The organism is Halolamina sp. (genome assembly GCF_036626355.1).
GTDB lineage: Archaea > Halobacteriota > Halobacteria > Halobacteriales > Haloferacaceae > Halolamina.
Genome location: NZ_JAZKRY010000001.1, coordinates 1 through 55,623, shown reverse-complemented (window position 1 = coordinate 55,623; position 55,623 = coordinate 1). Strand labels below are relative to the sequence as shown.

The window sequence follows — 55,623 nt, the reverse complement described above, 5'->3', positions numbered from 1 at the left end:
TCGTAGCCGTTGAGTGCGACGAACTCGGTTCCCGCACCACCGCCTGCCATCCGCACAGTGCCACCGCGACGTTCGATGGCGTTCGCGATGGCCAGCATCCTGGTCGCGTGTCCCGCTCCTTCGGGGTAGTGCGCGACAGCTACAGTGGGGGGCATTGGTTCTCGGATCCCCTGTTTTGCCGGTTCGGTAAAGGGTCTTTTGGGAGAACGGGCGCAGTGGGATCCGTTTCTGGGGTGGACGAACGAACCGGTCGGTGACACGCCGGCGGGAGTGCCTTCGCCCGACACGACAGCGAGTCTTTGCACTATTAGAAGACATATGCCGGCTGTGCCCCAACTAGGGACTATGCGCTCGCTCTCTCGTCGTTCGACTCTCAAACGGGGCGGAGTTGCAGTTGGCGCTTTACTCAGCGGCTGTCTCGGTGTGTCAGACTCGGCGGACTCTGGAACGGACTCACCAACGCCGTCGGAGATAGCAGTGACCGAGTGTCGGGACAGTTCGAGCGAGAGTTCCTGGGAGACGACCGGCTCGTGGAACCTCGACGTTGTCGTCACCAACGACGACGCTGTCGGCTACACGGTCACCGTCGACGTCCAGCATCGGGGAACCGAGCCGTGTCACCACGCCGAGACGACGCCCTGCCAGATGCCGGAGAAATCCGAGAGAGCGTTCGAACGGACGTTCGATCTCGGGGCCGACGAGTCGCGTCGGTTCACGGATATCCCGCTCGAACTGTGGGAGGACTGGATCGACGACTACACCGTGCGGGTTCGCATCGAGACCGGTGACACGACGGCGTCAGACAGCGTGTTCGGGTACGAAACGGGGGCGAACGAGCCAGTCGGTGCGGACGAGTACGACCGGGCGGACTTCTACGTCTGTGACGGGGCGGACCGGACGATCGAATCGACGATCGTGGACGGCAGCCCGAACACGACCCACTGAGGGGATCAGCCCGGACTCGACCTGTTTTCGGGAAGCAGTCGCCGGGAGCCATACTCTTTAGCCCTATGTGTATGAGTACCACAGTATGGCGAGAGACCCGGAGTACGGCGTCACCGTCACCCACGACGTCCCAGTTACGACGCGGGACGGCGTCGAACTAGCGACCGATATCTACCGGCCGGCCGACCCCGAGAGCGGCGAGGCGATCGAAGCGCCCCAGCCGGCCCTGCTCTATCGCACGCCCTACGACAAGCGCACGCGGGGCCATATCGAGGAGCAGGGGCGGTACTACGCCGCCCGCGGCTACGTCGTCGCGGTCCAGGACGTGCGCGGGCGCTTCGCGAGCGAGGGCGAGTTCTACCTCCTCAAAAACGAGGCCGAGGACGGCGCGGACACGGTGGAGTGGCTGGCCGACCGGCCCTACTGCGACGGTCAGGTCGGGACGATGGGCACCTCCTACATGGCCTGGACCCAGTCCGCCCTGGCGACGCAGGAACCCGACGGACTGGCGGCGATGTTCGTCAACCAGGGCGCCGCGAGCGCCTGGGACGCGACGCTCCGGCAGAACGGCGCCTTCGAACTGCGCTGGCTTACCTGGGCCTACACCCTCGGTGCCCCCGTCGACCCCGAGTTCACCGCCGACGTTGTCACCGGTGAGACGGGCGACCCGGCGGTTCAGCGCCAACTGGTTAACACGCGAACCGACGATCTGCTGGCCGACTGGCCCGTGCTGCCCGGCCAGTCGCCGCTCCGGCACGCACCCAAGCACGAGGAGTGGGCGTTCGACTTCCTCACCACCCCCGGCGAGTCCGAGTTCTGGGACGACCCGAGCATCAACTTCGCCGCCCACTACGAGGAGCTGGCGGACGTCCCGACGGTCTACTCCGGCTCCTGGTACGACTCCTACACGAAGGCGACCTGTGACAACTTCGAGGCGCTCGCCGACGCCACGGAAAGCGACCAGTTCCTGATCATGGGGCCGTGGACCCACGGCGGGCAAGCGACCTGGACCCGGACGTTCTCCGGTGAAACCGAGTTCGGCGACGCGGCGGCCGTCGATTATCTCGCGACCCGGCTGGACTTCTTCGACCACTATCTGAAGGACCGGAATAGCTGGGCCGACCAACCGGCGATCTCGTACTTCCGGATGGGCGTCGACGACGATGGCGGGAACAGCCAGCTGACGAGCATTACTGGCGAGGGCGCATCCGCAGGCGCTGGCGCCGACGATGCCGGAACCCCCGACGCCAGCGCGACAGCCGGCGGTGAGACGGCCGCTGGCCCAGCGACGGTCGCCGAGCCCCGTGGCAACGCCGAGGGACGCCTCCGGCACGGCGGCACCTGGGCAGCGGCTGAATCGTGGCCGCAACCGGATACCGAATTCACCAGCTTCTACGCCCACGGCGACGGCACGCTCTCACAGGAGCAACCGACTGCCCCCGCGAGCGCGACGACCTACGAGTTCGACCCGCGGGACCCGGTGCCGACCGTCGGCGGTAACTGCTCATCCTACTACAGCTTCGAGGCGGCCGACGAATCGCTCGAGGAGCTGCCGGTGTCGAGCCGGCGGAAAGAGAGTGTCACAGGCCGTGGTGGCTACGACCAACGCAGCCGGGAGTGGAGCGTCGGCGTCGACGACCCACAACCGCTGGACGAGCGTGACGACGTGGTGGTGTTCCGGACCCCGCCGCTCGAGGAGCCGGTCGAGATTGTCGGCCCGATTCGAGTGTCCGTCTACGGCGAAACCGACGGCCCGGATACGGACTTCACTGCGAAGCTCGTCGACGAGTACCCCGCCTCCGCGGAGTACCCCGAGGGGTTCGCGCTCAACCTCTGTGACTCCATCTGTCGGGGACGCTACCGGGGGTGGCGTCGCGAGGCGGACCCGCTGGTCCCCGGCGATGTGTACGAGTTCGAGATGGCGCCGTATCCGACAGCCAACCGGTTCGGTGTGGGCCACCGTATCCGGCTGGATATCTCCTCGTCGAACTTCCCGCGGTACGACGTGAACACGAACACGGGCGCCCCGTCGGGCACGACGCGGGAGCTCCGGGTCGCGACGAACACGGTCCACCACAGCAGCGATTACCCAACCCACGTCGAGCTCCCGCTCCAGCCACTGTAGGGGGCTACTCTCCGCGACGGCTTCGCGGCTGCGGGTCGACGTGATCCCGGGGGAGCAGGTCGGCGAAGCGCTGCTCGTCGAGCCATTCGGCGAGATGAACCAGTTGGTCGAAGGCCGCCTCGAACAGCTGTTCGCCTTTCTCCGCGCTTGCGTCGGTTTGATCGCCGAAGGCACCGTTATCAGCGTTCTCGATGGCGTCGTAGTGGACGCGCGCGCCGTGTCGGGTGTGCCCCCCCGAAGAGAGATCAGTCAGCCCGTCGTCCCGCGCGTTCTCGAACTCTTCCGGTTTCACGGTCTCGGGGTCGAGATGCAGCAGCATCGACGTCTCCTTCGGGCCGGCGTGGGGGCCGTTCGTCTCGAACAGGTTGTCGACGAGTTCCGGGATGGATTCGTCCCACATCCACGGCGTCGCGAAGGCGACCCCGTCACCGCGGAGCCGGCGGGCAACCTCCGTGAGATGCTGGCTGTTCCCGCCGTGGGCGTTGACGAACACCACCCGGTCGATGCCGTGATAGGTGAGGTTCCGGGTGAAGCTCTCGACGTACTCACGGAACGCGGTCGGGGAGACCCACATGGTGCCGTGGAACTGTCGGTGGTGCTCGCTGACGCCGACGTTCACTGTCGGCGTACAGAGGAAGCCGGCGCGGTCGGCGGCTGCGCGGGCCAACCCCTCGGCGATGACGTGGTCGGTGGCGAGCGGGAGATGCGGGCCGTGCTGCTCTGTCGAGCCAAGCGGCACGAGTGCGACGGACTCCTCGGCGACGTACTCCGAGAGGTCGGGCCAGGTGTTGTCGGCGATGTACATAGAGAGACCAAGGCAAGGGGGTATCTAAAGCCTGTCCGACCGGCTCCGGCGTGACCAGAGGCCTGGCGGAAGACCCACATTGCGGGGGTCCGCTCCGAACTCCGGGCGGGCGTGTGGGTGGCTTCGCCATGTTTTTCACGCCTGGCGTCCGATCGTCAGCTATGTTTGGAGGCGGCGGACTCAACCCGCGCAAGATGCAGCAGATGATGAAGCAGATGGGCATCGACGTCGAGGAGCTCGATGCCGAGGAGGTCATCATCCGAACTGCGGACGAGGAGCTCGTGTTCAAGGGCGCACAGGTCACCCAGATGGACGCCCAGGGCCAGCAGACGTACCAGATCGTCGGTGAGCCCGACACGCGCCCGCGAAGCGACGAGGGGGCGGCCGCCGCCGTCGAGTCAGGCGAACCCGAGGAGGCAGCGGAGGGTGACGACGGGGGAATCCCGGACGCTGACGTGGAGATCGTCGCCCAGCGTGCCGGTGTCACCGAGTCCACCGCTCGGACGGTCCTGGAGGAGAACGACGGCGACCTCGCCGCGGCGGTCTCGGAGCTCGAGTAACCGGTGCGGGCCTTTCTGCTGGTTCACGACGACCGCGAGTACGTACGCCGACCGGGTGAGGAGCTCCAGACGGACCTTGGCGTGCTCGACGTGCCCGAAGCTGTCGAGCCCGGCGACGTGCTGGAGACGCACCTCGGCGAGCCGTTCACCGTCCGCGAGCTCCGCGGACCGGATCTCTTCGAGCATTTCGAGCGCACCGGCGCGCCGATGATGCCCCGGGATATCGGGCTGGTGATGGGCCACACCGGCGCCGGCGGGGGTGACCGCGTCCTCGACGCCGGCACCGGCACGGGCGTGCTTTCGGCGTATCTCGCCAGCGCGGGCGCCGACGTCCGGACGTACGAAATCGACGAGGAGTTCGCCGCGGTCGCCCGCGGCAACATGCGACTCGCGGGCGTCGAGGACAGCGTCGACGTTCGGGCTGGGGACGTAACGGCGGAACTCGACGAACTCGCCGACGCAGAACCGTTCGACGTGCTCACGCTCGACACTGCCGACGCGCCGACGGTCGTCGAGCGGGCGGGAGACCTCCTGATCGACGGTGGCTTCCTCAGCGTCTACTCGCCGTTCGTCGAGGCGGTCCGAGAAACGACCGAGGCCGCACGCGAGGCCGGCCTCGCCGAGATTCGGACGTTCGAAACGATCCAGCGCCGGATGGACGTTGGAGAACGCGGCACGCGGCCATCGACGGCCGGCGTCGGTCACACGGGGTATCTGACGTTCGCGCGGCTGGAGTAAGCGGCGCGTCGAGACGGAGTCCGGGCGTTAGTGGTCGTCTTCCCGCCACCTGTAGCCACACTCCGTACAGGTGAAAAAGCGCGTCTCGGACTCGTCGGCCGAGCGGATCTGCTTCATCTCGAACTCCGCGCGGTCGTTGCCACACTCGGGACAGCGAATCTTCGTCGTCGGACCCATCGCCTCCTCGCCCACGTCGGACATGTCGACCACGTCGCTCTGCTCCTGGCTCTGCTCGGTGGTCATGCCGGTCTCGTTGGCAACGTCTCGCGTTTCAGTGTGTCCGCACGCGTCGTTCTGGCAGACCCACTGGCCGTCTTCTGCCTGCATCATCGAGCCGCATTCGTCACAGAACTTCATTGACTGATTGCTAACGCGTCCCCGCGTTTAAGCGGCGGGGTTCGCTCGTGGGAGAAACGGCACGGAGAGCCGACTCAGCCGAACGAACCCGGCTCAACTGCGGTCGGCGCACCGAACCGATGCAGGGAGGCGGCCGGCCCAGCGCACCCCCTGTCAGGACCGTCCCGAGGCCGCCGGCGAGAAGCACGAGCCGAGCGCCCCGGCGTCCACGAGCAGCAGACCCAGCGCTGAACGGTCGACCAGCGGGCCGACGAACAGTTTCAGCAGCCGCGGCGCTCGGAGCAGCAACCCCGCAAGTCCGGTGTCCGTCGACGAGCCAGTGAGGTCGAAGACGAGCCACATTGCGGCGATCGTGTAGAGGCCGTCGCCGAGGAAGCTCACCGCTCGTCCAGCGAGGATACGCGGGATCGCCTGGGTTTTTATTACTGCGAGTCGTCGGCGGAGGGTGGCACGGACGGACCACATTGACCGGCCGTGACACGGCGGCCTGGTGAACGCTCGGAGAGCTGCTGTTCGGAACGCTTGGGTGACCGAGACAACAGACGGCAAGGACCGATGAGTTACCCGACGTGGTCGTACCCGTTCCGGACGTCTTCGACAGCGTCGACAGAGAACCCCGAACAGCACGGACAGACGTGAAACTGAACCTCGTGGCGGGCGCCACAGCATCGACATTTGAACTCGGGTCTGCTGTTCCCGCCCTGCAGCAGCGAACGCCCCTTCTCGAGCAGTGTCATGGTAGCGTCTAACACACGTCTGACGGGTTAGTTAGAGGGTGCATACCGGTCGAAACGGCCCGGCGTTTACTCGAACTGCGGTTCGCGGTCCTCGACGAACGCCGACATCCCCTCCCGCTGGTCGTGGGTGCCGAACAGCCCCGACCACGCCCGCTTCTCGTATTCGAGTCCGGCGCTCTGGGGCTCTTCGTGCACCATGTTGAGCGCCTCCTTCGCGACGCTGAGTGCGTAGCGCGGTTTCTCGGCCAACTCAGCCGCCATCCCGGCGACGTGCTCGTCCAGTTCGTCGTGGGCGACGAGTTTCCCGACGAGGCCGAGTTCGTAGGCGTCTGCGGCGTCGACGCGCTCGCCGAAGAAGACGAGCCGGCGGGCCGTCTCGTCGTCGACGAGTCGAGAGAGCCGCTGGGTACCGCCCCACCCCGGCACGATCCCCAGGTCGATCTCTGTCTGGCCCAGCACCGCGCGCTCGGAAGCGACCCGGAGGTCACACGCGAGTGCGAGTTCACAGCCGCCGCCGAAGCAGTAGCCGTTGATCGCCGCGATGACGGGCGCGGGGAACGTCTCCAGGGCGTCGGCGACGCGGTGGCCCAGTTCGGCGTACGCCTGCGCCTCGGGCGTCGAAAGCTCCTTCATGTAGTCGATATCCGCGCCAGCCACGAAGGCGTCGTCGCCCGCACCCGTGAGAACGAGCACGCGCACGGTGCCCGTTGCCTCCGCGATGGCCTCCTCCAGCGCCTCCAGTGTGGCGACGTTGAGCGAGTTCAGTTTCTCGGGGCGCGAGACGGTGAGCGTGGCAACGCCATCGTCGTCCACGTCGAGCGTGACAGTGTCCCAGGACATACGCGGGCGCTCGGCTGGCTGTCGGTAAACGTTGTCGGCTCCGAGCGCCCTCGATTCGTGCATGAAACACCGCACCAACCTACCCTGATAGTGATTACTGCGAGTCTGTCCCGCCGTGGCCATCCGTGTCGGTGATGGGAGCCCCTGAACCGGCGTCTTTCGACACCGTCGATGAACCTATTGGCAGTAATCTCTATGAATGATGCACTGCAAAACAGTGTGTAACAGTACCGTACCAGCTGATAGTGACGTTCACGAGTCTTCAACTGTCTCTCGGCGATCGCTGGTCACTGGCCACAATCAGCGACACTAACGGGACCGGTCATGACCGGCTCCACACCGGAGGGGCCCGGTGAGCCTGCTACAGGCTGCGACGCACGACGGCACTGCAGGCGTCATCTTCCTGCTCGCACGCCTGCTGTTCGGGTTCGTGCTCACATTCATCGGGCGCAACCACTTCACGACATCGGGGCGACGGCCGGCGACGCTAAGCGTCCGCTTCACTGGGAGGATGCTCGCTTTCGGCGGTCTCGCCACCGCGTTCGGGCGTGCCGACTGGCCGCCAGCACCCGACGTCGGCACACGAGGTGACGGCCGATCCACGGCGAGCGATAGTTGCATCGTTCTGTCCGGCAGTATCAGTCACTCCGCGGCCGGTACTGCTTTTTCACCCACCCGCCAACCCACTACCAATGACCGAGGCACTCCCACCACTGGACTGCATCGTGGGACGAACATCTGCACCGATATGGCGGAGAGCCGGGAGTTCGACGAGGGGGTGCTCGGCTGGCACACAGTCAAGCGCACGCAGAACTCCGACGACTCAGGGACGCGGCACTACTACTTCTCCTCGAGGTCCGAGGGGGAGCCGGGAACCACCGGTACCTATTTCGAGTACACGAACGGCCGGGGTCACTCAGAGCCGGGCGCCAGCCACCAGTTCGCGTTTGGCGTCGAGGACCGCGAGCGCCTCGCGGCGTGGCGCGAGCATCTCCAGGATCATGGCATCCGCGTCTCGGAGCCGAAAGACCGTACCGACTTCGCGAGCATCTACGTCAGTGACCCCGATGGACTCACCTTCGAACTCCGGACGCATGGCCCCGGTTTCGGCGTCGACGAGGCGGAGCCCGGGCGTACTGCGGCCGACCCGTTCGACGATTGCTCCGTCGAGAGGCGCCGATAATGCGGTCTGGACCACCGGACGCGTTCGGTTCGGCCTACCGACTGCTCTCGGGCGCCGTGGTTCCGCGGCCAATCGCCTGGGTCTCCTCCCGGAGCCCTGAGGGTCGGGACAACCTCGCGCCGTACAGTTTCTTCAACGTCGTGACGGTCGATCCGCCGGTGGTGATGTTCACCTCGAGGCGGGGCTGCTCACCGATGGCGAGTTCTACTGCGATACGGGGGGCCGGCTCAGGATGGAGCGCCCGCCCTGACTCGGGGACTGTTCGGCCGCCGCCGGCCCGCTGGGACCCATTCTGTTGGGTCTCTTCGGAGCTCCTCGGGCAGTTCAGATGGCTCTCGAGGTTCGGTTCGTCCCCGGGGCTCTCCCTGCCTCGGTCTCAAGAACAGTAGCTGGAGCCGCGGCTTTTTCCCCACTCAGAGTGAGCATCGCGTATGATCCGCGTCGACGGGTTACGGAAAACCTACGGCGAGTTCACCGCCGTCGAGGGGAGCGATTTCGTCGCCGGGTCCGGCGAGATATTCGGCATCGTCGGCCCCAACGGCGCCGGCAAGACGACGACGCTGAAGATGCTCTCCGGACTCATCGAGCCCACCGCCGGGGCGGCCGAGATCGCCGGCCACGACGTGTCCGACCCGGAGATGCGCCGCGCGCTTGGCTTCCTCCCCGAGGAGTCACCGCTCTACGAGAACATGACTGCGCGGGGCTATCTCTCCTTCTTCGCAGATCTCTACGACGTGCCGACGGATCTCGCCGAGGAGCGCACCGAACGGACACTCGACCGCCTGGATCTGGAGCACCGCGACCGCCGACTCGGCGACGTCTCCAAGGGGATGAAGCGAAAGGTCGCAATCGCCCGCTCGCTCGTGAACGACCCCGCTGTGCTGGTGTACGACGAGCCAGCCTCCGGGCTCGACCCGCTGACCACCAACGAGGTGCTGCGGTTCATCGAGGAGTTGGCCGACGACGGCAAGACCGTCGTTTTCAGCGCGCATAACCTGTATCACGTCGCCGACCTCTGTGACCGTGTCGTCGTGATGAACCGCGGCGAGATCATCGCCCGCGGCACGGTCCCGGCTATCCGCGCCAACCACGGCGAGACCACCTACCGGGTGTACGCAACAGTCTCACTCCCCGAGAGCGACCAGGAGGGTGACCGCCACGTCGTAGCGGTCGGCGATCTCGACGCCGTCGACGGCGTTCGTGAGCGCGTTCAGGACGCTGGCGGACAGGTGACGGATATCCGGAGCGAGGAACCGAGTCTGGAGGACGTGTTCCTCGAAATCACCGGAAACCCCATGGGGGCCGGGCAGGCGCGCGGAACGGAGCCACCGGAGGAGCACAAGGCGAACGGGGGACGGGTCGCTGAGGAATCAACCGGGAACGAGCCGTGACCGGTGACGACGGGCAGCCGATGCGGGACGCAACCCGCGACGTTCGCGACCCGCGCCGGCGGCTGCACAAAGTCGTCCGCATCGCGCGCTGGGAGGTGAGCCACTCCCTCGGGCGCATGGATCGCCGGACGCTGGCGCTCGTCGCCGTCGCGATCGTCCTCGGCTTCGGCGTCGCGGGCGGGTCGGCGTTCGCGGGTAGCGTCGCCTTCGATTCGGGCCTCTATCGCGTCTCCGTCGCCGAGGAGAGCCCGTATCACGAACCGGTGGCGGCGGCGCCATCGCTCACCCCCGTCGAACCGGGTTCCGGGGAGTGGGACGTGCGTGTGGTCGACCGGAACCGGTCGGACCGAACCGCGACCTTCCAAGCGCGGGAGAGTCCAAAGGGACAGGCCGCCCTGGACACGCTTCGTGGGGCCGTCCAGAGCTCCAACGATCAGTCGATGGCCCGGGAGGAGAACCGGTCTTCGGCGTTCCCGGTCGGCGTGACGCTCCAGTACGCTGCGCAGAACACGGGTGGAGTGACGGGCGAAACCGGGGGAACGGGTGGCGCTGGGACTGGTACCGACGGCGAATCCAGCAGTGCTGGCGGCGCAGACCAGCGCCAGACTGCCACCGACACTGGCAGCGGAAGCGCCGACGATGCAGGCGATGGGGGATTCGCTGTGCCGAACCTCGGTGATGCGCTGGTCGGCGGAAGCCAGAGCGGCTCTCCGGCCGATGTCCAGCCGCCGTTCCCGTTCGCCTCCCTGATACTGGCGTTCGCCTTTCTCGTGCCGCTGAACTTCGTCGCCCAGGCGTACGGCAGCACGGTACTCGACGAGCGCATCGACCGTCGGGGCGAACTCCTGCTCGTCGCACCTGTCGAACCCGGTGACGTGGTGGCGGGGAAGACGCTGCCCTACGTGCTTGGGGCCGTCGGGATGACGGCGCTCGTCGCGCTCCTCGCCGGCGGCAGCCTCGTCTCCGTGCTTGCGGTGCTCCCGCTGGCGGTGCTCTATCTCGCGGGCACGTTCGTCGGCGGGATGTTCGCCCGCTCGTTCAAAGAGCTCACCTTCGTCACCGTCGCGCTCTCGGTGTTTCTCACCTCCTACGCCTTCGTGCCGGCCATTTTCACCAACGTCACGCCGGTCGCGCTCATCTCGCCGCTCACGCTCGTCGTGCGTGACCTCCAGGGCGCTGGCGTGAGTCTCGGCCAGTATCTCTTCTCGACCGGACCGGCCTACGTCGCCGGGAGCGTGCTCTTCCTGCTCGGCCTTGGCGTCTATCGCGAGGAGGATATGTTCACCCAGCGCTCCGTGCCGCTGAAGCTACTGGATGCCATCGACGCCCGCATCGCCGGAACGCGCTCGGCGGCGACGCTCTCGGCGCTGTTCATCCCGTTCGTCTTCGTCGCGGAGCTACTCGCCGTGGCAGTGCTGTTCGCGCTCCCGTTCGGCGTGAGCATCCCCGTCCTGCTCGTCGCCATCGCCGCCGTCGAGGAGGTGGCGAAATCCGTCCATCTCTACGCCGGCTTCGAGAAGGGCCGGTTCGACCGGACACTGGGGACCGCGCTCGTCGTCGGCTCGCTCTCCGGGCTGGGCTTCTTCCTCGGCGAGAAGGTGACCGTCATCGTCCAGTTGGTGGGGCTCCCGGATGTGACGCTGGGTCGGCTGGCGTTCCCCACTGGCGGCGCTGGTGTCGCGGAACTCGGCCTCCTCGGCGCCCTCGCGCTGCTGCTCGCGCCACTGGCGCTGCACGCCGTGACAGCCGCCATTTCGGCAATCGGTGCGAGTCGCGGCCGGACCCCGTATCTCACGGCGATGACCGTCGCGATAGCGGTTCATGCCGCCTACAACCTCACGGTGGTGACTCAGCTTGCCTGAGCAACCGCCCAGCCCGGAGCCAGGAAGCGATGCCGCGGAGGCCGAGCCCGGGCGCGACGCCGCCGAGGATGCTGTACAGGGCCCGCTCCGAGCGCTCTGGCGCGATCCGCGTTCGGTGCTGGCCCGCCGGGAACTGCGCTCGCTGGCAGACGAGAAAACCATCGTCCTCGCCCTCCTGATCCAGCTGTTCGTCGCTGCCTTCTCCTCCTTCCTCGTCGTCGGCCTGGTGTCGATGTACCAGCCCGGTAGCGTCGCCGGCGTCACCGTCGACGCCGCAGTCACCGGCGATGCCAGCGAGGGGCTGCTTGCGACGCTCGGCGACCAGTCCGGGATGCGTGGGGAGTACTACGGCAGTACCGATGCCGCGATGGACGCCTTCGACCGCGGGGACGTGGAGGTGGTGTTCGAGGCCCAGCACGCTGCGGACGGGCGGATTCAGGTGCTGACGACGGTCCCGGACGCGAACGTCCAGACGACGGTGGTCGTCGTCGAGGTCCGGAAGGCGCTGCGGGCCTACGAACGCGCCGAGCGGGCCGACCGTGTCGAGTTCCTCTCGAACGACCCGCTCGCGCTGCCGAATCAGTCGACGAGCAGCCCATACTTCGGCTTCAGCTACACCGTGTTGGTCCCGCTACTCTTGCTCCTCCCGGCGTTCATCGGCGGCTCGGTCACGGTTGACTCGCTCACGGAGGAGATCGACCGCGGGACGCTCGAACTGCTCCGGGTGGCGCCGCTCTCGCCGGCGGCTATCGTCGAGGGGAAGCTGCTCGCATCGGTGCTGCTTGCGCCCGCGCAGGCGGCACTCTGGATGGCACTGCTCACGTTCAACGGGACGCCCGTCGCCAACCTCCCGACGCTGCTGGCGCTGACAACGGCGTTCGCACTCGCCGTCTCGGCGCTGGGTGCCGCCGTCTCGCTGCTCTCACCGGACCGCCGTGCTGCCCAGTTCCTCTACTCGACTGGCGTGCTGGGCCTTTTCGGCGCAGCCACGCTGCTGCCAGGGAGTCCGGCAAACACTATCGCGCGGCTGGCGATCGACTCCGCGGACGCGACGGTGTACGCCACCGTCGGAGGTTACCTCCTGCTCGGTGGTGGGGCGTATCTCGGTGTCCGCGTACTGGTCGAGCGGGTAGACATGGGCGCACTCTCGTGATCGTTCGACGAACGGTCGTTCGATATCGAGTTCGCCGCTGATGCGGTCGGCGATGCCGCGTGTCACCCAGTCGAAGATGGCCGTTTCGGAACTGGAGAAGACGGTGCGCAGCAGCAGGAGCCCGGTGGCGCCCCCGCCAAGCAGCAGCTGACCTATGTCGACGGCTCCCAGAGGGTGGCGAAAGAAGCCACCGGCAGTGAGGAGGCAGGGGCTCCCCGAAGCTCCACCGACACGTCTAACCCGAGTCGCCGAGGAGTGCTGGCAGAGATGACGCTCAAGGCCACCGCACGCGCCCACCCCATCCAGGGCCTCGTGAAGTACCACGGGATGCGCGACGAGGAGCTCCGCCTCCCCTACCACGACTCTATCAGCGTTTGTACTGCTCCCTCGAACACGACGACGACGGTCGAGTTCCTCCCCGACGCCGAGGAGGATACGTACATCATCGACGGCGAGCCCGTCGAGGGCCGCGGCGCCGAGCGCATCGAGCACGTCCTCGACTACGTCCGTGAGTTCGCCGGATTCGACCACGCGGTCCGGTTCGAGAGCGAGAACTCCTTTCCCTCGAACGTCGGCTTCGGCTCCTCATCATCCGGCTTCGCGGCGCTGGCGATGGCCGCCAGCGAGGCTGCCGGGCTCGGGCTCGACCGCCCCACTATCTCGACCATCGCCCGCCGAGGCTCATCATCGGCGGCCCGAGCGGTCACAGGCGCCTACTCGGACCTCTCGGCCGGACTGAACGACGAGGACTGCCGCTCGCACCGTCGTGACACCGGAATCGGCGAGGACGGCTTCGACCCCGAGAAGGATCTCCGCATCGTCACCGCGCTCGTCCCGGCCTACAAGGAGACCGAGGAAGCTCACCGGGAGGCAGAACAGAGCCACATGTTCGATGCGCGGCTCTCGCACGTCCACGACCAGCTGGCTGAGATGCGCGACGCGCTACAGGAGGGGGATTTCCATCGCATCTTCGGCACGGCCGAGCACGACTCGCTCTCGCTGACCGCGGCGACGATGACCGGGCCCTCTGGCTGGGTGTACTGGAAGCCCGAGACCATCGCCGTGTTCAACGCCGTCCGGGAGCTTCGCGAAACCGGCGTCCCGGTCTACTTCTCGACTGACACCGGCGCGTCTGTGTACGTCAACACGACCACGAACTACGTCGACGTGGTCGAGGAAGCCGTCGCGGAGACGGGCGTCGAGACTGAGGTGTGGGAGGTCGGCGGCCCGGCGCAGGTGCTGGAGGAAACGGAATCGCTCTTCTAACCCACCCAAACGGACGCGAGGGTACTGGTTGGGACACGATCGCGATACTCCCGTGAGGTTGCGCATCCCGGAACGGCTACCGATGATCGGCCGGGCACTAGCAGTCGGTCGAGTTCAGGGACACCCTCGGAGGCGTCGAGCTGCGGATCAGCTTCCAGCGACCCGGTTGAACCTACCTCGACTGCTGACCGGCCTGGTCGGCGACGACCCGACCGCCAAATCTGGGGGCCGGCTCCCGGCGGAAATGGGTGTGAGGGGACGGATTCTGAGCGTTCGTAGCCCCTGCCACCCACATGTTTATGCTGCGACGTGTGTTACCGATTACCATGGTCACCAGTTCGGGGGAATCACCGCTCGAGGAGGCGGCGGGCGCCGCCGATCGCCACGCAACTGAGGCGTTCGAACTGCTCGCTAACGAGACGCGGTTGGCGATCCTCCTGGCGCTCTGGAACACACACGAGCCATTCGCGGGGGACGACGCGCTCTCCTTTTCAGAGCTCCGCGACCGAGTCGGGATGCGCGATTCGGGGCAGTTCAACTACCACCTCGGGAAACTCGAAGGTGAGTTCGTCAAATCGACCGAGAAGGGGTACAAGCTCCGGCCAGCGGGGAAGAAGATCATCTGGGCGGTCATTGCGGGTGTTGGACTCGAAAACCCGACGCTCGAGCGAACGGAAATCGGGATTTCGTGCCCGCTCTGTGATGCATCTACCGCGATAACCTACCGGGACGGTCGCCTGTTCCAGCTCTGCACCGAGTGCAGTGGCCACTACTCCGACTCGGACGAGTTCCCCCCAGGGACGCTGTTCACCTGGCGGTTCGAGCCGGCTGGGTTGAACGACCGAACCCCTGAGGAGGTGTACGCGGCGGCGTCTCTCGGCATGCTCCACCAATCGCTCGCCATGATCGAGGGAACCTGTCCGGAGTGTTCCGGCGCGGTCACTCCCGAAATCGAGGTGTGCGACGAGCACGATCCGGGAATCGACGACGTGTGTCCCAACTGTGGACGGCAGGACCAGATTTTGACACTCTACCAGTGTAGCGTCTGTAAATTCGGGATGGGGGGAGCACCAAGCGGAATCGTCTCCCAACATCCAGCAGTCATCGCCTTCTACTACGACCACGGTGTCAACTTCCAGTACAATCTCGACTTCGAGCAGGTCAAACGGGTGCTGGAACTCGGTGAATCTCACGAGCACAGCCTGGAGTCGATGGATCCGCTTCGGGTCCGCGTCACAGTCCAGTACGAGGGAGACGAGATGGAGCTCGTTCTCGACGAGAAGATGAACGTCCTGGAGGTGATTGACTGAGAGTTTCTGACGACGAGTCGGTCGCTCGAATTTGCACTGATGATTTTGGACGAATCCGGCAGAGCATCGTCGCCCAGGAAGCCCCGTTATCGTTGATATAACGACATGATTTCAGTCTCGACTATATTTTTGAGTGACATCCAATGCCCACAACTGAGACGGAGAACGCCATCTACGAAGCCGCCAGAGAAGCCATCGATGAAGACGCACTCGCTCGGGGCCTGGAACAGATCGAAGACCAGGAAGCCGACCCCGAAGCGATAGCGGCGCTTCACGAAATCACAGCTGAATCGATCACCCGGGACATACTCGCCGCCGACAGGCACGCCAAGCGCCGGGGTCGCTCGCTGACCGCCGACGACATCGGCGACGCCGCAGACGAGCGACGGAAGAGCCGTTGTTGTCCCCCTATTTGGCACCCTACGCACCTCCGGATTACCACCTAGCGACACAATGGGGAGACACGAACCGAGCAGCGAACGCACGGCAGTTCTCGTGGAGTTAGAACACACGTTCACCCACCGAACACTGTCCAGACTGTGTCGCTGAGAGAATCAGTCGGGAAGGTTGAATCAGATAGCTCCTGGTGGCGAAACCGTGACGATTTGCGAGAAAACGGCGCGAAAACGTTCCGAACGAGAGGAGCCGGGAGTTACCCGTACTGCCCGGTGGTGACGAGACAACACGTAGTGAATGGGCCTAGTTGAGAACGCGTACTCCCAGCCAGAACGGTTACTCTCCACTTCTGAATTGAGAAGGCGTCATCGCACCCCCTGGTTACCCTTTGGTCGTCGCCTGCCCAGACGACGACTACACCAGCTTCATCATCCGCGTTTCGAACTTCCCGACCCGCACTTTCCACCAGCCATGGAGCTCCTCGTCGACCGCTGTATCGTCCGTATCCGCCCGGAGCACGTTCACCGTGTCGAGTTTCGACCGCGAGGCGACGATTTCGACCGAACACTGCCGGATCACGTCGGGTGAGAGCTGCGGGTTTCCCCGGCCGAAGATGAACCCCTGACCACCGATGGGCGAGACGATGATGACGTTCTCCTCGCCAAGCGCGTCGAGAATCTCCTGCTCGGCAGCGTCTTTCACCAGCACCTCGCCGTCGCGCCAGACGTCGACGCCGATGGGCGAGCCCTCGAAGTCGAGTTCCGCTTTCACCGCGCCGACAGTCGACCCGGGCCCGAGCACGTACGTCTTCTCGGGTGCAGCGCGGATATCGTCGGCGACGCCCTCCGCCAGCGCCTCGACGGTGCCCCCGCCCAGCTGTTTCGAGGACTGCAAGGACTCGGCGACGGGGACGCGCGCGACCGCACGAAGTTCTGGGTGGACCTCCCCTTCCCGGTACTCGTCTTCGTCGATATCCATCACTTCGCGGCGCTCGGTCCGCTCGAAACTGGCAGCCGCGTGGGCAGCCTCCTCCGGCGAGACGGCGAAAACGGAGGAGAAGACTTTCACGCCTGCGGGAATGCCCAGCATCGGAATCTCCGACCCTTCCAGCGCTTCAGCGACGTCCGCGGCGGTGCCATCGCCGCCGACGAACAGCACGAGGTCGACGGGAGCCTCGCGGAACGCCGCCACTGCGGCGATGGTGTCGTCACTCGCTGTCTCCTCGCGGTCGGGTTCGCCCAGGATTTCCGGGTCGTAGCCGGCCTCTCGGACGATGCTCGCACCCATCGGCTCGCCCCAGGTGAGCAGTTCGGCGTCCGGTAGTCGCTCCGCGAGCGCGTCGAGCGCCCGCTCGGCCCGGTCGGGCGCCCGCGGTTCGGCGCCGAGTGCGCGGGCTTCTTCGACCTTGTTGTCGGTCCCTTTCAGTCCGACCCGCCCGCCCATACCCGCGATTGGATTGAGAATGAATCCGATGCGCATACCGAATAGAGGGGTCGCGAGGGGAAAACGGGTTGGGATGCGGGCACCGGCGCAGTGACGCGTAACCTCTAAGCCCCGGTCGGTCGAAGCCGGAGCATGTTCATCCTCGCAACTGAAAGCACCACACTCCCGCCGGCGACGACTGGCGGCGTTGTTCTCGCGCTCGGCCTCCTGTTCGTCGTCGTGTGGGCGCTTCACCTCTCCCAGTAGGCTGCCCGCTACTCCGCGACGTCCTCGACGTGTCCGTCGAGCCAATTGGCCGCCTTGCGTGCCTCCTGTGGCTCCGTCGCGGTCAGTTTCAGGCGTACCGTCTCCCCGGGGTAGGAGCCAACTCTGACCGCAAAGCGGTCCTGTACCTCCGTGATTCGGTCGAGTAGCGCGCTCTCGGGCTCGGTCGTCTCGACCGTCTCACTGTAGGTTTGCTGGCCCTCGAACTCATCGGCGACGGTGGCGAACATCGCCTGCATCTCCGCGGGAACGCCCGGAAGCACGTAGCAGGATTCGATGATGGCACCCGGGGCGACCCCCTCGGGGTTGTGCAGTGCGCGGGACCCTTCCGGGAGGTCGACAGTGCCTTCGGCCAGCTCCTCGGCAGCGTAGCCGCCCACCTCTTCGAGATGCTTCAGTGCCGCCTCGTGGGGGCCGACGTCGCGCCCGAACGCGGCGGCGACACCCTCCATCGTCACGTCGTCGTGGGTCGGACCGAGTCCCCCGGTTACGATGACGGCGTCGTACTCGGCGTGGTATTCGTTGACCACGCGGGCGATGTCGGCGATGCGGTCCGGGAGCGTCGTCACCCGCTCCACGTCGACCCCTCGGTCCGAGAGCCTGGCACAGAGCCAGGTGGCGTTGGTGTTCGCGGTGTCGCCCGTGAGAAGTTCGTCGCCGACGGTGACGATGGCGGCCTTCATTGACCCACGGTAGGCGCGAGCGGGTGAAAAGCGCGACGGCGTCGGTTGGCTGTCGGGAGCGCGCTACGGCTCCGTGCCGGGACCGACCACCGCGTAACAGTTCCCGCTCGAGAGCGCCGACGCGTGCACGACCAGGTCGCTCTCGGCGAGGTCAGCATCGAACTCCGCGGGGTCGTAGACGTGGTAGAACCGCGGTACCGTCTCCCCGCCGGGTAGCGTCCAGGCAACGTCCGTATCCAGCCCGCTGCCGTCGGTCTTCTCGTCCTCGAAGCGGCTGTGGGCGGTGCTCCATGCACTCACCAGTGCTCGCCCGCTCGGCGCGAGCACGCGGGCGAGTTCGTTCAGGCTGACGAGGCGTCGGTTCCGGGGTCGAAGGTGGTGGATGGTTGCGACGTACACCGCGAGGTCGACTGCTCCGTCCCGCAGTGGTAGGGTCGCGGCGTCGCCGGCCACGAGGTCGAGCGTGAAGCCGCGCTCGTTCGCCCGGTTCGCTGCCTCTTCGAGCAGCCCCGTGCTGGCGTCGACGCCGACGACGCGCTCTGTGTGATCGGCGAGCACCTCCGCGTGGCGGCCGTTGCCACAGCCGAGGTCCAGCCCCAGGAACCCCTCGCGGCCGTCGAGGAACTCCTCGATTTCGGGCCACGCGAACGCCCGCGTTTTGGAGAAATGGGCGGCGATGCGGTCGTAGGTGGCGCCGACGTGCGCTCCCGTCATCAGATGAAGACGAAGGCGATCATCGTCGCGGTGAGCAGGACGACGACGTGTTTTGCGCCGTCTTCGATCGCGCCCTCACCGAGTTGACCTGCGACGATCCCCGAGAACACAGACTGGATGATGGCGGCGTGGAAGAAGATGAGCTCGTAGGCGTTCGTGTTGACGTTGGCGATGCCGGAAAACAGGCCAGATGAGACGCCGCCGGGGAGTTGGCCAGTACTGCCTAACTCCGCGGAGTCGATAGCCGGGATGAACGAGGAGCTTAGCGCGACGACGATGCCGATGAAGACCAGAAACGAGATGTAGATGACCATCAGGTAGGTAAGCATCTCCTGGCGGCGCTCACGTCGGAGTCGCTCGCCCGCCCGCGCCTCGTCGGCAGCGATTTCGAGTACCGGCCCAATCTGCCCGCTCACGGCCATCGCGTTGGTGATCAGTGCCGTTGCACGACTCACCATCGGCGATGCTATTCGCTGGTCCATCCGCAGGAACGCCCGGCGCACGTCGGCACCCCACTGCACGTCACGCCACGTCCGCTCGACCTCCGGGGTGAGCGCGTCGAGATCCGAGTGACTAAGCCGCTCCAGGCTGTTGACGACGCTCACCCCGGCGTCGTTGATGCTTGCGAGCCGGTCGAGGAAATCCGGGACGGCCTGCTCGATCTCCCGAATCCGCCGCTTTTTGAGTTCGTGGATGAGTGCGAACACCCCCACGGTGAACAGTGTCACTTCGACCAGCGGGCCGCCGAGAACTCTGAGCGCCGCCAGCAGATCGAGTGGAACGGTCCCGACTCGAGCCAGCAGCCACCAGAGCGCGATCGGCCCGGTGATGGCGAAGCTGTATATCGGATTTCGTCTGATCAGCCGTCCGGGCTGGCGAAGCCAGACGAGCGCCCGCTCGAGCCTGCGATAGATAGCCAGGCGCTCCCGGCTCACCCGTCTCCGCTCGCTATCGACGGCCGTCGGCGCCGGCTTCAGTGCCTCCCCGCCGTCCGAGCGTGCCACTTCGTCGTCGGTGATGCCGTCGATGCTGACTGTGGGGATGTCACTATCCCCTGCGGTAATCGAGCCACCCACCTTGCGGGTGACGTAGTCGGTGTAGAGAATGAAGGCGGCGCTGGCCAGTGGAACGCCGACGTAGACGACCAAGCGCAGCAGCGGGAGCGTGTCCGCGAGCACCAGCCCGATGACGACGAGGATGGTGATGAGAAACAGCGGTCCGGCGACCAGCACCGTCACGTACGCTTCTGCGAACGTCGCGAGCAGTTCGAGATACTGTCGCTGCTGGGACTCGGCCTGCTCCTGATAGCGGTCGTGCTGGTCCTTCAGGAACACCGAGAGCGACTGCCCCGACCCCAGGACTGACGCGAGATTCGCCCCGAACTCGTCGAGACTCTCGCTGGGGGTGCGCTGGGCCATCCGGTCCAGCGCGTTGAGTACGTCGGTGCCGAACGTGTTCATATCCCGGACCGCGACGCCGATTTCGCTTGCCGCCTCGCCGTACACCCGTTCGTTCTGGGTGAGCGTGTCGAGAATCGCGGGAAACGCCATCCCCGAACGCGAGAGCGCGTAGATGAAGGCGATCGTGCGGGGAAGCGTCGCTTCGATTTCGCTCGCCCGCGACCTCGCTCGCTGGTCCAACAGCTCCCAGCGAGCGTAGTAGGTACCGAACGCGAGCGCCGCACCGATCGTCGCACTGGAGGTGAGCAGCAGAACGATCAGCGCCAACGGGCCAAGCTGGGTCACGCGAGTCAACGTGGCGAGAAACGCAAGCGCCGGGGGGAGCTGTGCGCGCATCATCTCGCCGCTAATCTCGAGCATCGAGAGGGTCACCGCGGCAAGGTAGACGCCGATGATACTCCCACTGACCCCGAACACCAGGCTGTAAAGCAGCGTTCGGACGGCGTAGACGCGGTGGGTCGTTGCGACCTGGGCAGCCCGGAGCTTCGATTGCTGGTTTCGTTTCCGCGGAGTGTCGTTGGCCACGTACTCGCCGAACAGCGAGAGCGCGATCCGCGAGATGAGTAGCCTCGTCGGTCGGTGGACCCGCTCGACCGCCAGCGGCACTACCAGCGCGACGGAAAACACCAGTGGGAACGTCCAGACCACCACCATCACTCCACCCTGTCAGCGAGTTCGTCGCCCGTTTCCAGCTCCACGTCTGAGGCCTCGACGCGCTCCATCACGCGCTCGGGGTGGGCGTAGTACTCGTTGATCAGCGCGGTGAACGTGCGGTAATCGGTTACGTCGCGTTTCTGGAGGAACTCGAGGAACCGCTCGCGGTTTCGGGTCTCACGGAGGAGTCGTTCCCGCCTCCACCCGCGGTCGTCCTGGATCTCCTCCAGTAGCGACGAGTCCTGGCGCTCGACGGTGTCGGATTCGGACTGCCATTGGAACGCTGCGGAGTAGTCGAGTTCGCCCGTCCGCTGGTCGATGCCACCGATTTCGCCGATGGTTTTCCCCCGGCGAACCCGCTCTTCGTCCCTTCGCGTGAGTACCTGGATGGAGATCATGTCGAGGCTCTGGACCATCGCCCGTGGCACGTTGATAGGCTCGTTCTCCAGCCGGTTGATGACTGTCTCGATGGAGTCGGCGTGCATCGTCGAGAACGTCGTGTGGCCGGTGTTCATCGCCTGGAACAGCGTGACTGCCTCCTCGCCTCGCACCTCGCCGACGATGATGTACTCCGGCCGGTGGCGTAGCGCTGAGCGCAGCAGGTCGTACATGTCGATGTCGGTCCCTTCGCCCAGCCGTTCGCGGGTGACAGAGGAGAGCCAGTTGTCGTGGTAGAGCGAGAGTTCGCGGGTGTCCTCGATAGTGAGCACCTTCGCCCGCGGGGGGATGAACATGGAGACGGCGTTCATCGAGGTGGTCTTTCCGGATGCCGTCCCGCCGGCGAAAATGAGTGATTTGTTGTGTTCGATACAGAGCCAGAAGTAGGCCATCTGGCCGACGGTGAACGTTTCGTAGTTGATGAGGTCGATGGGGGTGAACGGCTCCTCGGCGTACTGACGGATAGTGAACGCCGAGCCCCGCGGAGTCACCTCCTCGCCCAGCGCGAGTTCCGCACGCGAGCCGTCGGGGAGCGTCGTCTCGACGATTGGGTCGCCAACGGAGATATGCCGGCCCGACTGCTGGGCGAGGCGGATGACGTAGTTGTCGAGCGCCTCATCGGCGAAGACGATGTTCGTCTCGATGTCGGTGTACTCGTCGTGGTAGACGAAGATGGGGAGGTCGTAGCCGTCACAGGAGATGTCCTCGATATGGAGGTCGTTGAGCAGCGGGTCGACCTTCCCGTAGCCTCGGAAATCCCGAATGAGATAGTAGAGAAGGGAGTGGAACATCGACATGTCGGCTTCGACGCCGTACTGTTCCAGGAGCATCGAGAGCTCCTCCCGGAGCGTCTCCTCGTCTGCGGCCGAGGTGTCGGCACGATAGAGCAGCGGGTCGCGGATATCCTCGACGACGCGTTGCAGGAGAAGCGATTCGAACTCGTCGAGGTCGGGTTCGACGATGTAGTAGTAGTGTTCACTCGCATCCGGGTCGTGGGTGATGACGACGTAGGCGAACGGGGCATTCACCCAGTAGCGGTCGACCTCGTCGTGGCCTTCGGGTGGGTCGAAGGAGGCGAGCGGGCCGTCTTCGCCGGGTTCGAACGGGCGGACCTCGATCTCCGAACCTCGCAGCATCTCGACGGTCCGGCTGATGCGATGCTTGAGCGCAGTGAGCGTGCTCTCCCCGCCGCCCTCGGTTGTTTGTCCCGACATTGACGGTAATTGCCACTGCTACCCTCGGGAATGACTTAAAACCGTGTGCGTCTTCAGCCACGGCACACGACCCGTCGCGACCTTGTGTCGCGACGATGGAGACGACGCCGTGGCTGTGCAAAGTCATCTACGGCACACGAGCTGTCGCGGACTCCGTTCCCCGACGAGCGCCCTCTCATACTGCCGGACAGAACGATGCAACCATCGCTCACCGTGAATCGGCCGTCACCTCGTGTGATGGTTAGAGACTGGTGGGCGAGTCTGTATTTACTTCTGTCCGGCAGTATCAGAAATTTCGTAGTACGCGTTCGATTCCGCTCTTCCCGTCACCACAACCGGGGTTTAGCCACTCACTCCACCTCGATATCCCGCCGTTCTGCAGTCAGCAGCACGATTCCGAACAGCCCAATCAGTACGACGCCCAGCGGAATCGGGACGCCGGGGAAGACGCCGTAGGTGAACACGCTCGCGGCGCCGAACGCACCGGCGGCAAGTAGCAGCAGCGCGCCGAGCAGGCCGACAGGATCGACCCGCCAGGCCTCCAGGCGCTCCTCGTCGCGATAGTACGCGATGGAGATCCCCAACGCCAGGAGGTAGACGAGCGCGCCGATCGCCCAGATCTCGTAGGCGGTCATCAGCTTCGGGCTCTCCTGGAACGCCATCGCCGAGACGACGAAGCCGGTATCATCGACCACCGGTGAAGGGAGCGGGAGCCCGAGCTGGGTGCCACGCAGCAGCTCCAACCCGAACACGTACCGAATCTGTACCAGCGGGAACCGGACGAACAGGACGCTTGCGGCCTCCGAAAGCGGGGCGTAGTGGAGGTTCCACGGAACGAACGCCGTGAACCACGTCGTCAGCACCGCCAACTCCCCGGCGTACTCAGAACGGACCCAGACCATACCCGCTTGGTGAGGGCATCCGGGTAAAAGCTGACGGGCTGGCCGTCGTACACCGTATGACAGTATACGAAATCACGTGGGTTCGACAGAGCAGTGCAGTTTGGCAGCTATCGGTTTGGTTGCCGGCTCCGCAACCGCCCTCGAATGCTGTCCACCCGCCGGCACTCTCTCACACTGACTGGTTCGGCCAGCCTCGGCCTGGTTGGCTGTCTCACAACCGAACTCGCCCACGGGCGCTGACCAGCCCACGCTTCGCCGAGGAATAGCTCATTTTGCAGTCGACACCGCTCGTCATCGATACCGGATTCTCGCTCTGTCGGCCGTTACCAGCGAGGAGCGCGGGCAGATCTCGACGGACGCGGTGACCGGTGGACCGGTCGGTGCTGTGGACCCCCTATTCGTCCGGAGCCACCACCGGGTTCTCGTGGTCTGTACCGACGGCTCGCACCGTTGGTCGGCAACTGTGCTCGAAGCGGATGGCCGACCGATGGCCTTCGACGACGGGCATGCCTTCGCTCCTGCCGGCGACAGGCTGCACGCGATTCGACGGACCGGTGTGGCCGCGCGGCGCCACGAGCCGCTGGAGGGCCTGGTGAGAACACCGACAGCTGTCGGCGACAGCGTCGCCGTCCGCCGAGAGAACCGGGCTACGGGGCTTTCGCGAGCCAACGATGAGCGACGATGGATCGCGACGGTGCCAGATCGGTTCACCGTCAGGAACCCGAACGGCCACGTTTCAGGCCGGACGGACCCGCATGCGGGCGTCACGGTTTTAGGTGCCCACCGCGTAGACATCACTACCGAATGAGGCGCGACTACTTCGAACTGGAGGTGACGAACATCGACTGGCTGGCCGAGGGTTGTGAGCCGGTTCAGCCGTTGGTCCAAATCGAGTTTAGCGGCCCCGGTGAGACGCTTCGAGAGCGCCTCAGCGATGCCGACGGCAACCCCCTCGAGGGCGATGACGTCGACGTAGCGTTCCGCCTCCAGGGGAATCTCGACGAGGAATCGGCGGCGCCGGGTGTTGTCGCTGTCACGAATCGCATCACCGGGGACTTCGTCCTCGAACTCAACGAGACCGCCGACGACGTTCTCCGGTTCATCGATGCCGCGAGGGCCTACAGCGAGACCGAAGACGGTGGTGGCTACCGCGTCATCGTCTCCATCGACGGCGACCCGCTGGCGGAGTACGAGAAACAGACCTTCCTCGTCTACGACGCCGAGGGTGAGTTCCTCCGCGAGGAGAGCCTCATCCCCTCCGGCGTCGAACTCTGAAGCCGGGTCGGTGTTGCACTCGTCCCTGCCGTCGCTTCTTCTCCGGCCTTCTCAGGGCAGATAGCCACAGGATTGGGCTGCTGCTCGCGCGGAGCTGTTAGCGGCGACGACGCTATCGACTCCGGGACGTTCCGGGTAATGCTTCGGAGCAGTTTCTGCCCGATGGGGATGATGGACGGCCCGATCCCGGTCGTATCGACGTCACCCGTCCGAACGGCATCTCTGTCAGGGGGTCGTCCAGGAGCCGGTGGGCTTGGGGACCGCTACTCTCCGCTTGCACCGACGAGAGAATCCCGCGCGCGACGGGCGATGTACGGGTAGTCGAACGGCGGGCGTGCGTCGGGGTCGACCGGGTCAACGTGGCAGACGATGAGGCTCGCACCGGCGGAGTTCACTGCGTCGTGATAGGCGTCGTCGAACGCCGAAGTCGAGCGCACTGTGACCGCCGCCAGCCCGCAGCTTTCGGCCACGCCCGCGAAATCAGTGTGGCCGGCCCGCAGGGACTGGCCGCCGGTGGTGCCGTAGACCTCGTTGTTCCAGAGCACGACCACGAGGTTGTCGGGGTCGTAGCGAGCAACCGTCGAGAGCACGCCGAGCGACATCAGCAGGGAGCCGTCACCCTCGAGCACTGTCACCGGGTCGTCGGTCGCCAGCGCGAGGCCGAGCCCCACAGAGGTCGTCACGCCCATGCTCCCCCACTGGTAGAAGTTTCGTGGCCGGTCCCCCTCGGTGACACTGGCGAGCACGTATGAGGCGACGCCGAGGTTCGAGACGACTGCTGCGTCCGGCGTGCCGTCGAGCACCGACCGCGTGCAGCTGTACTGGTCCGCTCGCTCTGGTGCCGATTCCATCCCTTCCTCTGTGGGTTCGTCGGTCATTCTGCTGCCTCCGATTTCCGCCCGGTGACGGTCTGTTCGATGAGCACGACGTAGGGCGACTGAGTGGAGAAGGCGCTCTCCCCCGCCAACGTGACTGTCTCCTCCAGGTTCTCGGCGTCAGTGACAGTCGCGTTCCGGACTCCGACGTCGTCGAGCAGTTCGTCCATGTTGTAGCCAGTGGGCACCTGTGCGATGTTGAACTCGCCGAGGTTCCCCCGCCGGGTTACCACCCCCAGAAACGGCACCCGCGCCGGGACCGCGAGCGAGCCGATCGCGTTGAACGTGTTCGCCAGCCCGCTGGACTGGCAGAGGAGCGCCCCACGCGTTCCACCGACCCAGGCGCCGACGAGCACGCCCACGGCTGACTCCTCCCGGCCGACGAGCACGGTTTCGAACCGCTCGTCGGCGTCGACGGCGTCGATGAGGTCGCCCATCTTCGAGTCCGGGAGATATGCGACCAGTTCGACGCCTGCCGCCGCCAGCGCCGCGGTCGCGTCCTCGACCCAGGTCATGTTCGCCACCCTGCTCCCGTCGCTTGGCCCCGGTCGGCTATCGACTGCTGAACTGGCTCCATACCAAGTAGTTCAGTGAGACCGGCATCAACCTTCGGACGCCGCGCCTATCTCGCCGGAAAACCCGAACGCGTGGCTGCCTGCTCAGTTGCCGCGGCCCTGCAACTTCTCCTCCTCGGGCAGGTCGACGTTCGATTCGCCCTTCATCCCGCCGCCCACGTTGGAGGCGATTTTCATCAGTCGCTCGGGGTCGTCCCAGTTGTTCACGGCCTCGACGATGGCGTTGCCCATCTTCTCGGGATCCTCTGCGCCGAAGATCCCCGAGCCGACGAAGATGCCGTCACAGCCGTGGTGCATCATCAGCGCGGCGTCGGCGGGCGTCGCGATCCCGCCGGCGGCGAAGTTGACCACCGGGAGCCGGCCGACGTCGGCCGTCTCGTGGACGAGGTCGCGCGGCGCCTCGTTCTCGCGGGCCCACATCTCTCGCTCCTCGAACTGCATCCCCTGGAGCTTCCGGATGGCGCTTTTGATGTTGCGCTGGTGGTGGACCGCCTGGTTCACGTCGCCCGTGCCGGCCTCGCCTTTGGTCCGGATCATCGCAGCGCCCTCGTCGATACGCCGGAGCGCCTCGCCGAGGTTACGCGCGCCACAGACGAACGGTGCGGTGAAGTCCCGCTTGTCGACGTGGTACTCCTCCTCTGCGGGCGTGAGCACCTCGCTCTCGTCGACCATGTCGGCACCGGCGGCCTCCATGATCTCGGCCTCCTTGTGGTGGCCGATACGCACTTTCCCCATCACCGGGATCGACACTTCGTCGGTGATCTCGGCGATCTCTGCCGGGTTTGCCATTCGCGCGACGCCGCCGCGCTTGCGGATGTCGGCGGGGACAGCTTCGAGGTGCATCACTGCGACCGCGCCCGCGTCCTCCGCGATGCGGGCCTGCTGGCGGTTGATAACGTCCATGATGACGCCGCCTTTCTGCATCTGTGCGAAGCCGCGCTTGACGAGCTCGGTGCCCCGTTGTAGCTCCTCAATATCGTCCACTTTGTCCATGCTCAACCTAATACCGGACCGTACTTAACAGGGTTGACTTCGGCCCATTCGACCGATCATGTGCGTGCCGACATCCTGGCTCCGCCATCGGCAACCATATGCCGGACCCGTTCCGTTCCGCGACTATGACCTCCTTCGGACTGCTCGACCGCTCGCGGCTCCCCGGGCGGGCCACGCTGCCGCGCTGGCTCGCCCCGGTCCCCCGCGCCGTCGAGGATCTGGGCCTGCGCGCAGTGTGGCTCGTCGTCATCATCAACGCCATCGGCACCGCCTTCGGCTTCTGGTACTACGGCTTCCACCCGCTGCCGCTCTCTGACCCGCTCATCACCGGACAGTTCGCGCGGGAACCGGCGCTCCTCTGGCCGCTCGTCCCGGACAGTCCCGGCGGGACACTGTTCGTCGGCCTCGCGTTCGGCGCGTGGGGGCTCGGGCGGCGAAACGAGTATCTGAACGCACTGGCCTTTTTTGGCTGCTGGAAGCTCGGCTTCTGGACCCCGTTCGTGCTCATCGTCTTCTCGGACGGCTTCCTCGCGGGCACTGCGCTCCCGATGTATCTGTTCCTCTTTTTCAGCCATCTCGCGATGGTCGTCGAGGCGTTCGTCCTCCACCGTCTCTCCGATTTTCCCGTCAAGGCCGTTGCCGTCGCGGTTCTCTGGTACGGCTTGAACGACCTGGTCGACTACTTCGTCCCGATTCTGGGCTCGCCCCATCACACGTACATCCCCGGCCAACAACTGGGCGCCGAGGGGTTCTACACCCACCCGCCGGAGATTCATCTCCTCGCCGCCGCGGGCGCGGTAGTGTTGACGCTCACGGCGACGTTTCTCACGCTCTCGACGCGGGTGAAGAAGCTGGAACGCGACGACCTCGGGTTCTGACGCGAGAACTCGGCTGAAAATCTACTCCTCGTCGTTGGTCTCTGCAGTGCCTTCCCCACCACGTTCGTAGACTCGCCCTGCGTCGGGCGCGCCCCGTCGTGGCGTGTGGTCCACGCTTCCGATCGTTCCCTCCTCCTGTTTCGGCGTTCCGCCGTCGGTAACCGGCTCCCCGCGGCTGTAGACCGCGGTTTCACCGAACGTCGTGCCGGTGTAGGGGTTGGTGTGGCTGGCGTCACTCATCGTCCGTTTGGTCTCGTTCTGTGGTCGCTGGCTCATTTTGGTAGGGTTGCTGGGGTGTCTGTGGTTGGGAAGCGGTTCGTCGGTCAAGAGGTGGGGTGGAATGGGGTCAGAAGACCCCAAGAATAGCGAGCGTCGCGCTCACACCGAACGAACGGCAGCATCGGTGAAGCGGCATGGATACTCCAACACGGTACCCCGTGTTAAATGTTGCCTTGGCTCGCTGCACAGACGTTGTCAGCTGTAACGGGGCCGTCAGAGCCAGTCGAGCGTGGTTCGGCTCCAGTCGGGAACCGACTGGTCCTAACCGAGAGCTAACTGGAGAATCAGTCGACGTACGGGAGCGAGGCCGCCGTCTGAGCGACCTCGTCAGGGTTCGCCCCCAGCATCGCGGTGGTGTCCCACTCGCCGGCGACGAGCGCGCGGCGCTGGGTCGAGTCGACGCTGGCATCGACCGTCGTCTCACCGTACTCGACGGCGCCAGTCTCGACGTCGACGGTGATCTCGGTGTCCGGCTCCGACTCGATACGGTCCTGCAGCGCTTCGACAGCCTCAGTGTCGGCCGTCACCGTCGGAATCCCCAGCGCGAGACAGTTGCCCGCGAAGATCTCCGCGAAGGACTCGCCGACGATGGCGTCGATACCCCAGCGCTGGAGCGCCTGCGGGGCGTGCTCCCGCGAGGAGCCACAGCCGAAGTTCGCGTTGACAACCAGGACGTTCGCGCCCTCGTAGCGGTCCTGGTTGAACGGGTGGTCCGTGGGGTTCTCCGCCGCCTCGGCGGTTTCCCCGCCCGGTCCCGCCGTCTCGTAGCGTTTGTCGAAGAAGGCGAACTCCCCTAACCCGTCGAAGGTAAGCACCTTCAGGAACCGCGCGGGGATGATCTGGTCCGTATCGATATCGTTCCCGCGGACCGGGATACCGGTGCCGTGAACCGTTTCGATGCTCGGGACATCAACCGGGTCGCTCATGAGCGAGCCACCTCCGTCGTCGTGTCCAGTTCACGCACGTCGGTCACCTCGCCGGTCACCGCGGCGGCGGCGACCATCTCCGGGCTCATCAGCACCGTCTTCCCCTCGGCGCTCCCCTGCCGCCCCACGAAGTTGCGGTTCGAGGAGGAGGCCGACACCTCGTCACCTACCAACTGGTCGTCGTTCATCCCCAGACACATCGAGCAGCCCGCCTCACGCCACTCGAAGCCGGCCTCGCGGAACACCTGATCCAGGCCTTCGGCCTCGGCAGCGGCTTTCACCCGCTGGCTGCCCGGAACGACCAGCCCGCGGACGTCATCGGCGATCTGGCGGCCCTCGACGACGGCTGCGGCCGCCCGCAGGTCCGAGAGCCGCGCGTTCGTACAGGAGCCCAGGAAGGCGACGTCGACCGGGTAACCAGCCATCGTCTCGCCCGGCTGGACCCCCATGTGGGCCTGTGCATCGCGTGCCGACCCCCGCTTGTCTTCGGGAAGCTCTTCGGGCGACGGAATCGGCTCGGAGATGCCGATCCCCTGGCCGGGCGTCGTCCCCCAGGTGACGGTCGGCTCGATGCTGCTGCCGTCGATAGTCACCACGTCGTCGTACTGCGCGTCCGAATCTGAGGTGATGGAGTCCCAGTACTCCTTCATCTTGGCGAACTTCTCGTTGTCCTCGAACGCGTCCGTCCCGCGTAGCCACTCGTCGGTGGTCTCGTCGGGATTGACGTAGCCCGCGCGTGCGCCGCCCTCGATCGACATGTTACAGACGGTCATCCGCCCCTCCATCGAGAGCGATTCGATGACCTCGCCGCCGTACTCGTAGACGTAGCCGACGCCGCCGTCGGTGCCGAGTTCCCGGATGATCGTGAGGATCACGTCCTTCGCGGTGACGCCCTCGTCGAGTTTGCCAGTGACCTCGACGCGGCGCACGGCCTGTTTCTCCATCGCCACCGTTCCGGTCGCCAGCACGTCTCGGATCTGGGAGGTTCCGATTCCAAAGGCAAGCGCGCCGAACGCGCCGTGGGTCGCGGTGTGTGAGTCGCCACAGACGACTGTCATCCCGGGCTGGGTGCGCCCCTGCTCCGGCCCGACGACGTGGACGATGCCCTGGTCGCCGGTGTCGGGGTGGTCGAACTCGATGCCGGCCTCGGCGACGTTCTTCTCCAGTTCGGACATCATCGATTCGGCGGCACCGTCAGCGTAGGGCCGCTCCTGGTCGGCCGTCGGCACGATATGGTCGACTGTCGCGTGCGTGCGCTCGGGATAGGCCACCTCCAGCCCGCGCTCCTCGAGCATCCCGAACGCTTGCGGGCTCGTCACCTCGTGGATGAGGTGCAGGCCGACGAACAGCTGGTCCTGCCCGCTGGGGAGCGCACGGACTTTGTGGCGGTCCCACACCTTGTCGTAGAGCGTTCCCCGGCTCATTCCTCGTCTGCCTCCACGACATCGTCGGTCCCGCCCTCGGCATCGGCAGCAGTATCGTCCCGCTTGCCCTCGCCGCCCCGCTCGTAAACGGCGCTGGCGTCCGGTGCACCCTCGCGCGGCGTGTGGTCCACGTCGCTGACGCGTGCTACCTCCGCATCGTCCTCCGTCTCCTCGGTAGCATCCTCGGCGGCGTCAGCCTCACCGCCGTCGGCGACGACGGTTCGGCCGCGGGCGAACACCTGTGACCCACCGAACGGTTGGCCGGTCAGCGGGTTGGTGTGACTCACGGCCCCCATCGTTCGGGCGGGTCGGGCTCGGTTCGGGTCAGTTCGCGTGTTCGGTCGTCGACCGTCGTGTGCGTTCGTCATCGTGGTGGTGGTCTCTCGGTCTCGTTCGGTCGGTTCGGCCCCCTTCGTCTCGGGTGTGAATACGGTCATCGTCCTCAGTCGTCGGCGTTCACGTTCGCGCGCTCGGTTTCCTGGTCCTCCTCATCGCTCTCGCCCCACGCGAACAGGCCCCGGAGCTCCTCGCCGACGTCCTCGATGTCGTGGTCGGCCTCCGCGCGGCGGCGCTGACCGTACTCGGGACGCCCCGCCTGGTTCTCGACGACCCACTCGCGGGCGAAGGTGCCCTTCTGGACCTCCTCGAGGACCTCCTCCATCTTCTCGCGCGTGTGATCGTCGACGACCACCTCGCCGCGGGTGAGGCCGCCGTACTCGGCGGTGTCCGAGACGGAGTCCCACATCTCGCCGAAGCCGCCCTCGTAGAGCAGGTCGACGATGAGCTTCATCTCGTTCAGACACTCGAAGTAGGCCATCTCGGGGGAGTAGCCCGCGTCGACCAGCGTCTCGTAGCCGGCCCGGATGAGCTCCGTGACGCCGCCACAGAGCACCGCCTGCTCGCCGAAGAGGTCAGTCTCGGTCTCCTCGCGGAACGTCGTCTCGATGACGCCCGCGCGGGTGCAGCCGATTGCCGCGGCGTAGGCCAGCGCCTCCTCCTTCGCCTCGCCGGTCGCGTCGCGGTAGACCGCCAGCAGCCCCGGCGTTCCCTCGCCGCGCTCGAACTGCCGGCGGACGATGTGCCCCGGCCCTTTGGGCGCGATCATCGTCACGTCGACGCCTTCGGGCGGCTGGATCTGGTCGTAGTGGATGTTGAACCCGTGTGCGAACTGGAGCGTATCGCCCGCTTCGAGTTCGGGTTCGATCTCCGCGTACACCGCCGGCTGGACGCTGTCGGGGACCAGCATCGACACCACGTCGGCCGCCGCTGCTGCCTCTGTGGGCGTCGCGACGGGGAGTCCGTCCGCGCGGGCGACTTCGCGCGAATCCGAGCCCTCGCGGAGGCCGACGACTACGTCCACCCCGCTGTCGGCGAGGTTGCCCGCGTGGGCGTGGCCCTGGCTCCCGTAGCCGAGGACCGCGACGGTTTTCTCGGTGATATACTGCTGTTCGGCGTCGTCGTCTGTGTAGACTTTCGTGTCAGTCATCAGTCTGGGTACGTCGGGGGCTGCTCGTCGCCCGCTGGCTCTGCTCGCTCTGCCGGGGTTGGTCGTGCTGCTGGGTCTGCCCGTTCTGTCCGCGCTGCTGGCTTCGGCTCTCGGCGTAGCCGGGGTACTCCCCGGCGTCGGTCATTCGCTCGTAGCGCTCCTCCTCGGCGTCGGTCGTCCACTCCTCGCCCGCCGCGAGTGCGGTGCTCCCGGTTCGCGTGAGTTCTCGGATGCCGAACTGCCGGAAGGCGTCGATTGCGTCCTCGACCTTGTCGGGGTTCGCGGTGAGTTCGACCGTGATGGTCCACGGCCCGGCGTCGAGGGTGCGACCGTCGAACATCTCGGTCACCGCCTGAACCGCTTCGGGCCGGTCGCCGTGGACTTTCAACAGCACCAGTTCACGGCGGATCGCGTTACGGCCCAGCTCTCGGACGGAGACCACCGGCACCAGTTTCTCCAACTGTTTCTCGACCTGGCGGACGCCGGGTTCGGGTTCCTCGACGACGAGCGTCACCCGAGCGGTCTCGGGGTTCGTCGTCGGGCCGACGGTGAGGGATTCGATGTCGAACTGGCGGCGGCTGACGAGACCGGCGACCTCAGCCAGCACGCCCGGTTCGTGTTTCACCAGCGCCGAGATGGTCGTCCGCCGCGGCGCGTGGGTCGCCTCGGCGTCGGGATCGACGCGGACGCCCTGCTTCGAGCGGCGGCCACGCGGGCGCTCGCGCTGCTCCGGCGTCGGCCCATGTAGCCCCTTGCGGGATGCCTCACTGGCCGCCCGGCCCGCTGGCGTCTCCTCGGATCGACCGCCCGATGCTTCCCTGGAGCCGTCGGTAGCGGACTGCTCGGAGCTCATAGCTGCTCCTCCGTCAGCGCGAAGCCGCTGTTGTCGCCGCCACTGGGCACCATCGGGTAGACGTTCTCACTCGGGTCGATATGGGCGTCGACGACCGCCGGGCCGTCGTACTCGACGGCGGCTTCCAGCGTGTCGGCGACGTCGTCGTACGCTGTGAGCGTGAACCCCTTCGCGCCGAACGCGTCGGCGATGGGTTCGAACTTCGGCATCCAGCCGTACTCCGAGGCCATCCGGCGCTCCTCGAAGAAGGCGTCCTGCCACTGCCGCACCATCCCGATAGCCTCGTTGTTGAGCACGACGACGGTGATGTCCAGATTCTCCCGGACCGCGACCGAGAGCTCCTGCAGGGTCATCATGAACGAGCCGTCGCCCTCGAAGCAGACGACCTCGCGGTCGGGTTCGGCGACTTTGGCGCCGATGGCAGCGGGCAGCCCGTAGCCCATCGTGCCCAGCCCGTGGCTGGAGACCCAGCAGCGGGGCTGGCGGTACGTCCAGTACTGGGCGGCCCACATCTGGTGCTGGCCGACACCGGTCGTGACGACGGTGTCGTCCGGCGTCGCCTCGTCCATCACCTCGACGACGAACTGCGGCTTCAGCGGCTCGTCTTCGGGCGCGGAGTAGGTCATCGGGTACTCCTCGGTCCACGTCCGGCACTGTTCGCACCACTCGGCGTAGCGCTCCTCGGCCGCGTTCGACGGACCGGCAGCCTCAGTATCGCCGGCAGCGGCGGGCTCTACAGCGCCTGTATCGCTGCTATCGTAGGCGTCGGCCGTCGCGTCGTGCAACTGATCGAGCACGGCGCCCGCGTCGCCGATCAGCGGGTAGTCCGCGTGGACGTTCTTCGAGATCTCCGCGGCGTCGATATCGATGTGAACGACCTCGGCCTCGGGCGCGAACGACTCGACGCCGCCGGTGAGCCGGTCGTCGAACCGCGTCCCGACGGCGATCAGGCAGTCCGTATGCGAGATGGCCATGTTGGCCGCGCCGGTGCCGTGCATCCCCGCCCACGAGAGACAGCGCTCGTGGTCCTCGGGGAACGTGCCGATGCCCGGCATCGTGGTGACGACGGGCAGGTTGAACGTGTTGGCGAACGCCCGAAGCGCTTCGCTGGCCCCGCTTTTCCGGACGCCGCCGCCGGCGAGCACCAGCGGTCGGTCCGCACCGGCCACTGCACTGGCGGCCTCGTCGACGGCCGCCGCTTCGGCGCCTTCCGGCACCTCGTAATACGCTGGCTGTCGGCCCGGGTCGGGCCCGACGTCGGTTTCAGCGTTGGTCACGTCCTTCGGCAGGTCGACCAGGGTTGGGCCGGGGCGACCGCTCCCAGCCAGTTCGACGGCCTCGGAGACCGTGCCGCCGACCTCGTCGGCGTGGCTCGTGAAGTAGTTCTCCTTCGTGACGGGGCGGGTGACGCCGATGGTGTCGACCTCCTGGAACGCGTCGTTGCCGACGAACTCCGTCGGTGCCTGGCCGGTCAGCGCGACGAAGGGGTCCGAATCCATGTCGGCGTCAGCGATGCCGGTGATGAGATTCGTCGCGCCTGGGCCGGAAGTGGCCATGCAGACGCCCGGCTGGCCGGTGGTCTGCCCGTAGGCGTCGGCGGCGTGGGCCGCGCTCTGCTCGTGGGCCATCGTCACGTGTGCGGGCCCGGCGTCGTAGAGGGCGTCGTAGACGGGCATGATGGCGCCGCCCTGCACGCCAAAGACGTGCTCGACGTTCGCGGCGTCGAGGGCAGCGACGGCCGCCTCCGCGCCGGTTCTCGTCTCGGTTCCTGCCTCCTCGGGCTGCTCGGTGGGGGCCGCCGCAGCAGGGGCGGCAGCTTGGTGTTCGTCGGTCGGTTCGTCTCGGGTCTGGTCGCCAGCCTCGGCGTCGGCGGCAGCGGCCTCCGAGCCGGGGTATGTGGCGCTCGCTCGATCACTCATGTTGGGTACGCGATTGACTGCTGGCTGTCGGGGACAGTGCAACGGCCGGATACGAAGAGTGAAATGTAGGGACTAAACAGCCCCTACAATAATCTCGAGCGAGACGCTGGCGCCGGTCGAACCGGATGCGCCAGTGAGCGTCATTACCCAGTCGATGGGCTGCCTCGTGATAACCTTTGTCCCTCTCTCTGCCCGATTCAGTGTCGCTCGTGCCGCCGGTTCGGGATACCGGAGGCTGGGCAGCGAGGCGCTCTCTCGACTGTGTCATCTGGCTGGCCCCTCCGTCACCCGTTCCGCCGCACGCTCGACGCCGTGGTCGTCGGCGAACGCGACGAGGCGCTCGTCGGTGATCCGGCGATCGGTCGCGCCGAACTCCTTGACCTCGCGCGTGACCGTGCGGACCTCGTCGTCGGTCGGCTCGTAGCCCACCTCGCGGAGCCGCTTCGCCACGGAGTGGGTGCCCGTGTGCTTGCCGAGTACGAACTCTCGCTCGGCGCCGACCATCTCCGGCGTCATCACGCCGGGCTCGAACGTCGCGCTGTTCTCGATCACGCCGGCGGCGTGGATGCCGGACTCGTGAGAGAACGCGTTCGCGCCCACGATCGGCGCGTTCGCCGGGGTGTCGATACCGCTGCGCTCCTCGACGGTCCGTGCCAGCTCGGTAATCCCGGTCGTTTCGACTCCCGTGTCCGCGCCGTAGACGGACTCGACGGCCATGACGACCTGTTCGAAGGCGGCGTTGCCGGCGCGCTCGCCGATGCCGTTGACCGAGACCTGCGCCTGGTCGGCGCCGGCCTCGAACCCGGCGAGCGCGTTCGCGCTGGCCAGTCCGAAGTCGTCGTGGGTGTGCACGTCGATGCGCGCGTCCGTGTGCTCGCGGACCGTCTCGATGAGGTCGGCAAAGCGCGCCGGGGTGGCGACGCCGCAGGTGTCGGGGATGTTGATCCAATCGACGCCGGCCTCGGAGACCGCCTCGATTACCTCCGTCAGGTAGTCGTGGTCGGTCCGGGTGGCGTCCATCGGCGAGAACATCACGTCGACGCCCGCGTCGGCGACCCGGCGAACGCAGTCGACGGAGCGCTCGATGACCTCTTCGCGGGTGGCGTGCATGGAGTCCTTCAGCTGTACCTCGCTGGTCGAGGCGAACGTGTGGACCATATCGACGCCGGAGTCGAGCGCGGCTTCGACGTCGCCGTCGACGACGCGGGCCAGCCCACAGACGGTCGTATCGGTGTGGGTGGCGATATCGCTGACGGCTTTGAACTCGGCGTCGGAGTTCACGGGGAAGCCGGCCTCGATGACGTGGACGCCCATCGCGTCCAGGGCTGTGGCTATCTCTCGCTTATCGTCGTAACAGAACGAAGTTCGCGGTGACTGTTCACCGTCACGCAGTGTGGTGTCGAAGATCCGAGCGGTGGCGAACTCGGAATCAGTTCTCAGCGTGCCGTGGGAGAACCCGATCCGCCGTCTGAGACGACGTATCCTCCATGTCGTGAGACATTGTACACCACGATATTCCATCCCACTACTTAACGCCGTCGGTGATGCGATGCCCGTGCTATCACGTCCCGTGGAAGAGCGGGAGTTAAGTTCGCGTAGCGGATTTCGACCATATGAGCCAGCAAAGCGAGAAACCCGAGACCTTGCGAAGCCGGGAAGTGACGGAAGGGCCCGACCGCGCGCCCCATCGCTCGATGTTCCGCGCGATGGGGTTCGACGACGAGGACCTCTCCTCGCCGATGGTCGGCGTCGCCAATCCCGCGGCCGACATCACGCCGTGTAACGTTCATCTCGACGACGTCGCCGACGCCGCCATCGAGGGCGTCGACGACGCCGGCGGGATGCCGATCGAGTTCGGGACGGTCACGATCTCTGACGCGATCTCGATGGGGACCGAGGGAATGAAGGCCTCACTCATCTCCCGGGAGCTCATCGCCGACTCAGTCGAACTGGTCGCCTTCGGCGAGCGTCTGGACGCGCTGGTCACCGTCGCCGGCTGTGACAAGAACCTCCCGGGGATGATGATGGCGTCAATCCGCACGGACCTGCCGAGCGTCTTCCTCTACGGCGGCTCCATCCTCCCTGGCCAGCACGAGGGGCGAGAAGTGACCGTCCAGAACGTGTTCGAGGGCGTCGGCACGTACGCGCAGGGCGAGATGAGTCGCGAGGAACTGGACGAACTCGAGCGCAACGCCTGTCCCGGCGCCGGCTCCTGCGGCGGGATGTTCACCGCGAACACGATGGCCTCCATCAGCGAGGGGTTGGGGCTGGCACCGCTGGGCAGCGCCTCCCCGCCCGCTGAGAGCGACGGCCGCGCCGAGACCGCCCGCGAGGCGGGCGAACTCGTGCTCGACGCCGTCGAGAACGACCGCAAGCCCTCCGACATTCTCTCCCGAGAGTCCTTCGAGAACGCCATCGCGCTCCAGGTGGCGATGGGTGGCTCGACTAACGCGGTGCTGCACCTGCTCGCGCTGGCGGCCGAGGCCGGCATCGAGCTCAGTATCGACGACTTCGACGAGATCGCCCGCCGCACGCCGAAGATCGCGAACCTCCAACCCGGCGGCACCAGCGTCATGAAGCATCTCCACGACGTCGGCGGCGTCCCGGTCGTGGTCCAACAACTCGTCGAGGCGGAGCTGTTCCACGGCGACGCCATGACGATCACCGGTCGAACCATTGCCGAGGAGTTGGACGAACTGGACCTGCCGACCGACGCTGAACGCAACGACGCCGAGTTCCTCAGCCCGGTCGACGACCCGTTCCACGAGGAGGGCGCCATCAAGATCCTGAAGGGGAATCTCGCGCCCCAGGGCGCCGTGCTGAAAGTGACCGGCGACGACCAGTTCCACCACGAGGGCCCCGCTCGGGTCTTCGAAGCGGAGGAGGAGGCGATGGCCTACGTCCAGGAGGGGCACATCGAATCTGGCGACTGCATCGTCATCCGGAACGAGGGGCCCCGCGGGGGCCCGGGAATGCGGGAGATGCTCGGCGTCACCGCCGCCGTCGTCGGCCAGGGCCACGAGGACGACGTGGCGATGGTCACAGACGGGCGGTTCTCCGGCGCGACCCGCGGCCCGATGATCGGCCATGCCGCGCCAGAAGCGTTCGCCGGCGGCCCGCTCGCCGCGCTGGAGGACGGCGACCATATCACGATCGACATTCCGGACCGCCGGCTGGATGTGGACCTGACCGACGAGGAACTCGGCACACGGCTCGAGAATTGGGAGCAGCCGGACCCCCCGTACCCCGGCGGCGTGCTCGCGAAATACGGGAGCTCGTTCGGTTCGGCGGCAAACGGTGCGGTAACGAACCCCGGGCTAACACGGGACCGGTAGGCGTCACGGCACGCCCGCTCGTCCGCAGAACTCGGTTCCGGCCGACTGAGTGCCGTGGGAGTTTTGCCACCGCCGCCATATGGGTCGGATATGGCCAGCAGTAGCGCCGACCCGCCGACCCCACCGGCGTACGAACTCGTCGTCGACCTCCCGCTGACCGTCGAGACCGTCGAGTACGAGCAGTTCACGCAGGAGACGTCCTCTGGGTTCACCCGGACAACGACAGTGTTTCACCTCAGCGGCGATGACGAAACGGGTCGCGGCGAGGACGTGACGTACGACACGGCGGACCACGAGCGACTCGCGGAAGCCCTCGATACGGGTGAGTTCAGCCTCCCACTGGGCGAGTTCAGCTTCGGGGAGTTCTCTGCAGCGCTCGACGGTCTCGACCTGTTTCCGGGTGGGGACCCCGAACGGGAGGCCGCCCACGATTATCGGCGCTGGGGAGTGGAGTCCGCGGCGCTCGACCTGGCGCTCCACCAGAACGACACGAGCCTTCCGGCGCTGCTGGGGAGGGAGCATCACCCTGTCCGGTTCGTCGCGAGCACGCGCCTGGGCGACCCGCCGACAACCTCGCGCGTCGATGCAATCCGCAGCCGAAACCCGAAGGTGGGGTTCAAACTCGACCCGACACCGGACTGGGGCGAGGAACTCGTCGCCGACCTCCGGGCGCGTGACGTTGTCCGAGTCGTCGATCTGAAGGGCCACTACGAAGGAACAAACGTGGACGCCGAAGCCAGCCCCGAGTTCTACCGCCGTATCGTCGACGGGTTCCCCGACGCTGTCGTCGAGGACCCGCTACTGACCGAGGAGACACAACCAGTCTTCGAGGGCGAGGAGGGGCGAGTGTCCTGGGACAGTCCGATTCACAGCCTCGACGACGTGCTCGCCCGGCCGTGGGAGCCGTCGTGGCTCAACATCAAACCCTCCCGGTTCGGTACTGTTGAGTCGCTGTTCCGGGTACTGCACTGGGCGCTGGACCGCGGGGTGAATCTCTATGGCGGCGGTCAGTTCGAACTCTCGGTTGGCCGTGGCCACGCCCAGGAACTGGCGTCGCTCTACTACCCTGCCGGGCCGAACGATCTGGCGCCCAGCGTCTACAACGAGGAGTCGCTCCCGCCGGCGCTCCCGCGCGGTCCCATCGCCGTCCCGGTGAACCACGAGGGGTTCGGCTTCTGAGCGGTAGCGGAACCGTCGACTCAGAAGGAGAGGTGTGAGGTGGAGTCCGGTCCATCATCGTCGTCCATCCCGCCGTCGCGGAGATACTCGTAGTTATCGTCGCGAAGGAACACTGCTCCGTCCGCGACCGTGATCTCGATGCTCGGGAGCGTGGTCCCCGCTGCGTTCCCGTTATTGCACTCGCCCGAACAGGCGTCGAACATCGAGCCGTGTTTCGGGCAGATGATCTCGCCGTTCCGCATCGCTACGCCGTCACCCCTGTCCAGGCGCTGGGCCTCGTGGGTGCAGTTGTTGAGCCACGCCCGGACGCCGGGCGCCTCGTCGCAGGTGACCAGAATCGCTTCGCGCTCGTTTGTGAACGCGTCCTCGACAGTGAAGAGATGTGAACCGAGTTCGGGGACGTCGTCGACGGCCGCGATGCGTTCGCCTTCGGGCATGGGCCGGCGGTTAGGCAGCGGGGTGTAAATCTGTGACGACAACATCGGCCGTAATCGGCCATTGGTGGCGCCGAGTGCTACCGGATGGCGGTCGGGTCGACGACCTCGTAGGTGACGTTCTGTTTCCGAAGCGTGTCGGTCTGGATCGCCACCTTGCTCTCGACGGCGAGTGAGAGCACGCTCAGGCCTTTGGCGGTCGCCTCCGCTACCGCCTGGGCCGTCCCGAACCGGACGTCGGGTTCGAGCCCAGCCGAAAACGCCGTTGCGAGTGCCTCGTTGCCGGCGACGGCGAGGAGATCGTGCTCGGCCGCGCGCTGGGTGATATCCGCCGGGTCGATGACGCGGCTCCCCCCGTTCTGGACGCTCGGTATCGAGACGACCGTGACCGTACCGAGCTCGTAATCCAGCATCCCGTCGAACTCGGTCACGCCGACGTCCTGGTCCGCTTCGGCGTCCGTGACGGCGACGGCCGTCGTCGTGCCGGTTTTACCGGGCGTCGCCCGGAGCACCCCGTCCTGCATATGCAGCGACACGGACTGACCCTCCTCGATGCTGGCTGTCGCGATCGCGGTGTCGACCTCGACCCGCTCGATGACGTCCTCGGCGACGTGGTCGACGACGCTCTGGAGCGCCTCCGTCTGGGAGATAAGCCAATCGACGCCGGATTTCGTGATCTCGTAGCGCCCACGGCCGTGTTTCTCGACGTAGTCCTGTTCGACGAGCTCCCGGAGGTACTCGCTGACCGCCTGCGCGGTGATGTCGACGGCGTCCGCGATCTCCTGCTGGTTCACCGCTGGCTGGTGTTCGGCGATCTCCGCCAGGATCTGATAGCGCGTCGCATCGCGCTTGCTGCGGAGCACGTCCGACTCGCTCTGCGGTTCGCCCTTGCTTGCCATACGTGTCCTGAGCTGTCGTCGAATCAAGTAGTTTGGGTTTACCGCGTGTCTGGTTGTCCGCAGACGGTCGTCGGTTGGCTCTCGTATCGGCTCACTTTCGAAGGGACAATCGTACTTGAACTGACTGCTGCCCTGGTTGTCCCCGACCGCTGGCTGCCGTTCGTTACTTCTGTACTCGCTCCCCACCGCTACCGGGAACCAGCGCGGGTCACAACATTCGCTATACCGATGATTGGTTTATACGCGGGCCCTCCGGTGCGCCCAATACCTCAAGTACCAGCGCGCGACCAGCGTTCGACATGACTAAACTCGCCGCGCCCAATCCAACGGTAGTGAGTTGGCGCGATCTCTTTGGCCACCCCGAGCCCTACCCCGAGCAGCGCGACGGTATCGAGGCGGCTATCGAGACCGCCGCGGAGAACGGCTTTCTCGCACTCGAAGGCGCCTGTGGCACCGGAAAGACGATGCTCGCGCTCTCAGCCGGCCTGGATCGGGTCCGGGACTCCGATTCGGCGTTCGAGCGAGTCGTCGTCCTGACGAGCGTCAAACAGCAACTTCGCCAGTTCGAGGAGGACCTCCGCACTATCAACGAGAGGCTCCCCGAGGAGTACAGCCCCATCTCGGGGCTAACCCTGGTCGGGAAAGCAGACGTCTGTCCGTACGCGCGGGAGAACCGCGGCGGCGTCGACGACGAGAACGTCTACGACCGCTGTGAAGGGCTGCGCGAGCGCACACGCAATCTTGTCGGCGACGGCGGACCGACGACGGCCGCCGCACTCGCTGCGGACGCCCGCAGCCAGCAGGTGGGGATCGCCGATTCCGCGCGAAGCGGTGCTGAGTATCTCGAGACCGCAGGGGAGCCGACGCCGTACCGTCCCGACACGTCGGAGTACGGCGGCGGCGCAACCGGCGGCACGGAATACTGTCCGTTCTACGCCCAGTATCTCGACGATCTGCCGGAGGACGGCGACCCGGCAGAGGCAGTGCCGTTCGATTTCACCGACACGGGGCTCATCGACACGGAGACGCTGGTGGCGCGCTCGGCGGGCCACGGCACCTGTCCGCATTCGGTGATGGGCGCCGCACTCGGTCACGTCGAAGTCGTCATCGGAAACTACTACCACGCGTTCGACCCGACAACTGCGGGAACGTTCACCGGCGCGCTCGTCGACGACTCGACGTTCGTCGTCTGTGACGAGGCCCACATGCTCGAACCCCGGGTACGCGACCTGGTGAGCGACAGTGTGGGCGACCGGACGCTCCGGGATGCCGTCTCCGAGCTGACACGGGTCGTGCAGGCGGTCGAATTCGACGATTCGCCGGCACAGCCAGCCGGCGAATCCAACGACAGACCCGGCTCAGCAGCGGGGCAGACGCCGTCGGACGCACAGACGGATGCCGATCTCGTCCGGGGCGAACTGAACGAGAGCGACGTGAAACTGGACGAACTCCGGACACTCCGGGAGTTCTGTACGGCACTACGCGAGGAACTGGACCGGCGGGTGAAAGCGCATCTCGACATCGAGCGCCCGGGCTGGCGCGCGGAGCTAAACCAGTTGGCGGACGCCGAACTCCCGCTCCGTGACCCCGAGGAGCCGGCGCCGGACGAGATCACGGAGTGGGCCGACGACGAGGGGTACGGTGCGGGCGTCTGGTCTCGCGCCGAAGTCGTCGGCGCCGTCGTCGCCCGCATCCTCAACAGCGTCGAGGACGAGGATGCCCAGCGGGCGGTCCAACCTGTGGGTCGGCTACTGAACGCGTGGTACCGACACGACCACGAGTCCTATTTCCGGGAGATCGAGTTAGCGCGGACGTGGGACGAAACCGCACGCGCGGACTCCTGGCGCCGGGCGTACAACGCGCGGCTCTCCCTGCACAACTGCGTTCCCAGCAAGGCCATCGGCGACCGTCTCGGGAAGTTCGGCGGCGGTGTCCTGATGTCGGCGACGCTGGAACCGCTCGACGTGTTTCGCGAGGTGACCGGACTGAACCACCTCGAAGAGACGGGCCGACCGGTCACCACCCGGAGTTACGGACTGGGATTCCCCGAGGCGAACCGCGCCTCGTTCGCCGTCGATGCGCCGAAGTTCACCTACGACAATCGGGGCCACCCGGGTGAGGCGAACGAGACGCGACGGATGCACGCCGAGGCGGCGGCAACCATCGCCGCGTCGCCGGGCAACGTGCTGGTCGGGATGCCCAGCTACGGTGAGGCCGAATGGATGGCGGAGGAACTCGAAGACCGCCTCGAGAAACCCGTGCTGATGGACAGCTCTTCAACCGACGACGTGACCGAGGAACTGAAAGCCGAATTCTTCCAGGGCGAGCCGAAGGCACTGGTGACCAGCATCCGCGGCACGTTGACGGAGGGTGTCGACTACCAGGGCGACCGGCTCGCGGCGGCGGTCATCTGCGGCGTTCCGATAATCAACACGGCATCTCCGCGGACGCGGGCGGTCCGGACGGCCTACGACCGGGAGTTCGGAGATGGGTTCGAGACGGCCCTGACGGTACCGGCGGTTCGGAAGGCCAGACAGGCTATCGGTCGAGTCATTCGCGGGCCCGAGGAGGTGGGCGTTCGCGCCCTGGTCGACGCCCGGTACGCGCGGGACTCGTGGAACTCGGTCCGTGAGTTCCTCCCAGAGTCCGAACAGGCGGAGTTCAGCCCCGTTTCACCGGATATGCTGGAGTTCGGCGTGGAGCGGTTCTGGGAGAACCACGGCTGAGCAAACAGCGAGGAACAGAACGAGCGTTCTGCAAACGCTTTTGCAAGGCGGGAGGAATTTGCACACGATGTCCGACGAAGATTTCCTCGAAGCGCTCGCGAGCCTTCCGAGCTTCCAGCACGCGGTTGCCTCCCCCGATGGCGACCGGGTCGCGCTCTACTACGACGTGACCGGCCGGAACGAGCTCCACGTCCTCGACGTAGCGAGCGGTGACCGCCAACAGATCAGCCACGGCGAGGTGCCGCGCAACGCCCGCTGGCATCTGAAGTGGGGCGCCGACGGCGACGTCGTCTACTTCCACGACGACGAGGCTGGCAACGAGCAGAACGACATTTACGCCATCAGTGTCTCCGACGAGGAGGAAGGCGCGGTCGAACAGCTCACCGCGATGGAGGGCCAGACGGTCCTCAGCGACGTGGCCGAGAACGGCGAGACGCTGTTGCTCGGCTCGAACCGGGACGGCCAGATGAACGTTTTCAGCTTCGACCTGGCGAGCCAGGAAGCGACGAAGCTGACAGACTACGAGCGCGCGGCGAGCCCCGGCGGCTTCTCACCCTCGGGCGATCGCATCGCCTACACGACCAACGAGGCTGAGGACTACAACAACCAGGACCTGTACGTCGCCGACGCCGACGGCTCGAACCCGCGAAACCTCCACATCGGAGCGGTGGGCGCCGAGGCCGGCTTCGCCGACTGGGGCTCCGAGGGGAGCCGGCTACTCGTCTCGGACAACACCGAGAACTTCTCTCGATGTGGCATCTACGACCTCGAGACTGACGACGTGACGTGGTTCGGGGACCTCACCGCCGAGGAGAGCCCCGTCGCCTTCGGTCCCGACGACGAGAGCTTCTACGCGCTCCGTACGCGCGATGCGGCCATCATGCCGATTCGCTACGATATCGAGAGTGGCGAGGCAACCGAGCTTGCCGTGCCCGAGGGTGTCGCCGCCTTCTCTGGTGCGGGCTCGCCGATTCTCGCCGAAGATCGGGTGCTGATTCGGCACACGACTCCGAACCGACGGCCTGACCTGCTGGCTCACGATCCCGAATCGGGCGAGACCGAGACGCTGCTCGCGGCGGAGTACGGCGACCTGGACCGGGACCGGTTCGTCGACGCCGACTATTTCACGTTCGAGAGCCACGACGGCCTCGAAATCGGCGCGCTGCTCTACGACTCGGGTGAGCGGCCCTCGCCGCTGGTCGTCAACCCCCACGGCGGCCCGCGTGCAGCTGACTACCGCTCCTTTGGCATGTACACGCAGTTCCTGATTTCGCGGGGCTACTCGGTGCTCCAGGTGAACTACCGCGGCTCCACCGGCCGAGGCCGAGAGTTCGTGGAGCGCCTCTACGGTGATTGGGGCGGCGGCGAGCAGGCGGACATCGCCGAGGCGGTGCGCCAGGTGACGGCCAAAGAGTGGGTCGACGAGGACCGCGTCGTCGTCTTCGGCGGCTCCTACGGCGGCTACTCGGCCTACTGGCAGATGGTCGACTACCCCGAACTGTACGCCGCCGGCATCGCCTGGATCGGCGTCACCGATCTGGCGGACATGTTCGAGAACACGATGCCGCACTTCCGGACGGAGCTGATGGAGAAGTATCTCGGGACACCCGAGGAGAACCCGGAGCTCTACCGGGACCGCTCGCCGGTCACCCACGTCGAGAACCTCACCGCACCGCTGCTGATGGTCCACGGCGTCAACGACCGCCGGGTCCCTGTCTCGCAGGCGCGCATCTTCCAGGAGGCCCTGGAGGACGCCGGATTCGCGGCGGGAGAGGATGCAGCGTACGAATACGTCGAACTTGGCGAGGAGGGCCACGCCTCCTCGGATATCGACCAGAAGATTCGGATGCTGCGCACGTTGGACGACTTCCTTCAGCGCCGGCTTCCGGAGGCGACGACGCCGCCAGACGCGGAGTAACTGTCGGCAACTGTGCAGTCGTGGCGACGCCAGTGTCGGTACCGTCGTCGCCAGTTAGCCTGCGCCGCCGTCTGTTTCGCCTTCTTCGTGCGTGACCTGTTCCGCTGTTTCGCGCGTCCCGGCCTGGTGGCGAGGGGTGCCGCTGGCTCGTTCCTCCGCATGCTCGAACGTCGAGGCTGCGCCGATGAGAAAGCCGATGATGGCCGTGACGAGTGCGATGGAGCCGATGGCGCCGACGGCAATGGTCGATAGTCTCCCTGGAAGCGTCGATCTGGCGGTGAACACGAACGCCGTGGTGACGAACGCGATGACGGTGAGGATGCGGAAGAACCGCTCCCACGCCACGTCGTCGAATAGATCCTGTTCGGACGGGCCGGTCGTACTCATAGTTCGGCCACGACCCCGTCGTAGTCGTCCTCGGTGAACGTGTTCCCGAGTGAGTGAATCGAATGTGAGACCCAGAGCCCGGCGGCGAAGTTCACGAGCGCGACGAACGATACGAGCCCCAGATCGCCCGAGAGTAAGAACGCTGAGCCGATTGCGGCGATGGACGCGATGCTCATCAGCGCGTGAACAAGGAGCGAGCGAGCGCCGAACTCTCGCAGCCGTTGGAGTGATTCGTACATCGTCCGTACTTCGCCCCACCGGTTCATGAACGTTGGCTTGGTTCGTCAGGAACGTCGCCCGTCACGGGAGTGACGCACGCAACGACAGCGGTAAACCACCAGCAACCGTCGGCTCGCGTATGTGCGGCCGTACCGCTCTCGCCGTCGGGCCCGCGACGCTCTCTCAGCGGTTCGGGGTCGACGTCCCCGACACCCTTCAGCCCCGCTACAACATCGCTCCGGGCGAGGAACTTCTCACCGTCCGGAACACCGCCGAAGCCGAGACAACCTCGCTCACCTGGGGGTTAGTGCCCCACTGGGCCGACGAGCCCGTCGATGGGCCGGCGCCCATCAACGCCCGGAGCGAGCGCATCACCGAGAACCGCATGTTCGCGGACGCGTTCGCCGAACGGCGCTGTCTCGTTCTCGCCGACGGGTTCTACGAATGGGGTGGGCCGGAGCGGAGCAAGCAGCCCTACCGCATCGAACGCGTCGACGGCGCCCCCTACGCCTACGCGGGGTTGTGGGAGCGCTGGACCTGCACGATACTCACGACGGGGGCTAACGAGACAGTTGCGCCCATCCACGACCGGATGCCAGTGATGTTGCAACCAGGCGAGGAGGCGACGTGGCTCGACGGCGACGGGCCGGAGGCGTGGAACTCAGTGGTAACCCCCTACCCCGACGATGAACTGGAGGCCTACCCCGTCTCGACGCGGGTGAACGATCCCACGAACGACGGCGCTGCGCTGCGAGAACAGGCGCCGGAACAGTCCGGGTTGGACGAGTTTGGTGGGTGAAATCCGAGCAGTCCGGGTACTCCTCACTGACCCAGTGTCGGTAGATCTGTGAACCGAACGCGACGAGATCTCGCAAACACCGACCGTGTCGATCGGACTGTGCGGAAACAGGGCGTGTCCCGACGGGTCCGACGATTGATAAACTCCGTAGAATTATTGGGCTGGCACGAAGGTTTCCTTATCGAATTAAACAACATTATATGACGAGGGAACAATTATCCGATAATGAGCGGGTCTGACCAAGATTGGTGGCCGAATCAACTCGACTTGACTACCCTCGACCAGAACGCTCGGTCGGTCGATCCGATGGGCGAGGAGTTCGATTACGCCGAGGAGTTCGAGAAACTCGACCTCGAAGCCGTGAAGGCGGACATCGAAGCGGTGATGACGACGTCGCAGGATTGGTGGCCTGCTGATTACGGCCACTACGGGCCGCTTTTCATCCGGATGGCGTGGCACAGCGCCGGCACGTACCGCACCAGCGACGGCCGAGGCGGCGCATCCGGCGGTAGACAGCGCTTTGCGCCCCTCAACAGTTGGCCCGACAACGCGAACCTCGACAAGGCGCGCCGCCTGCTCTGGCCGGTCAAACAGGAGTACGGCCGCAAACTCTCGTGGGGCGACCTGATCGTCCTCGCCGGGAACGTCGCCATGGAGTCGATGGGCTTCGAGACGTTCGGCTTCGCCGGCGGGCGTGAGGACGACTTCGTGCCCGACGACTCCGTCGACTGGGGCCCCGAAGACGAGATGGAAACGAACGAGCGCTTCGAGGAGGCCGGGGACATCCAGGAGGGGCTGGGCGCCACGGTGATGGGCCTCATCTACGTGAATCCGGAAGGGCCGGACGGTGAACCTGCTCCGCTCGCGTCGGCGAAGAACATTCGAGAATCGTTCAGCCGGATGGCGATGAACGACGAGGAGACCGTCGCGCTCATCGCCGGCGGCCACACCTTCGGGAAAGTCCACGGTGCCGACTCCAGTGAGAAGCTCGGCCCCCCGCCCGAGGCAGCCCCCATCGAGGAGCAGGGTCTCGGCTGGGAGAGCGAGTACGGCTCCGGCAAGGGGCCCGACACGATCACCAGCGGCATCGAGGGCCCCTGGACTGACGCGCCGATCCAGTGGGACATGGGCTACCTCGACAACCTGCTCGACTACGAGTGGGAACCGGAGAAGGGGCCAGGCGGTGCGTGGCAGTGGACACCGACGGGCGAGGAGCTACAGGACACCGTCCCGGACGCCCACGACCCGTCGGAGAAGCGCACCCCGATGATGCTCACGACGGACATCGCGCTGAAGGAAGACCCGGACTATCGGGAGATCGTCGAGCGCTTCCAGGAGAACCCGATGGAGTTCGGCATGACTTTCGCGAAAGCCTGGTACAAGCTGATCCACCGTGACATGGGCCCGCCGACTCGGTTCCTCGGCCCGGAGGTTCCCGACGAGGAGATGCTGTGGCAGGACCCTATTCCCGAAGCCGACTACGACCTGATCGGCGAGGAAGAGACTGCCGCGCTCAAAGAGGAGATCCGCGATTCAGCGCTGTCGATCTCCCAGCTGGTCAACACCGCCTGGGCGTCGGCATCGACGTACCGCGACAGCGACAAACGCGGTGGCGCGAACGGGGCCCGCATTCGCCTCGAACCGCAGAACAACTGGGACGTGAACGACCCCGAGCAGCTGACGACCGTGCTCGAAACCCTGGAGGGAATCCAGCACGAGTTCAACAGCTCGCAGTCCGACGGGACGAAGGTCTCGCTCGCTGACCTGATCGTTCTGGGCGGCTGTGCAGCCGTCGAGCAGGCGGCGAAAGAGGCCGGATACGACGTCGACGTTCCGTTCGAACCGGGACGGACAGACGCATCCCAGGAACAGACCGACGTCGACTCCTTCGACGCGCTCAAACCGAAGGCGGACGGGTTCCGGAACTACCTCGGGGACGGTATCGACCGACGCCCGGAGGAGTTGCTGGTGGACAAGGCGGAGCTGCTGAACCTGACGGCGCCCGAGATGACCGTGCTGGTCGGTGGTATGCGCGCGCTGGACGCGAACTACGAGCAGTCCGACCTCGGTGTGTTGACCGATCAGCCGCAGACGTTGACCAACGATTTCTTCGTGAATCTGCTTGGCATGGATACGGAGTGGGAACCGGCCTCACCGGACAAAAACGTGTTCGAGGTGCGTGATCGTGAGACGGGCGAACTCGAGTGGGAGGCTACCCGTTTCGACCTCATCTTCGGTTCGGACTCCCGGCTTCGAGCCATCGCGGAACTGTATGGAAGCGACGACGCAGAAGAGAAGTTCGTGCACGACTTTGTGGATGCGTGGGACAAGGTGATGAACCTCGATCGGTTCGACCTCGAGTAACCAGTTCGTCGCCCTGTTTCAGAAACGTTCCGCACCTCCGAACGTATGGCCCAGCGGCCGCATTAGCCCTGTAACCTCGCTCCCGCTATCCGTCGACGAACTCGATGATCGCGTCAGTGCCGCGGAACCCGTCGGCCATTCTGTCGACCTCTTCTCCCTCTTCGAACAGGACGAGCATCGGGACGCTCTTGATATTGAACTCCTCGATGAGGCCGGGCGACTCGCGCGGATTGAGCATTGCAACAGTGACATCAGACACTTTCGCGACGTTGCCGATGACCGGTTCGATACTCTGACACAGCGGACAGCCCTTGGTGTAGAAATCTACCAGCACGCGGTCATGGTCGGCCACCAGCTGCTCGAGTTCCTCGCGACTCTCTAAACGCATCGGCGCCTCGTTCGTGGCACTCATTACTGTCCCAGAGGCGGTCGTCGGGTTTAGGGGTTCTGCCGGGCCGCCTCCTCCGCGAGATCGTCATCGGCAGTGGGCCGTTGTCCTTTGTCATCGCGACAAGGCCCGATCCGACAAGAATCACCTGTAGCGTCTGGGACTCACGCCTGTGGACCGGAGCGGTGACGACGCGGAGCTCCGTCGGCAGTGTTCCGTCCGACTCCGCCGCTGGTTACTCCCCCTGGCCCGACTCTATCTCTTGCTCCTCCTGGCCCGACTCCGTCTCCTCCTCAGGCTCACGGTTCCGGACGACCAGCACCGGTTCGACGGCGCCCTCGGCGATGCGTTCGCTCGGGTCGCCGAACAGGAAGGTAAGGAGCGAAGAGCCACCCGCACCCATCACGATGAGATCGAACTCGCCTGACCGGTCGACGATTTCGTAGATCGGCGTTTCGACCTCGCTGACCTCGGTCGTGATCTGTTCGGCAGGGAGTCCCCGCCCGATTAGCTGCCCCCGAGCATCCTCGACGGCTGCCTCGGGGTCGAACTGTCCGGTGGCCGTGCTGATTCCCCAGAGCTTGACAGTGGCCTCGCGACCGCTGAGCAACGTGGCGACGAGATCCGTCACTCGCCCCACGTCGATGGCTCCGCGCAGCGGGACGACCACATCCTCGATTCTGCCGGCGGGGTTCGGGAGGAGGACGGCCGTTGCACCCATCTCCGCGGCGACCCGCTCGACGGTCTGGTTGCGGTTGTGGGTGAACGCAACCCGTGTTTCGACCTCTCGGCCGGCCTCGCGGAAAATCGACGCGATGTCCTCGATGGCCTCCTGTGCACGGTCCTCGAACTGCATGCTCGCCTGTTCGGTCGGCGTCTGCTCGGGAAGCACGTGATAGCCCAGCAAGACAATTTCCGCAGGCGCGAGAAACTCGACGACCGATTCAGATATCGATTCACCTTTGATTACCTCGACCGGGATGAGGATGCGCGGCGGCTCACGGATGTTGAGTGATTGGTCTTCTGAGGCGTTTGTGTCCGCTGATGGCGCAGTTGAATCGTTCTCTGACATTTAGAGCACCCCCTTTAGCTGGACATCGCTCGCATAGTAGTTGTACCACCCGGCGCTCCCGAGCATGATGGCGACGCCGATGATCTGAGAGGCTGGCTGCATGAACGCGATAAGGCCGAAACTCGTGACCGCGCCGATGCCGGCGACCAGCCGGTGGGCCGGCACCCGGAACTCAGGGTCATACCAGTCGGGTTCGTCGCGTCGCATCGAAATGAGGGCCACACAGATCAGCCCGTACATGACCAGGTGGAGAAAGGAGGCAACCTCCGCCAGCACCTCTACCTCGCCGTAGGCGACGAGGACGAGCACCGGGCCGCCAGCCATCGCCAGAGCGACGTGGGGCGTGCCGTATTTGAGGTTCATCCGGCCCGCGAACTTCGGCAGGATCGCGTCACGACTCACGCCGAACACCGCTCGTGAGGTCGAGAGGATGGACGCGTTCGCACTCGAGACGGTCGCGAGCAGCCCTGCGAGCAGAATCGCCAGCGCCCCAAGATTGCCGAAGAACGCTCTGGCGACTTCGACGATGGCCGTCTCACCGAACCCCGAAAGCGGACCGCTTCCGAACGCGCTCGTCGCGACGAAGATGGTCGCAACGTAGAGGACGGCGACAATGAGCACCGAGCCGATCATGGCGAGTGGGAGGTTCCGGCCGGGGTCCTTGATGTCGCCGGCGACGGTCGCCACCTGGGCGAAGCCGAGGTAGGAGGTGAACACAAGCGCCGCCGTCGTCAACATCGACACCGGGCCGAACGGCATGAACTGCTCGGGTGCCCTCGAGGCGCCGAACACGCCGAGCGAGTCGAGACCGCCGTAGCCCAGGAAGAGCACGAGGATGGTCAGCAACAGGCCGACGACGTAGTTCTGGAGTTTCGCGGCGTTCTCGGTTCCGAAGAGGTTGAGCGCTGTGAGGGCGACGCCGAACAGTAGCGCCAACGGAATGACGACCGGGACGCCGCTTACATCCACTCCGGCCTCCGCGAGCAGCGCCGCGGCGTAGTTGCCGAAGCCGACGAGGTAGAACGCGGTGGCGAACACCAGCCCGAGCCAGATGCTGATGCCCACGACGGCGCCCGGGAGCGCGCCGAGTCCGCGCGAGATGAAGTAGTAGCCGCCGCCGGATTTCGGCATCGCGGTGGCGAGTTCGGAGGCTGGCAGCGCCACCAGCAGGGCGACCACCGCGCCGATGGCGAACGAACCGGCGGCGGCCGGCCCTGCACGCCCCGCGGCCAGCCCCGGGAAGACGAAGATTCCGGCACCGATCATCGTGCCGACACCGATGGAGATGCCGCCGACGAGACCGATGGAGCGTTCGAGCTCCGTCCCCTCTTCGGTGACGGTTGTTTCGCCCTCTGCCTCAGTCGGTTGGGCGATCTGTTCGGGCGACTCACCCGCTACGTTCGTTGGTTGCTCACCGGCTTCCCCCGCCATTGGTATCGGCTGTACATTATCGGAGCGGTGGAAGAAACTGGCGGCCATCGAACCCGTTACCCAACTCTCTCCCAGCCAGGAGGTTGTTGAGCGCCGATGGCCGGGGCGTTTTTGGGTATCGGTGCCTACCCCACAGCCATGGGACAACGAATACAGAACGTGCTTCGACGGGCGAAGTTCGCCGCCGCAGGCGGTGCTGTCGGCGGCGCACTCGGCGGCGTCGTCGGGCGAAACGCCGCGAGCACCGGAGCAGGCATCGGCGCGCTGGTGGGCGCCACCCTCGCCGAGACGGTCGCGCCGCGTGACTCGTTGCTGAAGCAGGTGCGGGGCGGCGGCAGCGACAGCGACGCCGGGTAGTTCGTTCGCGTGGTCGGTTTTTTCGAAGCTGATGATGCGCACTGACACTGTTGTTCGTGCAGCCGTCACGGACCGCAGATGTTCATGATTTTCACAATACTAATACATACTGGACACGTACAGCGCCACATGCACGCAGTATATGCAACTGACCTGTCGGATGCGATCGAGACGGCAATCAACTCCCGGACCTGCCTGGAGTGCCTGAAGCGCTACGGAATCGACAAGGTCGAACTCGTGACCGTCACCAGTCCGAACATCACGGCCGGTGTGCCGACCGGCGGTATCGGGAAACAGACCCAGCGGGGGCTTGACCGCCAACGACGCATCCTCGAGGATGCGGGCCTCTCTGTCAGTACGCGTGCGGTCCGCGGCACGCCCCACCGACGTATCAACGGGGTCGCCGAGCAGGTGGATGCCGCGCTCATCGTCGTCGGGTCGCGGGGCCAGAGCCCCCTCGAACAGCGGTATATCGGGAGCACAGTACGGAACATCGCCCGCACTGCCGTCCGGCCGCTGCTCGTCCAGCGTATCGGTGAGCGCGACGACGAGCACGAAGTGGAGCGCGAACATCTCTTCGAGCGCGTCCTGTACGCGACTGACTTCTCGGAGAACGCCGAACACGCCTTCGAGCAGTTCGAGCACCTCGAGACCCCGACACAGGAAGCGACCCTGCTGCACGTCGCGCCGCCCGGCCGACGCGCGGAAAGCGAGACAGAGGACGTCCCGGACGCCGAGGTGCGGCTTGGAAAGTTAGCCGACAAACTCGAGGGGATGGGCATCGACGCGACCATCGCGGTCCGCGAGGGGGAGGCTGTCGAGGAGATTCTGGCGGCCGAATCGGAGTTCGACCCGACGACCATTCTGATGGGCTCGCGCGGTAAGAGCCGGCTCCGGCGCCTCCTGCTCGGAAGCACCTCCCAGGACGTGATTGCCCAGTCGAACGCCAACGTCCTGGTCGTCCCGCCAGCGCGGGTCCGCTAATCGACGACGGCTGCCGAGGAGCTACTCTGACTCGTCCGCGGACTGCGTCCGCCCGATAGCTCGCGCGACAGCGACGAGATACCCGAGTCCGTGCTGGACCTCCGGCTCCCGGGACGCCTTCAGGAGACCGACTGGCCCGACGCGTTCGGGCGGTTCGCCGTCGGCCTCCCCGAGCGCTGTCAGCGTCGTCTGGATGCCGTCGCGTGTGTTCTCGTCTGCCGCGGACTCGGCGACCTCGCCGAGTGAGGACCCAGTCGCCGCGAGTGACCGAACCATCTCGTCGTCGAGCGCGGCAGTGAGCAGTGACAGGACCCCCGCAAGTTCCATCAGTTCGTCAAGTGTTCCCGACTGCTGCAGCGTGACGAGGGATTCGAGGGCATCGTCCAGGGCCGCACCGTTCGTTCCGATGGTACCGGCGATGCCGACGGTCTCCTCCGTCGCCATGGCGTCCGCCGATTCGGCGAGCGTCGACGACGTCCCCGACAATTCGCGCACCATCTCGTCGGTGAGTGCGCCCTCGCCGAGAGCGAGGACGTCCAGCAGCTCGTTGACAGCGTCCAGTCGACGGACGAGGTCGGCCACAGCGTCCGGGTTCTCCGCGATGGCGGCCGCCAGTTCGCCCTCGGCGTCCGCGATCTCCTCCGCCATCGTTAGAGCAACCCCCGTGCGGTCAGCCAGTAGGACTCGTTGTACGCCAGTTTCGCCCAGTGGAGCTTCTGGGAGGGCGGTACCGGCGCCGGCGGGTTCTCGTAGTCGAACTCGACGAACGACGCCGCGTCCATTCCCGTCTCGATGAAACAGAGCGTCTTGCCGTCGTAGGTCGCCGTCGGGGGGTGGCCGCGAATCCGGCTCGCGAGCCGCTGCCCGACCACGCCCGCCTGGTAGTGGGCGACGCTCCCCGCGTTCGGGACTCCAGTGTCAGCCGTGTCACCGAGCGCATACACGTTTTCGGCTGCCTCTGCTTCCAGCGTCTCCTTGTTGACGTCAACCCAGCCCCTGTCCCCGAGGCCCGCCTCCTCGACGAGGTCGATGCCACGGTGGGGCGGAATCGCCACGAGGAGATCGTAGTCGAGCTCACTGCCCTCCATCGTGGACATCGTCTGTGCGTCCGGGTCGACGGAATCGGCGTTGAAGAACGTCTCGACGGCGATGTCGCGGTCGTCCATGTGGGGCCGCGCCCACTCCGCGATATGCGGGTTGCCGTGAACGCGCTGGATGGGGTAGGTGTACGTGATATCGACGTCCTCGCGGAGGCCTCGCTGGCGGAACCAGTCGTCGGCCATGAACACGAACTCCAGTGGTGCTGCCGGACACATGTGCGGCGTTCCGATCACACTCAACACGACGTGGCCCTCGGTGAACGACAACAGCTCCTCGCGGAGCGCCTCTGCCCCGGATTCGCTGTAGAAGTCGTGGCCAGCCTCTTCGAGTCCAGGAATCTCGTCAGGGGCGAGCGTCGATCCTGTTGCGAGCGCGAGGAAGTCGTACTCCGCAGGGGCCACTCCATCCCGACTTTCGAGTTGCTGGGCGTCGGTGTCGATGTCGGTCACACGGTCGATTCGGATATCAATGCGGTCGTCCACGAGTTCAGTCAGCGGCCGCCGGCCATCGGCGGATTCCCGCTGTCCGAACGGGACGTACAGCCATACTGGCTTGTAGACGTGGTCCGGATCGTCGGAGACGAGCGTGACTTCCACGTCGCCGGCCGCCAGCTCCGGTTCGAGTCGCTCGGCGAGATCGTTCGCCAGGACCGTGCCGCCAGTCCCGCCCCCCACGACGACGATCTGTTCAGTCATGCTTTCTCCACGTAGAACTCGTAGTGGTCGTCTTCCTCGTCGACGGTTAGAAGCTCGTTACCGGCTTCCTCCGTCCACTCGCGGACGTCGGTGAGCGACTGCTCGTTGTCACTCAGCAGGCGCACGATGTCGCCGGACTCCACGTCTCGTATCTTCCCGATGAGGTCCATCAGAGGGCCGGGACATGCCGCGCCACGAGCGTCGACAGTCGCATCGAAATCAGTTTCAGTCATGGGTACACGTCGTCGTAGGTAGCCCGTCTATTAATGTTGTGCCTAATTTCCAAGAGAGTGGGATACTGGGGAGGAGTCGTCAGGAGGACTGATACTGCCGGACAGAACGATACGACCATCGCTTGCCGTGAATCGGCCGTCAGCTCGTGTGAGAGCCAGAGACTGGTGAGCAACTCTGT

General features: G+C 65.9%; 56 protein-coding genes and 1 pseudogene (1 of these 57 only partly in view). 23 read left to right on the top strand and 34 right to left on the bottom strand.

Annotation, left to right across the window (positions count from 1 at the left end; translation table 11 throughout):
- Window positions 1-155, bottom strand: the 5' end (the start) of a protein-coding gene (locus V5A38_RS00285) for a hypothetical protein (protein ID WP_332323738.1). Its footprint begins 1,282 nt before the window's first position; the window shows 155 of its 1,437 coding nt (coding positions 1-155); the start codon lies at window positions 153-155; the stop codon falls past the left edge of the window.
- Window positions 156-477: 322 nt separating this feature from the next.
- On the opposite strand from V5A38_RS00285, the gene V5A38_RS00280 reads away from it, so the two are divergent.
- Both V5A38_RS00280 and V5A38_RS00275 read left to right on the top strand, forming a co-directional pair.
- Window positions 478-945, top strand: a complete 468-nt coding sequence (locus V5A38_RS00280; RefSeq protein ID WP_332323737.1) for a hypothetical protein — start codon at window positions 478-480, stop codon at window positions 943-945.
- Window positions 946-1,030: 85 nt separating this feature from the next.
- Entirely contained in the window at window positions 1,031-3,070 is a 2,040-nt protein-coding gene (locus V5A38_RS00275) for a CocE/NonD family hydrolase (RefSeq protein ID WP_332323736.1), read from the top strand.
- Between the two features lie 4 nt (window positions 3,071-3,074).
- On the opposite strand, the gene V5A38_RS00270 is transcribed toward V5A38_RS00275, so the two are convergent.
- Entirely contained in the window at window positions 3,075-3,875 is an 801-nt protein-coding gene (locus V5A38_RS00270; RefSeq protein WP_332323735.1) for a creatininase family protein, read from the bottom strand.
- Window positions 3,876-4,036: 161 nt separating this feature from the next.
- On the opposite strand from V5A38_RS00270, the gene V5A38_RS00265 reads away from it, so the two are divergent.
- Both V5A38_RS00265 and V5A38_RS00260 read left to right on the top strand, forming a co-directional pair.
- Window positions 4,037-4,435: a nascent polypeptide-associated complex protein gene (locus tag V5A38_RS00265; protein ID WP_332323734.1), complete on the top strand. Its 399-nt coding sequence runs from the start codon at window positions 4,037-4,039 to the stop codon at window positions 4,433-4,435.
- 3 nt (window positions 4,436-4,438) lie between these two features.
- Window positions 4,439-5,173: a tRNA (adenine-N1)-methyltransferase gene (locus V5A38_RS00260; RefSeq protein WP_332323733.1), complete on the top strand. Its 735-nt coding sequence runs from the start codon at window positions 4,439-4,441 to the stop codon at window positions 5,171-5,173.
- Between the two features lie 27 nt (window positions 5,174-5,200).
- Here the strand turns inward: V5A38_RS00260 and V5A38_RS00255 are convergent, their stop codons facing one another.
- The 4 genes from V5A38_RS00255 to V5A38_RS00240 form a co-directional block, all read right to left on the bottom strand.
- Window positions 5,201-5,530, bottom strand: a complete 330-nt coding sequence (locus tag V5A38_RS00255) for a transcription factor S (RefSeq protein ID WP_332323732.1) — start codon at window positions 5,528-5,530, stop codon at window positions 5,201-5,203.
- Window positions 5,531-5,683: 153 nt separating this feature from the next.
- Window positions 5,684-5,995: a hypothetical protein gene (locus tag V5A38_RS00250; protein ID WP_332323731.1), complete on the bottom strand. Its 312-nt coding sequence runs from the start codon at window positions 5,993-5,995 to the stop codon at window positions 5,684-5,686.
- Window positions 5,996-6,090: 95 nt separating this feature from the next.
- On the bottom strand, window positions 6,091-6,267 hold the full coding sequence (locus V5A38_RS00245; protein ID WP_332323730.1) for a hypothetical protein: 177 nt from the start codon (window positions 6,265-6,267) through the stop codon (window positions 6,091-6,093).
- Window positions 6,268-6,333: 66 nt separating this feature from the next.
- The gene (locus V5A38_RS00240) at window positions 6,334-7,107 is read right to left on the bottom strand and encodes an enoyl-CoA hydratase-related protein (RefSeq protein ID WP_332323729.1); all 774 of its coding nucleotides are present in this window, start codon (window positions 7,105-7,107) and stop codon (window positions 6,334-6,336) included.
- Window positions 7,108-7,855: 748 nt separating this feature from the next.
- Between V5A38_RS00240 and V5A38_RS00235 the strand changes: the two genes are divergently transcribed.
- From V5A38_RS00235 to V5A38_RS00200, 8 genes and pseudogenes are all read left to right on the top strand, one after another.
- Window positions 7,856-8,290 (top strand): VOC family protein, encoded by a 435-nt coding sequence (locus V5A38_RS00235; protein WP_332323728.1) that lies wholly within the window; start codon window positions 7,856-7,858, stop codon window positions 8,288-8,290.
- A pseudogene (locus V5A38_RS00230) lies at window positions 8,290-8,460 on the top strand (flavin reductase family protein); the annotation flags it as partial. The gene V5A38_RS00235 and the pseudogene V5A38_RS00230, both read left to right, overlap by 1 nt.
- A 261-nt stretch (window positions 8,461-8,721) precedes the next feature.
- The gene (locus tag V5A38_RS00225) at window positions 8,722-9,681 is read left to right on the top strand and encodes an ABC transporter ATP-binding protein (protein ID WP_332323727.1); all 960 of its coding nucleotides are present in this window, start codon (window positions 8,722-8,724) and stop codon (window positions 9,679-9,681) included.
- A 20-nt stretch (window positions 9,682-9,701) separates the two neighbouring features.
- Entirely contained in the window at window positions 9,702-11,543 is a 1,842-nt protein-coding gene (locus tag V5A38_RS00220; protein WP_332323759.1) for a PrsW family intramembrane metalloprotease, read from the top strand.
- Window positions 11,544-11,658: 115 nt separating this feature from the next.
- On the top strand, window positions 11,659-12,696 hold the full coding sequence (locus V5A38_RS00215) for an ABC transporter permease (RefSeq protein WP_332323758.1): 1,038 nt from the start codon (window positions 11,659-11,661) through the stop codon (window positions 12,694-12,696).
- 267 nt (window positions 12,697-12,963) lie between these two features.
- Window positions 12,964-13,962, top strand: coding sequence for a phosphomevalonate decarboxylase MvaD (gene mvaD / locus V5A38_RS00210; RefSeq protein ID WP_332323726.1), 999 nt, complete (start codon window positions 12,964-12,966; stop codon window positions 13,960-13,962).
- 326 nt (window positions 13,963-14,288) lie between these two features.
- Complete coding sequence (locus V5A38_RS00205; protein WP_332323725.1) at window positions 14,289-15,272, top strand: helix-turn-helix domain-containing protein; 984 nt, start codon at window positions 14,289-14,291, stop codon at window positions 15,270-15,272.
- Between the two features lie 143 nt (window positions 15,273-15,415).
- Window positions 15,416-15,718 (top strand): hypothetical protein, encoded by a 303-nt coding sequence (locus V5A38_RS00200; protein ID WP_332323724.1) that lies wholly within the window; start codon window positions 15,416-15,418, stop codon window positions 15,716-15,718.
- 364 nt (window positions 15,719-16,082) lie between these two features.
- Here the strand turns inward: V5A38_RS00200 and V5A38_RS00195 are convergent, their stop codons facing one another.
- From V5A38_RS00195 to V5A38_RS00170, 6 genes are all read right to left on the bottom strand, one after another.
- Window positions 16,083-17,147: an ATP-NAD kinase family protein gene (locus V5A38_RS00195; protein WP_332323723.1), complete on the bottom strand. Its 1,065-nt coding sequence runs from the start codon at window positions 17,145-17,147 to the stop codon at window positions 16,083-16,085.
- A 218-nt stretch (window positions 17,148-17,365) separates the two neighbouring features.
- Complete coding sequence (locus V5A38_RS00190) at window positions 17,366-18,058, bottom strand: molybdopterin-binding protein (RefSeq protein WP_332323722.1); 693 nt, start codon at window positions 18,056-18,058, stop codon at window positions 17,366-17,368.
- A gap of 63 nt (window positions 18,059-18,121) precedes the next feature.
- Complete coding sequence (locus tag V5A38_RS00185; RefSeq protein ID WP_332323721.1) at window positions 18,122-18,772, bottom strand: class I SAM-dependent methyltransferase; 651 nt, start codon at window positions 18,770-18,772, stop codon at window positions 18,122-18,124.
- A complete protein-coding gene (locus V5A38_RS00180; protein ID WP_332323720.1) occupies window positions 18,772-20,886 on the bottom strand; it encodes a type II secretion system F family protein in 2,115 nt (704 codons plus the stop codon). Before V5A38_RS00180 ends, V5A38_RS00185 begins: the two co-directional genes overlap by 1 nt.
- Entirely contained in the window at window positions 20,886-22,538 is a 1,653-nt protein-coding gene (locus V5A38_RS00175; RefSeq protein ID WP_332323719.1) for a type II/IV secretion system ATPase subunit, read from the bottom strand. The genes V5A38_RS00180 and V5A38_RS00175 overlap by 1 nt, the downstream gene beginning before the upstream one ends.
- Window positions 22,539-22,888: 350 nt before the next feature.
- Complete coding sequence (locus V5A38_RS00170; RefSeq protein ID WP_332323718.1) at window positions 22,889-23,440, bottom strand: hypothetical protein; 552 nt, start codon at window positions 23,438-23,440, stop codon at window positions 22,889-22,891.
- A 385-nt stretch (window positions 23,441-23,825) separates the two neighbouring features.
- Between V5A38_RS00170 and V5A38_RS00165 the strand changes: the two genes are divergently transcribed.
- Both V5A38_RS00165 and V5A38_RS00160 read left to right on the top strand, forming a co-directional pair.
- Entirely contained in the window at window positions 23,826-24,248 is a 423-nt protein-coding gene (locus V5A38_RS00165) for a hypothetical protein (RefSeq protein WP_332323717.1), read from the top strand.
- Complete coding sequence (locus V5A38_RS00160) at window positions 24,245-24,715, top strand: DUF5793 family protein (RefSeq protein WP_332323716.1); 471 nt, start codon at window positions 24,245-24,247, stop codon at window positions 24,713-24,715. Before V5A38_RS00165 ends, V5A38_RS00160 begins: the two co-directional genes overlap by 4 nt.
- A gap of 263 nt (window positions 24,716-24,978) precedes the next feature.
- Here V5A38_RS00160 and V5A38_RS00155 read toward each other — a convergent pair whose 3' ends face one another.
- The 3 genes from V5A38_RS00155 to pdxS form a co-directional block, all read right to left on the bottom strand.
- Window positions 24,979-25,593 carry a thiamine pyrophosphate-dependent enzyme gene (locus V5A38_RS00155; RefSeq protein ID WP_332323715.1) on the bottom strand — a complete coding sequence of 205 codons (615 nt, stop codon included), beginning with the start codon at window positions 25,591-25,593 and terminating at the stop codon, window positions 24,979-24,981.
- Window positions 25,590-26,105, bottom strand: coding sequence for a hypothetical protein (locus V5A38_RS00150; protein WP_332323714.1), 516 nt, complete (start codon window positions 26,103-26,105; stop codon window positions 25,590-25,592). Before V5A38_RS00150 ends, V5A38_RS00155 begins: the two co-directional genes overlap by 4 nt.
- A 144-nt stretch (window positions 26,106-26,249) precedes the next feature.
- Window positions 26,250-27,158: a pyridoxal 5'-phosphate synthase lyase subunit PdxS gene (gene pdxS, locus V5A38_RS00145; protein ID WP_332323713.1), complete on the bottom strand. Its 909-nt coding sequence runs from the start codon at window positions 27,156-27,158 to the stop codon at window positions 26,250-26,252.
- Window positions 27,159-27,283: 125 nt separating this feature from the next.
- Between pdxS and V5A38_RS00140 the strand changes: the two genes are divergently transcribed.
- Window positions 27,284-28,036, top strand: a complete 753-nt coding sequence (locus tag V5A38_RS00140) for a DUF1405 domain-containing protein (protein WP_332323712.1) — start codon at window positions 27,284-27,286, stop codon at window positions 28,034-28,036.
- Between the two features lie 21 nt (window positions 28,037-28,057).
- On the opposite strand, the gene V5A38_RS00135 is transcribed toward V5A38_RS00140, so the two are convergent.
- The 8 genes from V5A38_RS00135 to V5A38_RS00100 form a co-directional block, all read right to left on the bottom strand.
- Complete coding sequence (locus V5A38_RS00135) at window positions 28,058-28,276, bottom strand: hypothetical protein (RefSeq protein WP_345786260.1); 219 nt, start codon at window positions 28,274-28,276, stop codon at window positions 28,058-28,060.
- A 323-nt stretch (window positions 28,277-28,599) separates the two neighbouring features.
- Entirely contained in the window at window positions 28,600-29,241 is a 642-nt protein-coding gene (leuD, locus tag V5A38_RS00130) for a 3-isopropylmalate dehydratase small subunit (protein ID WP_332323710.1), read from the bottom strand.
- Entirely contained in the window at window positions 29,238-30,665 is a 1,428-nt protein-coding gene (gene leuC / locus V5A38_RS00125) for a 3-isopropylmalate dehydratase large subunit (protein ID WP_332323709.1), read from the bottom strand. The genes leuD and leuC overlap by 4 nt, the downstream gene beginning before the upstream one ends.
- Entirely contained in the window at window positions 30,662-31,102 is a 441-nt protein-coding gene (locus V5A38_RS00120; RefSeq protein ID WP_332323708.1) for a hypothetical protein, read from the bottom strand. The genes leuC and V5A38_RS00120 overlap by 4 nt, the downstream gene beginning before the upstream one ends.
- A 5-nt stretch (window positions 31,103-31,107) precedes the next feature.
- Window positions 31,108-32,151, bottom strand: coding sequence for a ketol-acid reductoisomerase (gene ilvC, locus V5A38_RS00115; protein WP_332323707.1), 1,044 nt, complete (start codon window positions 32,149-32,151; stop codon window positions 31,108-31,110).
- Window positions 32,144-33,004: an acetolactate synthase small subunit gene (ilvN, locus tag V5A38_RS00110; RefSeq protein WP_332323706.1), complete on the bottom strand. Its 861-nt coding sequence runs from the start codon at window positions 33,002-33,004 to the stop codon at window positions 32,144-32,146. The genes ilvC and ilvN overlap by 8 nt, the downstream gene beginning before the upstream one ends.
- On the bottom strand, window positions 33,001-34,923 hold the full coding sequence (ilvB, locus tag V5A38_RS00105) for a biosynthetic-type acetolactate synthase large subunit (RefSeq protein WP_332323705.1): 1,923 nt from the start codon (window positions 34,921-34,923) through the stop codon (window positions 33,001-33,003). The genes ilvN and ilvB overlap by 4 nt, the downstream gene beginning before the upstream one ends.
- Window positions 34,924-35,187: 264 nt before the next feature.
- Entirely contained in the window at window positions 35,188-36,444 is a 1,257-nt protein-coding gene (locus tag V5A38_RS00100; RefSeq protein WP_332323704.1) for a 2-isopropylmalate synthase, read from the bottom strand.
- 92 nt (window positions 36,445-36,536) lie between these two features.
- Between V5A38_RS00100 and ilvD the strand changes: the two genes are divergently transcribed.
- Window positions 36,537-38,258: a dihydroxy-acid dehydratase gene (ilvD, locus tag V5A38_RS00095; RefSeq protein WP_332323703.1), complete on the top strand. Its 1,722-nt coding sequence runs from the start codon at window positions 36,537-36,539 to the stop codon at window positions 38,256-38,258.
- A gap of 90 nt (window positions 38,259-38,348) precedes the next feature.
- Window positions 38,349-39,437: a hypothetical protein gene (locus tag V5A38_RS00090; RefSeq protein ID WP_332323702.1), complete on the top strand. Its 1,089-nt coding sequence runs from the start codon at window positions 38,349-38,351 to the stop codon at window positions 39,435-39,437.
- A 20-nt stretch (window positions 39,438-39,457) separates the two neighbouring features.
- Here the strand turns inward: V5A38_RS00090 and V5A38_RS00085 are convergent, their stop codons facing one another.
- Entirely contained in the window at window positions 39,458-39,874 is a 417-nt protein-coding gene (locus tag V5A38_RS00085) for a Rieske 2Fe-2S domain-containing protein (RefSeq protein WP_332323701.1), read from the bottom strand.
- A 77-nt stretch (window positions 39,875-39,951) separates the two neighbouring features.
- A complete protein-coding gene (locus V5A38_RS00080; RefSeq protein ID WP_332323700.1) occupies window positions 39,952-40,770 on the bottom strand; it encodes a MarR family transcriptional regulator in 819 nt (272 codons plus the stop codon).
- A gap of 332 nt (window positions 40,771-41,102) precedes the next feature.
- On the opposite strand from V5A38_RS00080, the gene V5A38_RS00075 reads away from it, so the two are divergent.
- A complete protein-coding gene (locus tag V5A38_RS00075) occupies window positions 41,103-43,496 on the top strand; it encodes an ATP-dependent DNA helicase (protein WP_345786259.1) in 2,394 nt (797 codons plus the stop codon).
- A 67-nt stretch (window positions 43,497-43,563) separates the two neighbouring features.
- A complete protein-coding gene (locus V5A38_RS00070; protein WP_332323698.1) occupies window positions 43,564-45,414 on the top strand; it encodes a prolyl oligopeptidase family serine peptidase in 1,851 nt (616 codons plus the stop codon).
- Window positions 45,415-45,468: 54 nt separating this feature from the next.
- Here the strand turns inward: V5A38_RS00070 and V5A38_RS00065 are convergent, their stop codons facing one another.
- Both V5A38_RS00065 and V5A38_RS00060 read right to left on the bottom strand, forming a co-directional pair.
- A complete protein-coding gene (locus tag V5A38_RS00065) occupies window positions 45,469-45,801 on the bottom strand; it encodes a hypothetical protein (protein ID WP_332323697.1) in 333 nt (110 codons plus the stop codon).
- Window positions 45,798-46,040 carry a hypothetical protein gene (locus V5A38_RS00060; protein WP_332323696.1) on the bottom strand — a complete coding sequence of 81 codons (243 nt, stop codon included), beginning with the start codon at window positions 46,038-46,040 and terminating at the stop codon, window positions 45,798-45,800. The genes V5A38_RS00065 and V5A38_RS00060 overlap by 4 nt, the downstream gene beginning before the upstream one ends.
- Window positions 46,041-46,159: 119 nt before the next feature.
- Here V5A38_RS00060 and V5A38_RS00055 point away from each other — a divergent pair, with 119 nt between their 5' ends.
- Both V5A38_RS00055 and katG read left to right on the top strand, forming a co-directional pair.
- Entirely contained in the window at window positions 46,160-46,819 is a 660-nt protein-coding gene (locus V5A38_RS00055; RefSeq protein WP_332323695.1) for an SOS response-associated peptidase, read from the top strand.
- 225 nt (window positions 46,820-47,044) lie between these two features.
- Window positions 47,045-49,183, top strand: a complete 2,139-nt coding sequence (katG, locus tag V5A38_RS00050) for a catalase/peroxidase HPI (RefSeq protein WP_332323694.1) — start codon at window positions 47,045-47,047, stop codon at window positions 49,181-49,183.
- An 85-nt stretch (window positions 49,184-49,268) separates the two neighbouring features.
- Here the strand turns inward: katG and V5A38_RS00045 are convergent, their stop codons facing one another.
- The 3 genes from V5A38_RS00045 to V5A38_RS00035 all read right to left on the bottom strand — a co-directional run bounded on the left by V5A38_RS00045 (window position 49,269) and on the right by V5A38_RS00035 (window position 52,074).
- Window positions 49,269-49,595 carry a thioredoxin family protein gene (locus tag V5A38_RS00045; protein WP_332323693.1) on the bottom strand — a complete coding sequence of 109 codons (327 nt, stop codon included), beginning with the start codon at window positions 49,593-49,595 and terminating at the stop codon, window positions 49,269-49,271.
- A gap of 211 nt (window positions 49,596-49,806) precedes the next feature.
- A complete protein-coding gene (locus V5A38_RS00040) occupies window positions 49,807-50,643 on the bottom strand; it encodes a universal stress protein (RefSeq protein WP_332323692.1) in 837 nt (278 codons plus the stop codon).
- On the bottom strand, window positions 50,644-52,074 hold the full coding sequence (locus V5A38_RS00035) for an APC family permease (RefSeq protein WP_332323691.1): 1,431 nt from the start codon (window positions 52,072-52,074) through the stop codon (window positions 50,644-50,646).
- 138 nt (window positions 52,075-52,212) lie between these two features.
- Between V5A38_RS00035 and V5A38_RS00030 the strand changes: the two genes are divergently transcribed.
- Both V5A38_RS00030 and V5A38_RS00025 read left to right on the top strand, forming a co-directional pair.
- A complete protein-coding gene (locus V5A38_RS00030; RefSeq protein WP_332323690.1) occupies window positions 52,213-52,431 on the top strand; it encodes a hypothetical protein in 219 nt (72 codons plus the stop codon).
- Window positions 52,432-52,560: 129 nt separating this feature from the next.
- Window positions 52,561-53,415, top strand: coding sequence for a universal stress protein (locus V5A38_RS00025; protein WP_332323689.1), 855 nt, complete (start codon window positions 52,561-52,563; stop codon window positions 53,413-53,415).
- A gap of 21 nt (window positions 53,416-53,436) precedes the next feature.
- Here the strand turns inward: V5A38_RS00025 and V5A38_RS00020 are convergent, their stop codons facing one another.
- The 4 genes from V5A38_RS00020 to V5A38_RS00005 all read right to left on the bottom strand — a co-directional run.
- On the bottom strand, window positions 53,437-54,063 hold the full coding sequence (locus V5A38_RS00020; protein WP_332323688.1) for a DUF1641 domain-containing protein: 627 nt from the start codon (window positions 54,061-54,063) through the stop codon (window positions 53,437-53,439).
- 2 nt (window positions 54,064-54,065) lie between these two features.
- Window positions 54,066-55,211 carry an FAD/NAD(P)-binding oxidoreductase gene (locus V5A38_RS00015; RefSeq protein WP_332323687.1) on the bottom strand — a complete coding sequence of 382 codons (1,146 nt, stop codon included), beginning with the start codon at window positions 55,209-55,211 and terminating at the stop codon, window positions 54,066-54,068.
- Window positions 55,208-55,444 (bottom strand): sulfurtransferase TusA family protein, encoded by a 237-nt coding sequence (locus V5A38_RS00010; protein ID WP_332323686.1) that lies wholly within the window; start codon window positions 55,442-55,444, stop codon window positions 55,208-55,210. The genes V5A38_RS00015 and V5A38_RS00010 overlap by 4 nt, the downstream gene beginning before the upstream one ends.
- Window positions 55,441-55,623, bottom strand: a 183-nt coding sequence (locus V5A38_RS00005) for a hypothetical protein (protein WP_332323685.1), incomplete at its 5' end; no start/stop codon positions are given. The genes V5A38_RS00010 and V5A38_RS00005, both read right to left, overlap by 4 nt.

Coding starts and splice junctions, on each gene's coding strand:
- V5A38_RS00180 (WP_332323720.1), bottom strand. CDS start 20,886: ATGGTGGTGGTCTGGACGTTCCCACTGGTGTTTTCCGTCGCGCTGGTA.
- V5A38_RS00040 (WP_332323692.1), bottom strand. CDS start 50,643: ATGTCAGAGAACGATTCAACTGCGCCATCAGCGGACACAAACGCCTCA.
- V5A38_RS00190 (WP_332323722.1), bottom strand. CDS start 18,058: ATGAAGGCCGCCATCGTCACCGTCGGCGACGAACTTCTCACGGGCGAC.
- V5A38_RS00265 (WP_332323734.1), top strand. CDS start 4,037: ATGTTTGGAGGCGGCGGACTCAACCCGCGCAAGATGCAGCAGATGATG.
- V5A38_RS00140 (WP_332323712.1), top strand. CDS start 27,284: ATGACCTCCTTCGGACTGCTCGACCGCTCGCGGCTCCCCGGGCGGGCC.
- V5A38_RS00070 (WP_332323698.1), top strand. CDS start 43,564: ATGTCCGACGAAGATTTCCTCGAAGCGCTCGCGAGCCTTCCGAGCTTC.
- V5A38_RS00030 (WP_332323690.1), top strand. CDS start 52,213: ATGGGACAACGAATACAGAACGTGCTTCGACGGGCGAAGTTCGCCGCC.
- V5A38_RS00200 (WP_332323724.1), top strand. CDS start 15,416: ATGCCCACAACTGAGACGGAGAACGCCATCTACGAAGCCGCCAGAGAA.
- ilvN (WP_332323706.1), bottom strand. CDS start 33,004: ATGAGCTCCGAGCAGTCCGCTACCGACGGCTCCAGGGAAGCATCGGGC.
- V5A38_RS00025 (WP_332323689.1), top strand. CDS start 52,561: ATGCACGCAGTATATGCAACTGACCTGTCGGATGCGATCGAGACGGCA.
- V5A38_RS00080 (WP_332323700.1), bottom strand. CDS start 40,770: ATGGCAAGCAAGGGCGAACCGCAGAGCGAGTCGGACGTGCTCCGCAGC.
- V5A38_RS00170 (WP_332323718.1), bottom strand. CDS start 23,440: ATGGTCTGGGTCCGTTCTGAGTACGCCGGGGAGTTGGCGGTGCTGACG.
- V5A38_RS00010 (WP_332323686.1), bottom strand. CDS start 55,444: ATGACTGAAACTGATTTCGATGCGACTGTCGACGCTCGTGGCGCGGCA.
- V5A38_RS00185 (WP_332323721.1), bottom strand. CDS start 18,772: ATGACGGGAGCGCACGTCGGCGCCACCTACGACCGCATCGCCGCCCAT.
- V5A38_RS00255 (WP_332323732.1), bottom strand. CDS start 5,530: ATGAAGTTCTGTGACGAATGCGGCTCGATGATGCAGGCAGAAGACGGC.
- V5A38_RS00055 (WP_332323695.1), top strand. CDS start 46,160: ATGTGCGGCCGTACCGCTCTCGCCGTCGGGCCCGCGACGCTCTCTCAG.
- V5A38_RS00235 (WP_332323728.1), top strand. CDS start 7,856: ATGGCGGAGAGCCGGGAGTTCGACGAGGGGGTGCTCGGCTGGCACACA.
- V5A38_RS00220 (WP_332323759.1), top strand. CDS start 9,702: ATGCGGGACGCAACCCGCGACGTTCGCGACCCGCGCCGGCGGCTGCAC.
- V5A38_RS00060 (WP_332323696.1), bottom strand. CDS start 46,040: ATGTACGAATCACTCCAACGGCTGCGAGAGTTCGGCGCTCGCTCGCTC.
- V5A38_RS00150 (WP_332323714.1), bottom strand. CDS start 26,105: ATGACCTGGGTCGAGGACGCGACCGCGGCGCTGGCGGCGGCAGGCGTC.
- V5A38_RS00100 (WP_332323704.1), bottom strand. CDS start 36,444: ATGGAATATCGTGGTGTACAATGTCTCACGACATGGAGGATACGTCGT.
- V5A38_RS00195 (WP_332323723.1), bottom strand. CDS start 17,147: ATGCGCATCGGATTCATTCTCAATCCAATCGCGGGTATGGGCGGGCGG.
- V5A38_RS00205 (WP_332323725.1), top strand. CDS start 14,289: ATGGTCACCAGTTCGGGGGAATCACCGCTCGAGGAGGCGGCGGGCGCC.
- ilvC (WP_332323707.1), bottom strand. CDS start 32,151: ATGACTGACACGAAAGTCTACACAGACGACGACGCCGAACAGCAGTAT.
- V5A38_RS00020 (WP_332323688.1), bottom strand. CDS start 54,063: ATGGCGGAGGAGATCGCGGACGCCGAGGGCGAACTGGCGGCCGCCATC.
- V5A38_RS00035 (WP_332323691.1), bottom strand. CDS start 52,074: ATGGCGGGGGAAGCCGGTGAGCAACCAACGAACGTAGCGGGTGAGTCG.
- V5A38_RS00090 (WP_332323702.1), top strand. CDS start 38,349: ATGGCCAGCAGTAGCGCCGACCCGCCGACCCCACCGGCGTACGAACTC.
- V5A38_RS00245 (WP_332323730.1), bottom strand. CDS start 6,267: ATGACACTGCTCGAGAAGGGGCGTTCGCTGCTGCAGGGCGGGAACAGC.
- V5A38_RS00120 (WP_332323708.1), bottom strand. CDS start 31,102: ATGACCGTATTCACACCCGAGACGAAGGGGGCCGAACCGACCGAACGA.
- mvaD (WP_332323726.1), top strand. CDS start 12,964: ATGACGCTCAAGGCCACCGCACGCGCCCACCCCATCCAGGGCCTCGTG.
- ilvD (WP_332323703.1), top strand. CDS start 36,537: ATGAGCCAGCAAAGCGAGAAACCCGAGACCTTGCGAAGCCGGGAAGTG.
- pdxS (WP_332323713.1), bottom strand. CDS start 27,158: ATGGACAAAGTGGACGATATTGAGGAGCTACAACGGGGCACCGAGCTC.
- V5A38_RS00175 (WP_332323719.1), bottom strand. CDS start 22,538: ATGTCGGGACAAACAACCGAGGGCGGCGGGGAGAGCACGCTCACTGCG.
- V5A38_RS00155 (WP_332323715.1), bottom strand. CDS start 25,593: ATGACCGACGAACCCACAGAGGAAGGGATGGAATCGGCACCAGAGCGA.
- leuD (WP_332323710.1), bottom strand. CDS start 29,241: ATGAGCGACCCGGTTGATGTCCCGAGCATCGAAACGGTTCACGGCACC.
- V5A38_RS00045 (WP_332323693.1), bottom strand. CDS start 49,595: ATGAGTGCCACGAACGAGGCGCCGATGCGTTTAGAGAGTCGCGAGGAA.
- V5A38_RS00250 (WP_332323731.1), bottom strand. CDS start 5,995: ATGTGGTCCGTCCGTGCCACCCTCCGCCGACGACTCGCAGTAATAAAA.
- katG (WP_332323694.1), top strand. CDS start 47,045: ATGAGCGGGTCTGACCAAGATTGGTGGCCGAATCAACTCGACTTGACT.
- V5A38_RS00085 (WP_332323701.1), bottom strand. CDS start 39,874: ATGCCCGAAGGCGAACGCATCGCGGCCGTCGACGACGTCCCCGAACTC.
- ilvB (WP_332323705.1), bottom strand. CDS start 34,923: ATGAGTGATCGAGCGAGCGCCACATACCCCGGCTCGGAGGCCGCTGCC.
- V5A38_RS00015 (WP_332323687.1), bottom strand. CDS start 55,211: ATGACTGAACAGATCGTCGTCGTGGGGGGCGGGACTGGCGGCACGGTC.
- V5A38_RS00135 (WP_345786260.1), bottom strand. CDS start 28,276: ATGAGTGACGCCAGCCACACCAACCCCTACACCGGCACGACGTTCGGT.
- V5A38_RS00065 (WP_332323697.1), bottom strand. CDS start 45,801: ATGAGTACGACCGGCCCGTCCGAACAGGATCTATTCGACGACGTGGCG.
- V5A38_RS00270 (WP_332323735.1), bottom strand. CDS start 3,875: ATGTACATCGCCGACAACACCTGGCCCGACCTCTCGGAGTACGTCGCC.
- V5A38_RS00240 (WP_332323729.1), bottom strand. CDS start 7,107: ATGTCCTGGGACACTGTCACGCTCGACGTGGACGACGATGGCGTTGCC.
- leuC (WP_332323709.1), bottom strand. CDS start 30,665: ATGAGCCGGGGAACGCTCTACGACAAGGTGTGGGACCGCCACAAAGTC.
- V5A38_RS00225 (WP_332323727.1), top strand. CDS start 8,722: ATGATCCGCGTCGACGGGTTACGGAAAACCTACGGCGAGTTCACCGCC.
- V5A38_RS00160 (WP_332323716.1), top strand. CDS start 24,245: ATGAGGCGCGACTACTTCGAACTGGAGGTGACGAACATCGACTGGCTG.
- V5A38_RS00275 (WP_332323736.1), top strand. CDS start 1,031: ATGGCGAGAGACCCGGAGTACGGCGTCACCGTCACCCACGACGTCCCA.